The sequence below is a fragment of the Streptomyces sp. NPDC004539 genome (genome assembly GCF_040610055.1).
Classification (GTDB): Bacteria; Actinomycetota; Actinomycetes; order Streptomycetales; family Streptomycetaceae; genus Streptomyces.
Map to the genome: position 1 here is coordinate 458093 of NZ_JBEXLS010000005.1, position 57369 is coordinate 515461.

Below are 57369 nucleotides of genomic sequence, written 5' to 3' on the forward strand. Positions count from 1 at the left end.
GGTCATCGGTCTGTCGCTGCTGCCGGTCGCGGGCAACTGGGCGGCGGGCGGGGTGGGTTCGGCGGACTTCGGGGCGCCGAAGAACATCGGGCTCGCCGCGTTCGTCCTCGCCGTCGTGCTCGCCGTGCAGCGGTTCGGGCCGCCGTTCCTGTCCCGGATCGCGGTGCTCGCCGGGATCGCCGTGGGGCTCGCGGTCGCGGTCCCCTTCGGGTTCACGGACTTCGGCGGGGTCGGGGACGCGGACTGGGTGGGGATCAGTACGCCGTTCCACTTCGGGGCGCCCGTGTTCGAGGCGTCGGCGATCATCTCCATGCTGGTCGTGGCGCTGGTGACGATGACCGAGACGACCGGTGACCTGATCGCGGTCGGCGAGCTCACCGGCCGTGAGGTGAAGGAGAGTTCGCTCGCGGACGGGTTGCGCGCGGACGGCCTGTCGACCGTGCTCGGCGGTGTCTTCAACACGTTCCCGTACACGGCGTACGCGCAGAACGTGGGCCTCGTCGGGATGACGCGGGTGAAGAGCCGGTGGGTCGTCGCGGCGGCGGGCGGTCTGCTCGTCGTCCTCGGGCTGCTGCCGAAGCTGGGCGCGGTGGTCGCGGCCGTACCGGCGCCCGTGCTGGGCGGGGCGGGGCTCGTGATGTTCGGGACGGTCGCGGCGAGCGGTCTGCGGACCCTCGCCGGGGTCGACTTCCGCGACAACCACAACCTGACGGTCGTCGCCGTGTCGGTCGCGGTCGGCCTGCTGCCGGTCGGGGTTCCCACGGTCTACGAGAAGTTCCCCGACTGGTTCCAGACGGTCATGAACAGCGGCATCAGCGCGGGCTGCCTCACCGCGATCGTCCTCAACCTGCTCTTCAACCACCTGCCGAGCAGGGCCAGTTCACCGGCGGTCGCACCGGCGGACGGCTGACCCGCCGGCGGACGGCCGGAGCCGGGGCGCCCTGCGACAGGCGCCCCGGTCCCTTGACGAGCCATCAGTTCTACGAGCAGGCCGTGCCGTTGAGGGCGAAGCCGGTCGGTGCGGCGGCGTTCCCGGTGTGGTTGGCCTGATAGCCGATGGTCACGGACGCGCCGGGCGCGAGGGCCGCGTTGTACGTCGCGTTCGTGGCCGTCACCGCTCCGGAGGCGGGCGCGTAGGTGGCGCCCCAGCCGTTGGTGATGGTCTGGCCGGCGGGCAGGGTGAACGTGAGCCGCCAGCCGTTGACCGCGGTGGTCGCGGTGTTGGTGAGGGTCACGGAGTTGGTCAGGCCGGTGTTCCAGGCGCTGACGCTGGAGGTCACCTTGCAGGGTCCGGCGGGCGGGTTGGGGGTGCCCGGACCGGGGTCGGGGGTGAGGCCGAAGAAGGTGAGGGCGCGGGCGCCCATGCCGGCGGCGTACACGTTGTGGCCGGTCTGGACGCTGATCGCCTCGACGGGGGCCTGGTCACCGGTGGAGCCGTAGCGGGTGCGGGTCCAGCCGTTGGGTGAGTCGGTGAAGGACGGGGTCTGGGTCAGGCCGTGGACGTTGGTCCACTGCTTGATCTCCTCGCCGAAGTTGGGGTAGCGCAGGACGTCGTCCTGGGTTCCGTGCCAGACCTGCATACGCGGCCGGGGGCCGGAGTAGCCGGGGTAGGCGCCCCGGACGAGGTCACCCCACGCCTGCGGGGTGCGGATGATCGTGCCGTTCGCGCAGTCGCTGTTCCACTCGGAGCCGTTGGTGGTGGCGAAGCAGGCGAAGGGGACGCCCGCGAAGGCGGCGCCGGCCGCGAAGACGTCCGGGTAGTCGCCGAGCAGGACGTTCGTCATCATCGCGCCGGAGGAGATACCGGTGACGAAGACCTTGCTCGTGTCCGCCGCGTAGGTGGTGACGGCCCAGTCGACCATCGACTTGATGCCGACGGGGTCGCTGCCGCCGCCGCGTGTGAGGGCCTGCGGGGAGGCGACGTCCCAGCACTTGCTGGAGCGGGTCACCGACGGGTACACGACGACGAAGCCGTACTGGTCCGCGAGGGACTTGTACTCGCTGCCGTTGTACATGTCGGTGGCGGAGCCCCCGCACCAGTGCACGGCCACGACGACCGCCGGGTGCGCGCTGACGTTGGCCGGGGCGTAGGCCCACATGCGGAGGCTGCTGGGGTTGGCGCCGAAGCCGGTGACCTCGGTGAAGGTCGCGGGCGGCACCGGTGCGGCGGAGGCGGGCGGCGGGGCGAGGAACAGTGCCGCCAGCAGTACGGCGAGCGCGGCGAGCGCCGAACGCAGCGTCGTACGCGGGGGGTTGGGGGTGGACACGGGTCGGTCCCTTCTGGTCACGGCTCGGGGACGGGGTCAGCAGGTGGAGTTCGTCTGTGTCAACAGGGCGAGGCGCCAGGGCAGTTGGGAGTAGCTGCCGCTCGCGGCGGGGTCGAGGCCCTGGTAGAGGTAGCGCATCGTGCAGGGGTCGATCGTGAGGGTCTGGTCGACTCCGTCGCGGATCAGCTCGCCGTGGCTGAAGTCCTTGGTCCAGGCGGGGACTTCGGGGTCGAAGGTGACGTTGGACGAGCGGATGAAGGGGTTCGCGACGGTGTCCGCGAGCGGGGTCCAGGTGCCGTCCAGGCGGTCGGCGGTCCAGGCGCGGAAGTAGCGGCGCCAGTCGGCTCCCGTCGCCAGCGCCTCGACGAGCATGAGGTATTGGCCGGTGCCCTCGACCCGGTAGACGTTGCTCGCCTCGAACAGGTCGAAGCGGTTCGGCTCGGACAGCACGATCGTCGTGTCGCGGAAGCCGTTCGGGAACTCGGCGAGGGTGGTGCGGGAGCGGTACTGGTGGCCGTTGTCGTCGGAGAAGAACAGGTAGCAGTCGGTGTCGTCGCAGATGGTCCAGAAGTCCAGCCAGCCGCCGTCGCCCTTGTGCTGGGTGACGACGTCGGGCTCGGCGGCGAAGAAGCCGCGGGGTGCGCTCCAACTCAGCGGGTCCGACGGGTCGTCGCTGGTGGAGTAGGAGGGCGGGCCGGTCTGGTAGACCATGTACCAGGTGTCCTGCGGGGCGAAAAAGAAGACCTGGGGCGCGGCTGCGTACCGGCCGCCGATGTTCGGGTTCGTGTCGAGGTACGTCTGCGGGGCGGTCCGCGCGTCCGAGAAGTTCTCGAAACTGGTGTGGCCGAGGCTCCAGCGGCCGGCGGTGTCGGCGGTCGTGAAGTAGAGCTGCCAGCGGTCGCCGTACCGGAAGACCGTGGGGTCCTTGACGGCGACGACCGGGTGGGCGGCGTCCGGCCGCGGGCCCAGGAGCGGGCCGGTCGAGGTCCAACCGAACGTCCGCGGAAGCGACTCGGCCGTTTCCCGCGCGACGGCCGCACCCGGGGTCAGGAGCAGGGCGGCCAGGACGGCGAGCAGGAGCGGGAGCACTCCGCCTCGGGACACACGCGTGCGAGGAGTCGGCATCGACTCGCCCCTCTCATGAGGCGTCTGATTCGCATGGTGGCATGCACACGGCATGCCATGGAAGCGCTCCCACGCCGCTTTCGGGACTTTCGGAGGTGGCCGGAACCGTTCTGCGCGAAGCGTTGACCAGAAAGCGCTTACCCTCTACGTTCCGTTCAGCGATGTGACCGAGCCGCTCCCCAGTTCCACCCAAAGGCCGCATCACGCCCGCACCAGCGTTCAACATCACGTATTTCGTTCAGGGATATGCACAGCCATGTCCTCGTGAAGGGACGCCCCCACATGCGTACGCACTCCGTTGTCCGCAGCGCCGTGCCGGCCTCGCTGGCCGCGGCGCTGACCGCCGCCCTGGCCGTCGCCCTTCCCCACCCCGCCGGGGCGGCGGACACCTCACCCGTCGGCTTCGGCGCCGGCACCACCGGGGGCGGCAGCGCCTCCGCGGTCACCGTCTCGACCCTGGACGCGTTCAAGTCGGCGGTGACCGGCGGCGCGGCGAAGGTCGTGCGGGTCAACGGCCTGATCACACTGAGCGGTCAGGTCGACGTCGGGTCCAACACGACCGTGCTGGGCGTCGGTTCGGCCTCCGGGTTCACCGGTGGCGGGCTGCGGCTGAAGAACGTCACGAACGTCGTGATCCGCAATCTCGCCATCAGCAAGCCGCTGGCTCCCGCCGACGGCATCGAGGTACAGCGCTCGACGAAGGTGTGGATCGACCACAACTCCTTCTCCGCCGACCGCAGTCACGACAAGGACCACTACGACGGCCTGCTCGACATCAACCACGGGTCGGACCTGGTCACGGTCTCCTGGAACACCTTCAAGGACCACTACAAGGGGTCGCTCGTCGGACACAGCGACAAGAACTCCGCCGAGGACACCGGGCACTTGAGGGTGACGTACCACCACAACCTGTTCAGCAACGTGTACTCGCGCATCCCCAGTCTGCGGTTCGGGACGGGGCACTTCTACGACAACTACGTCACCGGCGCGGAGACCGCCGTGCACTCGCGGATGGGCGCGCAGATGCTCGTCGAGAACAACGTCTTCCGGGACACGAAGATCGCGGTGACGACGAGTCAGAGCAGTGACGTCGACGGGTACGCGAATCTGCGCGGGAACGATCTCGGGGGCGCCGCGACCGAGGTGTCGCGGACCGGGTCGTTCACGGCGCCGCCGTACGGGTACACCGCCGAGCCCGCGTCGTCCGTGGTGGCGTCGGTGTCGGCGGGGGCAGGGGTCGGGAAGCTCTGAGGTTTCGCACGTGACCGGTGTTTTTCTCCCCAACTGAAAGAAGGCGTAAGGGACATGACCTCCTTGACGCGTGCAGCCGGCGGTGGGATCGCCGCCCTGTCGCTCTCGTTTGGCATGATCATGACTGGTGGTGCGGCGACGCCCGCGCAGGCGGCGACGTGGCCGTCGGCCAACGGCAGTCAGGCCGTCACCGCGACGATCCCGGTGTCCGGCACCAAGGACTACGGGATGAAGCGGCTCTACGGCAGCGGGGATCTCGGTACCGGCGGGCAGAACGAGGATCAGGACCCGATCCTCGAACTCGCCGCCGGGGCCGTCCTCAAGAACGTCATCATCGGCGCGCCCGCCGCCGACGGCATCCACTGCAAGGGCGCCTGCACGCTCCAGAACGTCTGGTGGGAGGACGTCGGCGAGGACGCCGCGACGTTCAGGGGGTCGTCCTCCTCCAACGTCTACACCGTCTCCGGCGGGGGCGCGCGGTCCGCCAGCGACAAGGTGTTCCAGTTCAACGGCGCCGGGACGCTGAACGTGTCCAACTTCGCCGTCCAGAACTTCGGCACGTTCGTGCGGTCCTGCGGGAACTGCTCCACGCAGTACAAGCGGACCATCAACCTCAACACCATCGAGGCGACGTACTCCGGCGGGAAGCTCGTCGGCATCAACACCAACTACGGCGACAGCGCGACCCTGCGGGGCATCACCATCGTCGGCGACAGCAGCCGCAAGATCGTGCCCTGCCAGAAGTACATCGGCAACAACTCCGGTTCGGAACCGCCGACCAACGGGTCCGGGCCTGACGGGACGTACTGCAAGTACGCGACGTCGGACATCACCTATCGGTAGTCCCCCCACGGGGCACCCGGCCGCACGCAGCACACACCCGCATGGTGTTGCGCGTGGCCGGGGTTCGGGTTTTTCAGGGGGGAGGACAGGGGCGGATGTCCGAGGGCTTCGCGGGCCCGGGTGGTGAGGCGTGGAAGGCCGGGGCGCTCATTCGGAGGCGGGAGAAGTCGGGGGCGCGGATGGGGGGTTGAGGACGGAGGCACCTCGGGGGTGGGGGCACGGGGGGTGTGAGGGGGTTCGGACACGAGCGGGTTCGGGGGCCGGGGCCAAGCGCCGAGGGGAAAGGGGGCCCCGGACGCGGGGAGTCTCCAGGGTCGTACCCGCGAAGCCGATGCCTCTCAGTGCCGTGACCGGGAATCGGCCGGGCGGAAAGTCCCGCCTTACGACACCGGCATCTGCACGTGCGTCCGCACGGGGCGCGCTTCCGGCCGGGTGAGCCGCACGCCCACGCCTGCCTGACATGTCGACTGCACCTCGCGCGGGGCCACGCATCGGCCGTGGCCCGGGAGGCACCCGCCGGTACGGTCCCTTCGGAGGCCCGCGCCCTCGCGTTGCCCACCGGCGTCACCAGCGCCCCGGCCGCCCGGATCGCCTGGGAGACGGCGAGCCGCACCACACCGCCGCGCCGCCACCCCTCCCTCCGCCAGTCGGCCCGCCCCCAGCCCCACCGAAGCCCCCACCCCGTCCCCGCACGCGTCCCACCCCACCTCCCGTTCCGCGTCCAAGTCCCTCACCCCAACGCCCGTCCCACCTCGACGCCCCACCTCCCACCCCTCGTCCAAGTCCCTGACTCCGGCCCCACCGAAGCCCCTTACACCCCCCGACCCGCGAACTCCTCCCGGTACGCCGCGTAAGCCGCGCGCAGCGCTTCGCCCGGCCAGTCGGGAGGGAGGAGTTCGGGTGGGAGGACGGGGTCGGAGAGGAGGTGGCGGACCAGGGCCGCGTGGGCGGTGAGGCGGGCGGCGGGGGTGGTCGCCCGGGTGGTGTGGTGGAGGAGGGTCTCGCCGGTGGTCTTCCACGTCGTCAACGGCCAGAGCGTGGACGCCAGTTCGCGGGGAGGGGCGCTCGGGCGGGTGGTGAAGTGGTGGGCGATGTCCGAGAGGCGGGGCGGCCAGGGGCGCAGGAGCGTCGCGGGGCGGAGCCACACGCCCTCGCGGAGTTCGGCGAGCCGCAGGGACGTCAACTCCGCCCGCAGATCCGCGCGTTCGGCCGCCGGGCGACCCGTCGCCGTGATGACGGCCATCTCCCAGTCGCCGGTCCACGGACGGGTCTCGGGGTGCAGCGCCGCGTCCTGGCGCCGGCGGCGTTCGAGGAGGCGGTCGCTGAGGCCGTACACCGCGTCGACGCAGCGGAGGTCACCGGCGGCGGTCATCCGGCTGAGGGCGGCCCGGAGCGTGGACCCGCCGACGCCGAACGGCTCGACGAGGCGGACGAGTTCCCGCACCGGCAGCTCCGCCGGCTCCGCCCCGAGCAGCAGGCTCAGGACGACCGACCGCGCGGACAACGGCCGCAGCCCCGCCGCTCCCACAGCAGCCACACCCTCAACCGACGCCTCCCTCACAGTCACCTCATCCCCGACCCACGCCTCCCGCACAACCACCGCATCCCCAGCCGACACGTCCCCCACAGCCTCCGCGCCCCCGACCAGCGCTTCCCCCACCGCCGCCTCCTCCCCAACCGCCCTCTCCCCGGCCGCCGCCTTCCCCACGCCCCTTCTCCCCACGACCGCCTCCGACACATCCCTGCGCATAGCCACGTACCCTACGTCCACCCACCCCTGTTGCACTATTGCGACAGCCGCAGCAAAGGCGCAACATGGTGAGCATGTCATCGACACCCGCGCCGCACACCACCCACGACGTCACGAACCAGCCCCCGCCGCTCGCCCCCTACGACGCCTCCGCCGACCCGGCCCTGCTGGAGGGGCTGCGGCGGGAGGGCGCCGGATGGGCCGAGGCGGGCGTCCGTGCTCTCGGCCGGCGCGCGGGGAGTGCCGAGGCGCAGGAGTGGGGTGACCTGGCCAACCGGCACGAACCGGTCCTGCGGACGCACGACCGCTACGGCCACCGCGTGGACGAGGTCGACTTCCACCCGAGCTGGCACGCGCTGATGGACGTCGCCGTCACGGCGGGCCTCGCGGGCTCCGCGTGGGCGGACGACCGCCCCGGCGCGCACGTCGCGCGCACGGCGGGCGGTCTCGTCTGGAACCACACGGAGGCGGGCCACGGCTGCCCCGTCTCGATGACGTACGCCGCCGTCCCGGCCCTGCGCCACCAGCCGGACCTGGCGAAGGTGTACGAGCCGCTGCTCACCGCGCGGGAGTACGAGCCGGGACTGCGGCTCCCCACCGAGAAGCGCGGCATCCTCGCCGGCATGGGCATGACCGAGAAGCAGGGCGGTTCCGACGTCCGGACGAACACGACGTCCGCCGCGCCGACCGCCGAGCCCGGCGTGTACACCCTGCGCGGCCACAAGTGGTTCACGTCGGCCCCGATGTGCGACGTCTTCCTGGTGCTGGCGCAGGCCCCCGACGGGCTGTCCTGCTTCCTCGTGCCGCGCGTCCTGCCCGACGGCACCCGTAACCCGTTCCGTGTCCAGCGGCTCAAGGACAAGCTCGGCAACCGCTCCAACGCGTCCTCCGAGCCGGAGTTCGACGGGACGCTCGCCTGGCTGGTCGGGCCCGAGGGCCAGGGCGTGAAGACCATCATCGACATGGTCAACTGCACGCGTCTGGACTGCGTGATGGCCACGGCGACGCTGATGCGCAAGACCCTCGTCGAGGCGGGCCACCACGTCCGCCACCGCGCCGCGTTCGGCGCGCGCCTGATCGACCAGCCCCTCATGCGGGGCGTGCTGGCCGACCTCGCGCTGGAGTCCGAGGCCGCGACGACGCTGACGCTGCGGCTCGCGGGCGCGGCCGACCGCGCGGTGCGCGGCGACACCGGTGAGCGGGCCTTCCGGCGGATCGCGACGGCCGTCGGTAAGTACTGGGTCACCAAACGGGGGCCCGCGTTCACCGCCGAGGCCCTGGAGTGCCTGGGCGGCAACGGGTACGTCGAGGACTCCGGGATGCCCCGCCACTACCGGGAGGCGCCCCTGCTGTCGATCTGGGAGGGCTCGGGCAACGTCAACGCGCTCGACGTCCTGCGCGCGCTGACCCGGGACACGGCCACCCGGGAGGCGTACTTCGCCGAGCTCGCCCTCGCGCGCGGGGCGGACGCCCGGCTCGACGCGGCGCACGCGCGCGTGGAGCGTCTGCTCGACGGCGCGACCGAGGCACGGGCCCGTCGCGTCGTCGAGACGATGGCCCTCACCCTCCAGGCGTCCCTCCTCGTCCGGCACGCCCCTCCCGCCGTCGCCGACGCGTTCTGCGCGAGCCGGCTCGACGGGGACTGGGGGCACTCCTTCGGCACGCTCCCCGACTCCGCCGACGTCACCGCGATCCTCGACCGCGCGCTCCCCGAGCACCTCTGACGTCCTGTTTCCTGTGAGTCACCCCTCGACCGCCCTGTGTTGTCAGTGGCGTGGTGCAGACTCGTGATCAGTTGGCACATCTGACGCACCGTCCGGGGGAGGACCAGGTGTTCACGGGGATCGACGAGGTCGACTGGGCCTCACTGCACCACGCGCACGGCAGCGCCGGGGACGTCCCGGAACTGCTGCGGGCGCTGGCCTCCGGGCGGGCCGCCGTCCGGGAGTCGGCGCTCGACGCGCTGTACGGATCGGTGCACCACCGGGGTGCCGTCTACGACTCGACACTGGCCGCCGTCCCGTTCCTGCTGGCCCTCGCGGCGGAGGAGGGGGTGGCGGACCGGGCGGGGCTGGTGGAGCTGCTGGTGAGCATCGGGGGCGAGACGGACGCGGCGGGGGCTCTCGGGCCCTCGGGTGAGGCCGGGGTGCCCCCCGGGGAGGCGGCCGTCCGCGCGGGCGCCGAGGTGTTCGCCGCGCTCACCACCGACCCCGATCCGGACGTCCGCCGGGTGGCCGTCGACGCGACCGTCCGGTTCCTGGACGATCCCGCGCGCGTCCTGCCGCTCCTGAGCCGCCGGCTCCTCTTCGAGCGGGACGACGACGCGCTCGTCGCCGTCACCGAGTCCGTCGGCCTCTTCGTACGACGCCACCCGGCGCACGCGTCCGAGGGGATCGCCCTCCTCACCACCCACCTCCCCTCCCCCGACCCCCCGGTCCTGCGCCTCGCCGTCCTCGGCCAGCTCGCCGCGCACGCGCCCGACCGGCTCCCTCCCGACCTGGTCCCCCTCACCGCGCGGCTCCTCGCCGAGCGTTCCGCGAGGCGCACGCGCGCGTGCGCCTCGCCGGGTGCCGAGGAGACCCTCACCGGCCGCCTGCACCGGCTGCGCCCCTCCGACGAACAGGGCGCGCGTCTGCTGCGCACGCTCCACACCGCCCTCGGCGACGACGTCCCCACCCGGACGGCCCTCCTCCTGGCCCAGTTGCGCCTCCCCTCCCCCGTCGACCGCTGCAACGCCGTGCTGCTCTCGGCCGCGTTGATCCGGGAGTGGCGCGGGGACCACACGGCGCTCGTCTCGCTGATCGGGGAGCAACTGGCCTCCGGGGAGGGGCGGTTGCGGGACGCCGCGGTGTCCGTGCTCGGGGGGTTGTTCGGGGTGGCGGGGCCGGCGGCGGACCGGTTGTACGGGGTGGTGGCGGGGCGGCCCGAGGGGTGGGTGGAGCGGTGGCGGGCCGGGATCGGGGGGTCCGCGGGCCTGGCGGCGGGGTCTGAGGAAGCCGGTGGTTCGGACGAGCCTGGAGGAGCGGTCGGGTCAGAGGGCTCGGCCGTTCTCGGTCCGGGGGCGGCAGCGGGCGTGGGTCCGGCGGGGACGGGGGGCCGGTTCGCGGGGAGTGTCGTGCTCGGTGGGGCCCTGCTCGCGTTGGCGCGTTGCGGGGACGCGCGGGCGGTGGGGGTGTTGGGGGAGGTGCTGGACGACGGGGAGCTGCCCCGGCATGCCGCTTCCGTGGTGCCGTGGCTGGGGGCGGCGGCCGGTCCGCTCGTGCCGGCGTTGCGGCGGCGGCTGCGGGCCGTGCCACTGGACCGTCCCGAGGCGGCTGAGGTCGTCCGGCCGTTGCTCGTCGCGCTCGGGAGCCTGCGGGACGGGAGCGCCGTGCCGGAGGTGCTGCGGATCGTGGGCGGCGGGCCGGCCGGGCTCGTCGAGACGGCGTTCGGGGCGCTGGAGGCGATGGGGGACGCCGCGCGGGAGGCTCTGCCGGTGGTGCGGGAGGCGTTGGGCGGGGCACACAGAGGGGCTGCCGCAGCCGCCCTCTGGGCCATCGCTCCGGACGCCTCTTTCGTCCTCCCGGCCCTCCTCGCCGAGTTGACCGAGAGCGACGCCCACCACGACGCCGAGCCCCACCACGACGCCAGGCCCGACCACGGCACCGGCCCTCACCACCGCGCCCGCACCGCCGACCGCCTCTCCCGCCTGGGCCCCGAGGCGCACCCGGCGCTCCCCGCGCTGAGGCGCCTCCTGACCGACTCCGACTCCGGCTCCGGCTCCGGCTCCGGCTCCGACGCCGACTCCCGGGACCCGTGGGAACGCGTCTCAGCAGCATGCGCGATCGCCTCGATCACCGGCGAGACGGAACGCGACGTGCGCGCACTCCTGCGCTCCGCCTGGGAAACGCACCCGCACACCCGCGTACACATCGCGACGACCCTCACACACCTGCCCGCCTCCGCCGCCGCTCCCCTGCTCGACCTCCCGGCCACGGAGTTGGCCCGCATCCGCCGGCACATATCGGAGACGGGCGGTCAGGGCATCGTCCGGGACGAGGAGTTGCTGAAGCTGTGCCGAAGGCTGGTGACGACTCGCTGAACCCCACCGCCACAGCCCCCGGCACACCGGACCACCGCTCAGCCCGCCACCGGGCGCGGCCCCCCGAAGCCGTGTTCCGAGAGGTCGAACCAGTTGCCCTCCGGGTCCATGGCCCGGTACTCGGCGAAGGGGCGGTCGGTGAAGCGTTCGGCCGGTTTCGGGGTCCCGGCGGCGATCAGGGCGTCCGAGGTGGCCGCCGAGTCGTCGATGTGGAAGCCGAAGTGGTTCATGCCGACAGGGGTCTCGCCGTCGAGCTGATGCTTGATCAGGGCGAGGGAGAGATAGCCGTCGGAGAGGAAGCAACTGCCGTCCGGGTCACGGTGGAAGAGCTCCATCCCGAAGACCGACGAGTAGAAGTCGGCCAGCTTCTCGGGGTCGCGGGCCACGATGGCCAGGTGGCGCAGCTTGGGGCGGGCGGTGGGTTCTTCGGCCACGACGGGTTCCTTCGATTCGGTCGACTGCGGGGCGGACGGCTGCGGGGAGGAAGGCTGCGGGCTGGGGCGGGACGCGGGAATCATGTTGTGGAACGCCTTGACGGACCACTGGTCCGACGACGACGCCGCCGACGCCGACGAGGACTCGGCCCCCGACGCCGACTCGGCCCCCGCCCGCTGCACCACCGCCAGCGCATGCGTCACGGCCACCGGCCCCCCGTCCGCACCGACGATCGTCGACTCCGCCTCGACCGTGGCCAGTCCCGGCGCGAGGAACCGGACGGCCACGACCCGGGCGTCGAGGAGGGTCCCGGCGTACGGCCCGGCGAAGAGGTCCGCGTGTCCGGCCTCGATCCCGGCCCGGCCGGGCGGCTTGTCGCCGCGTACGGTCGTGAAGTCGCAGTCCTCCGCGAAGCCCGCGGCGAAGACCCGGGCGTCCCCCGCCGCCCAGCCGCGGACCATGCCGTCCCACAGGGCGCGGATCGCGCGGACGTCGCCGTCGGTGCCGCCCTCGGCGGGGGCACCGGCAGGGGTGTTCGTCTCTTCCGGCTGACGCATCGCTCTCACGCTTCCTTCGGTGATCCGGTCCGCACCCGGAGCGCGACCTCACGGCACTCCGCGCCGTCGGACTCGTGCTGCCGGGGCGGCTCCCAGGCGGCCAGGGCGTGGTAGAAGGCGTCGCCCCGGCGCTCCAGGTAGCAGATGACGTTGAGGGGCCAGCCGGTCCGGGCGAACAGGTGGCGGTCCATCGGTGTCGGCCGTTCGCTGAGCATGTGCCCGCGTTCCGCCGGCGGGCCGAGGCGGTGCCAGTCGGGGTGCATGTGGATGGAGCCGAGGAGGTCCATGCCGAGGGCGTCGGCCTCGCGGGACGCCCGCAGGAGGTCACGCGAGTCCATCCACCAGCCGCGGTGCTCGTTCTCGTAGGCGGGTCCGAAGACCGGGACGATCGTCTCGCGGAACTCGCTTCGCGCGGCCGGATCGCTGGCGCGGGCGTTGTCCCCGAAGGCGACGCGCCGTACGTGGTACGTCGTCGCCTCGACGGTGCCGAGCAGGAGCGCGAAGCAGGGCAGCGGGGTGTCGGCGGTGATGCGCCGGTACTGGCCGACGGCGGCGCCGAGGAAGTCGGCGAGCGCCTGGTCGTCCATCAGGACGGTGGGGGCGGGGGGCTGACATCGCGTCTCCGGTAAGCCGGAGTCGATCGTCGTGGCAGCAGGCATGAGGGGGTGGTCTCCGATGTGGGGGGGGAAGGCCGGCGGAACCGATGCCGCCCGGTGACGTTACTTGCGAGTTCACCGTTTGTTGGCCGACCCCCGTGAATCATGGGGATACCCCTATGGCTGGTTCGCGCCTTGCGCGGCCCCGCTCAGTTCACGCCCTGGTCGTGCCACTCCCACACCCGCACCGCCCCCCTGTCGCCCACGGCACCCAGCAGGTGTCCGGAGGGGTGGACGACGGCGTCGTCGTAGCGGCCCGCCTGTTCGAGCTGGCGGATCTCCGGGGCGTCGGTCACCTGGGAGAGCTTGCCCCGGCGCAGCCACAGCACGGTCCCGGTGTCGGTGCACGACAGGCGCATCCCGGTGGCGCCGGCGCTGTCCAGCATCTCCTTTCCGCCGAGCCGGCGGTGCAGGAGGACCGTCCCGTCGTCGGTGCGCCACAGGCGCAGTTCCTTGAGCGTCGCGCAGACCGCGTAGCCGCCGGAGGGCGAGACCGCGACCGCGCAGCCGGGGCGCAGGAACTCCAGGACGTTGCGGATGTCCAGCTCCAGGACGCGGGCGTCGGGGCGGTGGACGTGGACGCGGTTCGTCGTCGCCAGGACCCCCGTCATGCCGGTGGAGTCGATGGCGGTGGCCGCGAGGTTCGGCGGGCAGGGCAGTTCGCGCAGCACCCGGCCGTCGTCGAAGCTCCGTACGGCCAGCCTGTGTCTGTCGTGGGTCGCGAGCACGCCTCCGCCGGTCGTGACCAGGTACTCGTCGCCGCCGAGCGGTATCCGCACCCGCCGGTGCTCTCCGGTGCGGCCGGTGAAGTGGACGAGTTCGAGGCTGCCGGGACGCGCCACGGCGACGCTGTGCCGGTCCGAGGACACGAGCGCCTGATGGCCCTCGCGCAGGCCGCCGCCGCCCGGGACGCCCGGCAGAGCCGTGCCGGTGTCGAGCGCCCACCTCTCGACGGCGCCGTCCGGGCCGACGACCACGAAGGTGTCGTCCGGCCCGAACCCGGCGGTGGCCCCGCCGTGCGCCCCGGTCGTCCTGGCGTCGAGGACCTCCGTCCCCAGCCCCGGCCGGTGGGTCCGGGAATCGCCGAGCTGGTTGAGCAGCTCGTAGGTGAACGCCGCCGCGTTCCGTGCCGCGGCGGGCTGGCGCGTCCGGTCGTTCGCACTCCCCTTGTCGACGAGGAGGTCGGAGACGCCGCGTACGACGAGGGCGCCGACCCCGGAGCTGATGTGCGCGCCGCGCAGGAACCCGTACCCCTCCATCTCGACGGCGATGGCGTCGCCCGCGACGTCGTGCAGGAGCCGGGCGGTCGTCGATGCGGGGTCGGTGACCAGCTTCGATCCGGCCGCGATCGGCTTGACGTACGCCTGGGGGCGGTCGTCCGGGGCGGGTTCCTCGATGCGGGCCTGCCACTCGTTCTCACCGGCCACGACCTGTGCGCGCTGGACGAGGTCGTGGGCGGTCGGGAAGCCGTGGACCCGCGGGCGGACCCCTTCCGGGCCGTCCACGCCGCTCTGGTAGTCGTAGACGTGCCGGCCGGCGACGACGTCGCCGTGGGTGACGTCCTTGAGGCCGCCGGCGATACCGGTGAAGAAGACGTACCGGGGGGAGAGCGCCGCCACGGCGAGCGCGACCAGGGCCGCCGCGCCCTCCGGTCCCGGGCCCGTCTCGTGGAGCGCGACGGTCCACCGCACGTGCCGGCCGGTGAACGTCCCGAGTTTGAAGACGCTCCCCGACACGACCCGTTCGGTGAGCGGTCCGTCGAGATGGAAGCGGACGGCCGCCGTCTCGACGGGCAGCGCGGTGAAGATGATGACGTCGGCGGTGCGGTTCATGACGTGTCTCTCCGTTCGGGGGCGCGACGCCCCTGTGCCGAAAGGCCGTTGAACACGGTCGTCGGTGGCCGTCCGCCCGTCCGGACGAACGGCGCACGCCTCACGACATGGAGATCATCGCGTCCCCGAGGCCGCTCACGGCCGAAGTGCGCCCGGGGTCACCGGACTTGACCAGCGCGCAGGTGATCTTGATCTGGTCCTGGCCGGCGATGTCGACCGCGAGTCGCCCGACGGCGCTGGAGCGGACGGTGAGCGGTTCGCCGATCTGGTTGCCGGACGCGTCGTACACCTTGAGCGAGCCGACCGAGCCGATCGAGTTGTCGGTGTCGGCGGGCATGCCGGCCGAGGCCGTCAGGTGTTTGTAGCCGCTGACGTTGTACACCACCTCGTCGCTGCCGGACGTGTCGCAGCCGATCCGCAGGCTCTTGGGGTAGTTGGTACCGAGCATGGTCACGGGCGAGGTGTCGTAGTAGCCGCGCCCGCTGACGCGCTCCAGATCCGCCAGGTACGCCTTCGCCGGCTGCGGGATCGCCCCCGTCCCGTCGCCGGTCGGGTCGACCGGCGGGGACTCGCCGCCGCTTCCGTCGTCCGTGGGCGACGACAGCGGTGACGGCGTCGCCGTGACGGTCCGGGTGACCGTGACGGTGACGGTCGGCGCCGGTTCGGCCCGCCCGGACGACGAACCGGCCTCGGTTGCCCGGCCGCCGACGAACCCGGTCACCACGGTCGCCACGAACACCACGGTCAGCTCCACCCAGCGCGGACCGAACTGCCAGCGCGACCTCTTCGGGCCCTCCTGCTGCTTCTTGTCGAGATCCATCCCACCCCCTTTACACCGAGGACACAGTAGGTGTGCCGCGTCCCGCCCGTACGGCAACTGCCGTCCTGCATCAGGGCAGTCGAAGCGCGGGAGCGGAGAAGCGGCGCGCGGGCGCGAGGTTCACGCCCCCGGCGCGGGAAAGGGGTTTCAGCGGCGTACTCGGAGCCGGACTCACGTACTACAAAACTCAAGTAATCATGCTAGGATTTCCGCCTGGCCGCTTATGTCAATACCTTTGGCCGATTTTCCGAAATTACCCTCTTCATGTCCTGACCGAAAAGACCGGCAGGAACTGTCTGCGCGAAATCTACAGAAAGCGTCAGGTGCGGGAATACGGGGCAACCGCACCCTTCAGGTAGATGAGGTGAGAAATGACCGAAACGATAGGCAGGTCGTGCTCTCCGGTCGAGGCGCTCCGCTCGGCGCCGGAGGAGGACAGGGTCGCCGACTTCAGAGCGAAGCTAAGGGCCGCGGGGCAGGAGTGGACCGGCAACGAGCCGGACGAACTGGTCGAGCTGCTGACCAAGGCGGCGGCGGGAGATCCCCGGCTGGCGGCCATCGTGCAGGCCGGCGGCACCCTGCTCCAGGACTTCCTCGACAGATGCCAGCAGAAATCCGCCCCCGACGTCTCCCGCGATCTGGCCGGCCACCTCGCCGACGGCCGCCCCCTGCCCGCGGACGTCCTCGAAGGACTCACCCCCCGCTACCTGATCGCCGTCGCCCGCCTCGCGGACCCCGGCCGCGAGGCACCCGCGTTACGCGCCGCCGCCGGCGAGGACACCCTCATGACACACCGGGACGGCAACGTCGTCCTCTTCGTCCCGGTCCCCGGACCAGGCACCGGACCATGCACCGGAGACCGCCTGGTGGCCCGGCTGGCCCAGTGCCTGGACGGCCGGGGCTGGCTCGCCACGGCCGAACGGGACAGGGCCCGCCTCGTCGACGGCTTCGACGAGGCGTCGTACGTCCTGCGACTCGTGGTCGCGGGACTGCGCCCGAGCGGCGCCTACACGATCTCGGACGTCCTGGTCGAGTACGCCGTCACGCTCAACGAACGGGTCCGCACCGACCTCGCCGCGGTGATCCGGCCGCTCAGGGCGCACAAGGTCCTGTGGGAGACGCTCACCGCGTACGTCGACTCCGACTACAGCAAGAACAAGGCCGCCCGCAGCCTCTTCATCCACCGCAGCACACTGGACTACCGCCTCAGGCGGATCGGGGACGTCACCGGCTGCGACCCCACCAGCGGCAGAGGCGCGCAGACACTCACGGCCGCCATGATCGCCGAGGCCCTCCAGAGATGACCGGACGCACGACGACGTACAGCTGAGCCGCCACCACCGCGTGGCGGCTCACCCGTGCCACCCGACTCACCGCCCCCGCTCCGCCGGCACCCCGACCCCGGTCCGCCACAGATAGCTGCGCACCGACAGCGACGCCGCCCGCACGGCCGCGCGGATCTCGTCGAGGTCCTCGCCGCTGGGCGCGTCGCGCGCCGGGGTGAGCGTGGGCAGCATCAGCCGGGCCGCCTCCAGCAGGCACAGCGTCGCGTCGAGCTGCGCGCTGGCCGGCAGTCCGCTCAGGTCCTGGTACAGGGTCTCGATCAGGGCGCCCGGTTCCGGCGGCGCCGCGCACTGTGGGCACAAGGCTGGGTCTCCTCCACGCGTCAATACCTAACAGGGCCGGAATTCCGCAAAATCTGGAAGGGATTCCGAGGCGGGCGGAAATCGGCGGGCTGCGCCGGTGCGCCAGTGACAAGGGTGTGGGGTCCCCCTAGGATCTTGTTCCAGTACTTCTCGCTCTGCATTTCTCCGTTTACGTCCCGGGCCGGGCCGTACGGAATGGATGGGTGCCATGAGTAACGATCAGAACGGCTGTGACGTGCCCCGGCCGGTCGGTGGCTGGAATCCCAGCTCGGTTCAGGCCAGAGTTCTCGAAGGGGTCGCGGCCGGTTTATCCAGCGGGCGGCTTTCCAGAGAGCTGCACCTCAGTTCGAAGACCATCGACTATCACGTCCGGGTCATGTCCGACAAGCTCCAGGCGCCGAACCGGGTCGCGCTGGTGTCCCGGGCTTTCGTCCTCCAGATTCTGCGGACGGACGTCTGGCCGCCGCGTATCGCGTCGGAACCCGTGGACTGATGCGCGGGACCGCGATCCGCGCATCCCTCCGCGAACCGTAATTCCTGTCGCGTTCACCGGCAGTTCACCCCTTCCCGTTCTCCTCGGCCGGACTCACGTCTCCGCCTCCACCTCCACCCCCCTCTCCTCCGCGATCCGCGCGGCCTCGTCCAGCAGGGTCTCCACGATCCGCGACTCGGGGACCGTGCGGATCACCTTCCCCTTCACGAAGATCTGCCCCTTGCCGTTGCCTGCGGCCACCCCGAGGTCGGCCTCGCGCGCCTCGCCGGGCCCGTTGACGACACAGCCCATCACCGCCACCCGCAACGGCACCGGGAACCCTTCGAGCGCCGCGTTCACCCGCTCCGCGAGGGTGTGGACGTCGACCTGGGCCCGCCCACAGGACGGACAGGACACGATGTCCAGCCCCCGTGGCCGCAGCCCGAGCGACTCCAGGATCTGCGCGCCGACCTTGACCTCCTCGACCGGCGGCGCGGAGAGGGAGACCCGGATGGTGTCCCCGATGCCCTCCGCGAGCAGCACCCCGAACGCGACCGCGGACTTGATCGTGCCCTGGAACCGGGGCCCCGCCTCGGTCACACCGAGGTGCAGCGGGTAGTCGCACCGCGCGGCGAGCTGCCGGTACGCCTCGATCATCACCACCGGGTCGTGGTGCTTCACGGAGATCTTCAGGTCGGTGTAGCCGTGCTCCTCGAACAGCGAGCACTCCCACAGCGCCGACTCCACCAGCGCCTCCGGACAGACACCGCCGTGCTTGCGCAGCAGCCGCTGGTCGAGCGACCCGGCGTTCACCCCGATCCGGATCGGCACGCCCGCGTCCGAAGCGGCCCGCGCGATCGCGCCGACCTGGTCGTCGAACTGCCGGATGTTGCCCGGGTTGACGCGGACGGCGGCGCAGCCCGCGTCGATCGCGGCGAACACGTACTTGGGCTGGAAGTGGATGTCGGCGATCACCGGGATGCCGGACTTGCGGGCGATCGCGGGCAGCGCCGCCGCGTCGTCCGCCGAGGGCACGGCGACGCGGACGATCTGGCATCCGGCCGCGGTGAGTTCGGCGATCTGCTGGAGGGTGCCGTCGATGTCGGTGGTGGGTGTGGTGGTCATCGACTGCACCGACACCGGCGCGTCGCCGCCGACCGGCACGGGGCCCACCATGATCTGCCGGGAGGTCCGCCTGGCGGGGACCGGGAGTCCGCGCGGGGAGGGCATGCCCAGGTCGACGGTCGTCATCGTTCCTCCCCGGAGTGGACGGGCCGGACGCCGGAGCTGTCGAGGCCCGCCGCCGGTACGGCGTCGAGGCCGGCCAGCAGTTCCACGACGGACCGGGTGACGTGCTGCGCGGTCAGTCCGCAGGCGGCGAGCACCTCGGCCCGCGAGCCGTGGCTGAGGAACCGCCGCGGGATGCCGAACTCGCGCAGCGGGGTGCGGACGTCGGCGTCCCGCAGCGTCTGCGCGATCGCCGAACCGACGCCGCCCGCGCGGCTGTTGTCCTCGACGGTGACGGCGAGCCGGTGGCGGCGGGCCAGGTCGGCGAGCGCGGGGTTGACCGGGGTGACCCACCTCGGGTCGACCACCGTCACCCCGATGCCCCGGGCCCGCACGCTGTCGGCGACGGTGAGCGCGAGGCCGGCCAGCGCGCCCACCGAGATGATCAGCACGTCCAGCGAGCCGGAGCGGCGCAGCACGTCGAGGCCGTTGAAGGACGCGACGGCGGGGAGGTCCTCGCCGGCGGGCCCCTTGGGGAACCGCAGCAGGGTCGGGCCCTCGTCCCAGGCGACCGCCTCGGTGAGCAGTTCGGCGAGCCGGGTGCCGTCGCGGGGCGCGGCGATCCGCAGCCCCGGCACGATCTGGAGCACCGACAGGTCCCACATGCCGTTGTGGCTCGGCCCGTCGTCGCCGGTCACGCCGGACCGGTCGAGGACGAACGTCACCGGGTGGCGGTGCAGGGCGACGTCCATGAGGAGCTGGTCGAGGGCGCGGTTGACGAACGTGGAGTAGATCGCGACGACCGGGTGCACGCCGCCCATGGCGAGCCCGGCGGCCATCGTGACCGCGTGCTGCTCGGCGATGCCGACGTCGATCACGCGGTGCGGGAACCTGCGCTGGAGGGGCAGGAGTCCGGTCGGCTCGGTCATCGCGGCGGTGATCGCCACGAGGTCGTCGCGCCGCTCGGCCAGTTCGACGAGCTTCTCGCCGAACACCGAGGTGAACGAGGGGGGCGACGCCTTGAGGGGCTGTCCGGTGTGCGGGTCCATCGGTCTGACGGCGTGTCCGAGGTCGAGGTCGTTGTTCTCGGTGTGCCGGTATCCCCTGCCCTTGGCGGTGGTGACGTGCACGACGACCGGTCCGCCCAGCGCGACCGCGTGGCGCAGGGCGTCCTGGACGGCGGGGATGTCGTGGCCGTCGACCGGGCCGAGGTAGCCGAGTCCGAGCTGTTCGAACACGCCGGGCCCGTGCCCGGCGCGCAGGTCGGCCAGGTGCTCGGCCAGCCCGCCGACGGTCGGCGCGTAGGAGCGCTGGTTGTCGTTGAGGACGATGACGAGGGGACGTTCGGGGCCGCCCGCGATGTTGTTGAGCGCCTCCCAGGCCATGCCGCCGGTCAGCGCGCCGTCGCCGATGACCGCGACGGTCGCCCGGTCGTGCCGGCCGAGATGGGCGTCCGCCCTGGCCAGGCCGTCCGCGTAGGACAGCGCGGTCGACGCGTGCGAGTTCTCGACGAGGTCGTGCTCGGACTCCTCCCGGCTCGGGTAGCCGGACACGCCGCCCGCCTTGCGCAGCCGCTCGAACCCGGCCTGCCGGCCCGTGAGGATCTTGTGCACGTAGGACTGGTGACCGGTGTCCCAGAGCAGCCGGTCCCGGGGGGAGTCGAACACGGTGTGCAGGGCGATGGTCAGCTCGACCACGCCCAGGTTGGGCCCGAGGTGTCCGCCGGACGCGGAGACCCGCTCGATCAGGAACGCGCGGATCTCCCCGGCGAGGTCGCGGAGTTCCCCGGCGGTCAGCTCCCGCAGCCTCGCCGGGTCGCGCACGGTTTTCAGCAGCGCCATGTCGAACAGTGCTCCTCACCGGGTGGGGTGGCCGTGTCGGTCAGTTCGGGGCGGTGCGCTCGTGTGGATGCAGGTGCGGATGCCGATGTGGGCACGGGTGCGGATGCCGACGCCGATGCCTGTACCGGTGCCAGCCCGTGTTCGCCCGTCCCCGCCCGTCACGGCCCCTCCGCCCCTCCGGTCAGCCGCGCCGGCGGGGAGAAGACGACGTCCTCGGTCGCCACCCGCTCCACGACCGTGTCCGTGTAGCCGAGTGAGGCGAGCCGGTCGAGGAGCTCTCCGACGAGGATCTCCGGCGCGCTCGCCCCGGCGCTCACGCCGACCGTGCGTACGCCGGCCAGCCAGGCGGGGTCGAAGTGGGTGACGTCCGGCACCAGTTCGGCCCGGCCGCCGAGCCGGCGCGCCACCTCGACCATGCGGATCGAGTTGCTGGAGTTGACCGAGCCGACCACGAGGACGAGGTCGCACCGGTCGACGATGGCCCGGACGCCGTCCTGCCGGTTCTGGCTGGCGTAGCAGATGTCGTCCGTCGCAGGCCCCCGCAGATCGGTGAACCTGCGCCGGAGCACGGCGATGACGTCCCGGGTCTCGTCGACGGAGAGCGTGGTCTGGGTGAGGTAGGCGACGGGCGCGTCGGCGGGGAGGTCGAGTGCCTCCGCGTCGGCGGCGGTCTCGACGACGATCGTGCGGTCGGGGGCGTGTCCGTAGGTGCCCTCGACCTCCTCGTGGTCCGCGTGCCCGATCAGCAGCAGCGTCCGCCCGTCGCGGGCGAACCGGCGGGCCTCCTGGTGCACCTTGGCCACCAGGGGGCAGGTCGCGTCGAGGACGTCGAGACCGCGCGCGTCCGCGTTCTCCCGGACCTGCGGGGAGACGCCGTGCGCGGAGAAGACGCACACCGCGCCCCGGGGCACCTCCTCCTCGGAGTCGACGAACCGGACGCCCCGGCGCTGGAACTCGCGCACCACGTGGTGGTTGTGCACGATCTCCTTGCGGACGTAGACGGGTGCGCCGTGCTGTTCCAGCGCGAGGTCGATGATGGCTATCGCCCTGCGCACGCCGGCACAGAAACTCCTCGGTTCGGCCAGCAGGACCTGCTTTCCGCCACTCATTCCCACTCCGTTGTCGGGTGTTGGCTGAATAGCCGGAGTCTAATCCAGACCGCACGTCCGGGCCTTTAGGGTTTTTACTAGACTCGAAGCCGCTCACTCTGTGTCGTTGACACGGCGAGGGCCGTCCTCTCAGGATGGAGCAGAATTCCGGATCGGCATTCGAGCTCTGGAGGAGTGACCGTGTCAAATCTGGATGAACTTTCGAGTTCACCTCAGAAAGTGCTGGAGCCGCAGGACGAGGTGAGAATAGTCGGCCAGTACTACGACGGGAAAACGGCCAGGCTCGTCCGTAAATACGGGCCGGGCCCCAGGATTCACTATCACGTGGGCCACTACCCGTCCTCCCGGACCCCGCTGGACGTCCACGAGGCGACGGCGGACGACATCCGGCGCAGCATCCGGCTCCACCAGGAGGGCCTGTTGCGGTACGCCGCGAAGATCTGGGGCGCCGAGCACCGGCTGTCGGGCCGGGTCCTGGACGTCGGCTGCGGTCTCGGCGGGGGCTCGCTCTTCTGGGCCCAGGAGTACGGCGCCGACGTCACGGCCGTCACCAACGCGCCGGAACACGCGCCGATCGTCGAGGGTTTCGCGCGGGAGTCCGGGCTGGGCGACAAGGTCCGCGCGCTGGTCTGCGACGCGATGCACCTCTCCCCGGAGGGCACGTACGACGCGGCGGTCGCCATCGAGAGCAGCGGGTACTTCGACCGTCCCCGCTGGTTCGAGCGGCTGTCGCACCTGATCCGGCCGGGCGGCAGTGTCTGCGTGGAGGAGGTGTTCCTGACCCGCCCGCGCGGCGCGGACGTGTGGGCCGAGTACTTCTACACGAAACCGGCCACGGTCGGCGACTACGCGGAAGCCGCCGAGGCCGCCGGTTTCGAGCTGGTCGACGACGTCGACGCCACTCCGGAGACCGCGCCGTTCTGGGACGAGAGCACCGCCTGGACGAAGGCGGTGCTGGACGGCGACGAGAGCATTTCGGCGGTCGAGCGCCGGAATCTGCGGATATCCCTCATGGCGAATCAGGCGCTCGGTACGGAATGGCGGGCGGGGGGCCTGAAGCTGGGTTTCCTGCGCTTCGAGAAGAAGTGAGCGAAGAAACAGATCACGCACGCGCTCGGCTGGGTCCGTCCAGCCGGGCGCAGCGGATTTCCACCGTTCTCCCAGAGATTTTCCGCCGTCCTCCCAGAGATACGGAGTTCCTGATGACGCAGTTCCCCGCTCCCAGTGACGTCGCCGGCGTGTACGACGGGATCGGCCAGATCTACGGCTCCGCGTGGGGTCCGAACAAGCACTACGGCTACTGGGAGGACGACGCCGACGACAGCTCGGTCGCGCAGGCCACCGACCGGCTGACGGACCTGATGATCGAGGGGGTCGCCGCGCGGGCCGGCCAGCGGGTCCTGGACATCGGCTGCGGTATCGGCCACCCCGCGTTCCGGCTCGTGCGGGCCAGTGACGTGGACGTGGTGGGCATCTCCGTCAGCCATGTGCAGGTGGCGAAGGCCAACGAGCTGGCGGCCGAGGCGGGTCTCGCGGACCGGGCGACGTTCCAGTTCACGGACGCGATGGACATGCCGTTCGCCGACGGTTCGTTCGACGCGGCCTGGGCGTTCGAGTCGATGTGGCACATGCCGGACCGGGGCCAGGTGCTCGCCGAGACCGCGCGCGTCCTGCGTCCCGGCGGCCGGCTCGCCGTCGCGGACGTCATCGAGCGGGGTCCGGTCAGCCCCGAGGGGCGGGTGGTTCTGGACCACATCTGCGCGAACTACGCGGTGAAGTCCCTGGGCACGATCGACGAGTACCGGCAGGCGCTGGCCGACAACGGTTTCGTCGACGTGGAGATCCGCGACATCAGCGACAACGTGGGCCGGACGCTCGATCTGATGGCGGACGCGGTGGAGACCGTCAAGGACAAGCTGACCGCGCTGGTCGGCGCGGAGCAGGCCACCTCGCTCATCGACTTCATGCGGCTGTCGGCGGCGACGCCGGAAAGCGGCTACGTGTTCCTGACGGCGGTCCGCGCGTGACGTCGCGGGTCCGCGCGTGAGGGCGTAGGAAACGGCCCGCCATTTCTCCTGGCGGGCCGTTCATCCGTGTCCTCATATTCGATACGCCGGGGAATTCACCTGATTTCCGCGGGCGCCAGCTGCCGTACCGGCAATTCGCTCAGCGCCCGGAGCGGAAACACCGGGCGGTGCGGCGGCTGCTGTCCCGGTACGAGCGTCAGGTCCGGTATCCGGGCGGCGATCTCCTCTATGGCGACCTCCAGTTCCATCCGGGCGAATCCGGCCCCGAGGCAGAAATGGATGCCGTGCCCGAACGCGAGATGCGAGGAGGAGTCGCCGCTGGGGCCGAAGCCGGCCGGACACGCGTGGACCCGGCTGTCCCGGCCGGCCGCCCCGTACAGCAGGAGCAGCCGGCTCCCGGCGGCGAGCCGGACCCCGCCGACCTCGACGTCGTGCAGCGCGGTGCGGTACATGCCCGCCAGCGGGCTGTCGAACCGCAGCCCCTCCTCGACGAGGTCGCGCGGGGCGATCGTCCCGTCGACCACCTCGGCCCAGCCGCCGGGCGAGCGCAGCTGCTGGAAGAAGATCGTGCCGAGCGCCTCCGCGCAGGTCATGTGCCCCGCGAAGATCAGCGTGGGGATCTGGACGGCGACCTCGTCGACGGTGAGCGTCCGGCCGCCCTTGCCTTCGTGGAGGAGTTCGCTGACCAGGTCGTCCCGCGGGGAGGCGAGCCGCTCCCGGGCGAGGGCGCGGGCGAACGCCCCGAACTCCATGAGCCCGCGCGCGAACTCGCGCAGCCGGTCGGGGTCGGTGTAGCTCTGGAGCATCATGAGCTCGATGCGCTGCTCGGACCAGGTGCGCAGGCGGTCCAGGTACTCGTCCGGAATCCCGAGGCGCCGGCAGATCACCTCCAGGGCGTACGGCACGGCGAACGCGGTGATGAAGTCGAACTCCGCCGAGTCCGCGGCCTGTCCGGCGAGGCGGGCGGCGATCTCACGGACCGTGGGCTCGAAGGCCCTGACCCTGGCCGGGGTGAACCCGACGTTGAGGACCTCCCTGATCCGGGTGTGCTCGGGCGGGTCCAGCGAGCCGACGGCCAGCGCGCCGGCGCCGCGCCAGGTGCGGAGCATGCGGCTCACGTCCTCGGGCAGTTCGACCGAGGACCGGGGGTTGTGGTCGCGGGCCGAGAAGTTCCGGTCGTCCCGCAGCACGGCCACCATGTCCTCGCGCCGGGTGACGCACCACGCGTTCAGCAGGGGGGCGTAGAACACCGGCTCGGTCTCGCCGAGGCCGGCCAGAAACGTGTACGGGTCGTCGCGGTGCGCGCCGTACGGGTCGAACGGCCTGCCCTCTGGTAATTGCCCGGAATCAACTGACACGGCCATTCCGCCTCTCCGGCATTCAGTGAACAATTCCCGGCCCCGGCGCCGCACGGCGGTCACCGCTCCGCAGCGCAGTCTAATCCAGACCCGGCCCGCAGTTCTTTAGGGTTTTTACTAAACCCGAAGAGGCCGACGTGACGTCGTTGACACGGTCGTGAGAGGTCGTTCAGGATGGCCGTCGGAACGCTCAGGAATAGTGGTTTTCAGCGGTGCAATTCGCGAACCCCATACGCACGGACACCGGCCGGTAATTGGTCCGGCGTGCGACCGGAGGAGAATCTCGATGAGCGCACTCGACACCGGGCCCCCGGTCTCCGTGCCGCCGAGGGCGGCGCACCACACGGTGACGCCCGTCATGCGGAGCCAGGTCCGCGCACTGGAGCCGACCCTGGCCCGGATCTGCTCGTACCACCTCGGTTTCACCGACGAGCACGGCGCCCCGAGCGGCACGGACGGCGGCAAGCTGACCCGGGCCGGCCTCATGCTGACGGCGGCCGACGGCCTCGGTCTGCGCCCGCAGGACGTGCGCTGTCAGGCGGCGGCGCTGGAGCTGCTGCACAACTCGACCCTCATCCACGACGACATCATCGACACGGACGAGCTGCGCCGGGGCCGCCCGGCGGCGTGGAAGGTGTTCGGCGCCGGTCCGGCGATCCTCGCCGGGGACGCCTTGCAGGCGCTCGCGCTGCGGATGGTCGTCGACGACCCCGGGCCCGGCCGCGTGGCGGTCTCCGCCGTGTTCGCGGAGGCGACCGAGCTGGTTCTCGCGGGCCAGGCACGGGAGTTGACGGTCCGGCTGGGTCCGGGCACCGGGGTCGCGGAGTACGACCGGATCGTGACGGAGAAGACGTCCGCGCTGCTGGAGTGCGCGCTCGTGACACCCGCCGTGCGGGCGGGCGGCCCGGCGCCCGTCGTGGCCGCGCTGCGCGGGGCGGGCCGGCATCTGGGGCTCGCCTTCCAGATCCTCAACGACGTCGAGGACATCTGGGGCGACCCCGCCGTGACCGGCAAGCCCGTGCGCAGCGACATCGAGCGGCGCAACCCGAGCTTCCCGGTGCTGGCCGCCCTGACCGCCGGCGGCCCGGCCGCCGCACGCCTGGACCGGCTGTGGCACGCGGACGACACGTCGGCCGCGCACGTGGCGGAGATCGTCGCCCTCGTCGAGGAGTCCGGCGGCCGGCGCACCGCGGAGGAACGGTCCCGGGGTCACCTGGACGCGGCCCTGGAGCACCTCGCGCGCGCCGAGCTGTCCCCGCCCGCGACGGCCGGACTCACCGCGCTGTTCCACCGCATCGTCCACCGCAAGCCCGCCGCGTGACCGGGCGGCTGCCCGCCCACCGCATGTCCGAACCCCCGATCCGGCGGAGGCCGTCAGTGAGTACCCCAGCCCAACTGCCTTTCGAGCAGCCGCACGCGCTGCGGCTCCCGCCGGGGCTGCGCGCGCTCCGGTCCCGGGGCCCGGTGCACCGGGTGCGGACGGCCGAGGGCGGCGAGGCGTGGCTGGTCACCGAGCACTCCTGGGTGCGGAAGCTGCTCGACGACGACCGGCTCAGCCGCTCGAACCCCGATCCGCAGGCGACGAAGGACAGCGGGTCGGCGGTCCTCGCCGGTCTGCTGGGCGGCTTCGCCACCGACCACGCCCGGCTGCGGGCCCTGCTGGAGCCGCACTTCTCGCCGGAGCGGATGCTGGCGCTGCGGCCCTACGTCGAGAAGGTGACCGGGCGGCTCCTGGACGAACTGGCCGCGCGCAAGCCCCCGGTGGACCTGCGCGAGGCGCTCGCGCTGGCGCTGCCGATCCAGGTGATGTGCGCGTGGCTGGGCGTGCCCCAGGAGGACAAGGACCGGTTCGGCGGCTGGACCCAGGACGCCGCGAACGTCGGGGACCCGGCGAGGTCCCGGCAGGGGCTCGGTGAGCTGTTCGCCTACTGCAAGGGGCTCGTCGCCGACAAGCGGCGCTCCCCCGGCGACGACGCGATCTCCCGGATCTGCGCGACCGAGGGCATCACGGACGACGAGGTCCTCGGGCTGACGGCGCTGCTGCTGTTCGGCGGGTACGAGACGACGGTCGCCCGGATCGGGACCTGCGTGGCGCTGCTGCTGGCCGAACCCGGCCAGTGGGAGGCGCTGCACGCCGACCCCGGTCTGGTGTCCGGCGCCGTGGAGGAGACCCTGCGGATGTCGATGCCGAACCCGCACACCGGCGGCATGCCCCGCTACGCGGTGACGGACTTCGACATCGACGGAGTCACCGTCAGGGCGGGCGACTTCGTGCTGCTGAACACCATCGCGGCCAACCACGACGAGACGGTCTTCACCGACCCCGGCCGGATCGACGTCACGCGCGACACCGCGGACAGCCTCGTGTTCGGGTACGGCGCCTACCACTGCGTCGGCGCGACGCTGGCCCGCACCCAGCTCCAGGTGGTGCTGGCCCAGCTCGTCGCCCGCTTCCCGGCCCTGCGCCTCGCCGTCGGCGCACAGGAGCTGGAACTGCGCCACAACACGCTGATCGGCGGGTTGACCCATCTTCCGGTGACATGGTGATCGGACTCTGATGCTGCACAAGATATCGACAGACGTCGTCACGAGGAGCCCGCACTCGGTCCGCGCGTATCTCCTGCTGATGCGCCTGGACAGGCCCACGGGGTACGTCCTCTACCTGCTGCCGGGGCTGTGGGCGGCGGTCCTCGCCGCCGACCGGCGGCCCGACCCCCTCGTGATCGTGGTGCTCGCGGTGGCCGCGGTGCTGGTGCGCGGCGCGGCCTGCGCGGTCAACGACGTGATCGACAAGGACGTCGACTCCCGGGTCGCCCGGACCGTGTCCCGGCCGGTCGCGTCGGGGACGATCGGGGTCGGCAGCGCGCTCCTGTTCGCCGCCGCGCAGGGCGTCGTCGCGCTGCTGGTCCTGGCGGTGGCGAACGTGGAGACGGCCCTGGTCGCAGCGGCCTCGTACCCGCTGATCGTCGCCTATCCGTTCATGAAACGGATCTTCGTCTGGCCCTCCGCGTTCCTGGCGCTCGTCATGAGCGTGTACGTGCTGATCGGCTGGACGGCGGCGACCGGCAGCTTCGACTACCCGCCCGAGGTGTACGGCCTGTACGCGGCCGGCGCCTTCTGGACCCTGATCCACGACGCGGTCTACTCCCACCAGGACAAGGAGTACGACCGGCAGATCGGCGTCCGGTCCTCCGCCCTGTTCTTCGGCGGCGCCACCAAGGCGTGGCTGACGGTGTTCATGCTGGTCAGCGTCGGCGGGGTGCTGTGGGCCGGGTCCGGGACGTCCCCGGGGTGGGGGTTCTACCCGCTCGCCGTCGCCGCCGGCGTCCTCCTTGCCTGGCTGCTGTTCCGGGTGGATCTGGACGACCCGAAGTCGTGCTGGGACACGTTCGTCGCCAACACCTGGTTCGGCTGGACCGTCCTCGCGGCCGTGCTCGCCGGGCAGTTCACGTGAGGGGCGTACCGGCGGAGTCGATGTGGCAGGGCGCCGCCGTCGACGTCGACGCCTATCTGGCCCGCGTGGGCCACCGGGGCGACGTGGCCCCGGACCTCGCCACGCTGCGGGCGCTGCACACCGCCCACGTCGACGCGATCGCCTTCGACAACCTCGACGCGGTGCTCGGGCGCACGGCGGTGCCGCTGGACCTGGAGAGCCTCCAGGAGAAGATCGTCCGGCGGGGGCGCGGCGGCTGGTGCCTGGAGCAGGTCGTGCTGGCGGCGGCCGTCCTGGACCGGATCGGGTTCACGTTCACGGCGTTCGCCGCGCGGACCCGTATCCGCACCGGGAGCAGGTTCGGGCCGGCCCTGCACGTCGCCCTGTGCGTGGAGCTGGACGGCGAACGCTGGGTGTACGACGTGAGTTTCGGCGCGCACGGACCGCACGAGCCGATCCGGCTCGCGGAGCACGCCCGGCTGGACGGCGACTGGCCGTTCGACCTCGTGCGGGAGCCGTCGGGTGAGCACGTCTTGCGGTTCCTGCGGCCGGAGGGACCGGCGGAGCTGTACGGCTTCACCACCGACGTGCGCTATCCGTCGGACTTCGAACTCCTCAACCACTTCTGTCTGACGCACCCGCGCTCGCCGTTCAACCACCGAGCGGTCCTCCAGCGCACCCGGCCCGGCGTACGGCACCTCCTCGTCGGCAGCACCCTCACGGAACTCCGTCCCGGGGAGCCGGCGACCGTACGGGAACTCGACAAGGACGAGGCGCTCTCCGCTCCCGAGGATGTCTTCGGGATCACCTTGGAACCGGCCGACGTCCAGGCCCTCAGGAAGATCTTGGACGGTCCGTGATGCGTACCCTGCTGCTGGACAACTACGACTCGTACACCTTCAACCTGTACCAGTTGATCGCCGGCATCAACGGCCGGGAGCCGGTCGTCATGGTCAACGACGATCCGCGGCTGTCGGGGCTGCGGCTGGAGGAGTTCGACAACATCGTCGTCTCCCCCGGCCCCGGACGCCCCCAGAACCCCCGTGACGTCGGCCTCCTCGCCGGTCTGCTGCGCCGCTCCGCGCTGCCCGTGCTCGGTGTCTGCTTCGGCCACCAGCTGATCGCGCACCTCGCCGGGGCGTCGGTGACCGCCGCGCCGGAACCCCGGCACGGGCACCTCGCGAAGGTCTCCCACGAGGGGGACCCGCTGTTCGCCGGGGTCCCGCGCGAGTTCGTCGCGGTCCGCTACCACTCGCTGTGCGTGCCGGAGCCGCTGCCGGAGAGCCTCGTCGCCACCGCGTGGGCGGACGACGGTGTCGTCATGGCGTTGCGCCACCGCGAACTCCCGCAGTGGGGCGTGCAGTTCCACCCCGAGTCGATCGCCTCCCAGTACGGGCGGGAGATCGTCCGCAACTTCACCGGCCTGAGCCGCCGGGCGCCGCGCGCGCCCCGGCCGTCCGTGACCCTCGCCGAGTCCGCCGCCGCGCCGTCCGGGAAGGCGTCCCGAACGGCGTCCGGGGAGTCGTCCGGGCCGGTCGGGGAGCTGGGGATCATCAGTGCGGCCGTGCCGACGCGGGCCGACTCCGAGGCCGTCTTCCTCAAGCTGTTCGACGGCGTCCCGTACTGCTTCTGGCTGGACAGCAGCCGGGTGGAGGAGGGGCTGTCCCGGTTCTCGTTCCTCGGTGACACGTCGGGTCCGCTGAGCGAGGTCCTCACCTACCGCACCGGCAGCGGGTCGGTGGAGGTGCGGGACGCGGAGGGGGCCGGTGTCGTCGGGGGCAGTGTGTTCGACGTCCTGGAGCGGCGGCTGCGCGAGCGGCGCGTCCCGGCGACGGACCTGCCGTTCGACCTGACCGGGGGCTATGTCGGCTACTTCGGCTACGAGCTCAAGGCGGAGTGCGGGGGCTCGGCCCGGCACGGCGCCGAAACCCCGGACGCCGTCTGGATGTTCGCCGACCGCCTCGTCGCGGTCGACCACCAGGAGGGCCTGACCTACGTGGTGGCCGTCCACGACGAACGGACCCGGCACGACGCGCAGGCGTGGGTGGACCGTACGTCCGCGCTCCTCGCGGACCTGGAGCCGGCCGGCGCCGAACCGTCCTACGACCCCGCCGCCGCGCCGCCGCCGGACGCCGAGGACCACCTCACGCGCGACCGGGACCGCTACCTCGCGGACATCGCGGAGTGCCGGCGGCAGCTGAACCTGGGCGAGAGCTACGAGATCTGCCTGACCGACAAGCTGCACCTGCCGTTCCACGACGACGACACCGCCTTCTACCTCAGGCTGCGCCGGGCGAACCCGGCCCCGTACGCCGCTCTCCTGCGCCTCGGTGACGTCTCGGTGTTCTGCTCCTCGCCGGAGCGGTTCCTGCGGGTCGAGCGGGACCGGACGGTCACCAGCAAGCCGATCAAGGGCACCGCCCCGCGCGACGCCGACCCGGTGCGCGACGCCGAACTCGCCGCGACCCTCGCCTCCAGCGCCAAGACGCAGGCCGAGAACCTGATGATCGTGGACCTGCTCCGCAACGACCTGGGCCGGGTGTGCGAGGTCGGCAGCATCGAGGTCGACCCGTATCTGGCCGTCGAGAGCTACGAGACCGTGCACCAGCTGGTCTCCACGGTCCGGGGGCGGCTCGCGGACGGGGTCGGCGCGCTCGACTGCGTCCGGCAGTGCTTCCCGGGCGGGTCGATGACGGGGGCGCCGAAGCTGCGCACCATGGAGATCATCGACCGGCTGGAGACGGAGGCCCGGGGCGTGTACTCCGGCGCCCTCGGCTACTTCGGGCTCTCCGGCACGGCCGACCTGAACATCGTCATCCGCACCGCCGTGCGCGTCGGCGACCGGCTGACCATCGGGGCGGGCGGGGCGATCGTCCTCGACTCGGACCCGGGGGACGAGTACGAGGAGATGCTCCTCAAGGCGGCGGCGTCGCTGCGCGCCCTGCGCGCGCCGTCCGTGTCGGACGTAGGCGGCGCGCAGCGATGACGACAGAACAGAGCGCCCGCCGGTGGTGGGACCCCGACGGCGGCTGGTCGGCGGCGGACGACACCGGGACGGTCCTGGTCATCGACTCCTGGCTCGTGGACGAGGGGCGTGTGCGGGGCCTGGAGCGGCACGCCGCCCGGTTCGGCGCGGCCTGCGCCAGGTTCGCGGCCCGCACGGACGCGTTCCTGCGGGCGGTCGCCGAGGCGCTGCCCGCGCACGGACGCTGGTTCCCGCGCGTCGAACTCGTCGATACCGGACGGGAGTTGCGCCTGCGCATGTGGCTGCGCCCCGCGCCACCACGTACCTCGGCCGTCCGCCTGTGGACCCCTCCGGAGCCCGACCGCCGCCGCGCGCCCGACGTCAAGGGCGCCGACCTGGACCACCTGGCCGCCCTGCGCGCCGCCGCCGTCGCGGCCGGAGCCGACGAGGCGCTGCTGCTCTCGCCGCGGGGCCACGTCCTGGAGGGCGCGTCCACGAGCGTCGTCTGGTGGCGGGACGGCACCCTGTGCGGGCCGCCGCCCGGCCCCGGCCTCCTCCCGAGCGTGACCCGCGCCCTCCTCACCGGCCTCGCCACGACGGCCGGACACGAAGTCGCCGTCGAGCAGGCCACCCCGGCGGACCTCACCGGCGTACCCGTCTGGACGCTCAACGCCCTGCACGGCATCCGGCCGGTCGTCGAGGGGCTGGGCCGCCGACTGCGGGACGGGGACGCCGAGGACGCCCGGCGCTGGCAGGCGCGGCTGGTCGCGCTCGGCGCCGCGCGGGAGGTGTGGCGATGACCGCCGTGCGGGAGGAACCGGCGTACGAGCGGGACCTGCTGGCGCAGTTGACGCGCCGGTGGGGGAAGCGGGTCGCCGTCAAGAAGGACGAACTCGATCTGGACGGCCACTTCGACCCGGCGCTGCCGGACTTCCCCGAGCATCTCGTGCCGGTGCTGGCCCTGCCGGGTGCCGAGCGGCTCGACCGGGAGGCCCGCGCGCGCATCCTGTCGGCCGCGTGGATCTCCTACAACGCGAAGACCGCGGCCCTGGAGGACGAGATCATCCTGCCGGCCTGCCGGCTGATGCTCCAGGAGCGGATTCCCGTCCGCCGCGACGACGTCGCCGTCGAGGCGCTGCACCAGACGATCATCGACGAGCACTACCACATCCTGATGTGCCACAACGCCGTCGGCGTCACCCGCAGGCGGCGGGACCTGGCGGACGTGCGGTTCGCGCCGGACGTCTGGACGGTCGTCCGGGGCCGGGAGGCCGTCCGCGCCGGGCTGTCCGGGTTCGACCGGGACATCGTCGACATCGCGTTCTCCCTGGCCGCCGAGACGACGATCAGCGGCTTCCTCTCCACGCTCGCGACGGCCCGGGAGATCCAGCCGATGAACCGGATCACCACCGATCTGCACCGGCGCGACGAGGGCGGACACGCGGTGGTGTTCCGGGAGTTGTGCGGTTCCCTCTACCGGAACCTGGACGGCGCGCGGCAGGGGATGTTCCGGGAGGCCCTCGTCACGGGGCTGGCCGCGTTCCGCTCCGCCGACCTGGAGCCCTGGGTGACGGTGGCTGCCCAGGGCGGCTTCGAGACCGACCCGGACCAGCTGCGCGCGTGGGCGGCGTCCCGTCCCGTGCCGGCGCGGGACACCGGACCCCTGCGACTGCTCCTCGACGACCTGGGCATCAGTCACGACCTCATCGACGCGGTCCGGCGCTGACGGCCCCGAGAGGCGGACGGAGACCATGGTGACCCGCACCGGCGAAGCCGCCGCGCACTGGCGGACCCTCGTCGCCCACCAGCGGCCCGAGTGGCCCAGCGAGGCCGAACTCGGCGCCGTGACCGACCGGTTGGCGGCGCTGCCCGCGCTGGTCACCCCGCAGGAGTGCGACGCGCTGACCGCGCGGCTCGCCCGGGTCGCGGAGGGCGGCGCGTTCCTCCTCCAGGGCGGCGACTGCGCCGAGCGCCTCGACCGCCGCTCGCCGCGGGCCGTACACGCCACGCTCCGTCTCCTGGAGCGGATGGCCGCGGTCCTGTCGCACGCGTCGGCGCTGCCGGTGGTCGCGGTGGGCCGGATGGCCGGGCAGTACGCGAAGCCCCGGTCCCGGCCGACGGAGACCGTCGGCGGGCGCACGCTCCCGGTCTACCGGGGCGACGCGGTCAACGGCCTCGGCTTCACCCCGGCCGACCGCCGCCCGGACCCGGCCCGTCTGCTGCGGGTGTACGACGCCTCGCGCCGCACCCTGGACGTCCTGCGCGCGTACGAACGGGACCCGGCCGCCGCCCCTTCCGAGATCGCCGCGTCCCCCGAAGTCGCCGTGCCCTTCGAGCCGTTCGCCGGCCACGAGGGGCTCCTCCTCGACTACGAGGCCGCCCTAACCCGCCGTCACCCGCCGGCCGGCCGCCGGTACGCGGGCAGCGGCCACCTCCTGTGGATCGGCGACCGCACCCGGCAGCTCGACGGCGCCCACGTCGCCTGGTTCGCGACCGTCGGCAACCCGGTCGCCGTGAAGCTGGGCCCCACCGCCACCCCGGAGGACGCGCTCGCCCTGATCGACCGCCTCGACCCCGAACGGCGGCCGGGCCGGCTGACGTTCGTCGTGCGGATGGGCGCGCGCCGCGTACGGGACCTGCTGCCGCCGCTCGTGGAGAAGGTCACCGCCTCCGGCGCGCCGGTGGTGTGGGCGTGCGACCCGATGCACGGCAACACCTTCGAGGCGCCCGGCGGCCACAAGACCCGCCGGTTCGACGACGTCCTCGCCGAGGTCGCCGGCTTCTTCGAGGTCCACACGGCGCTCGGCACCCACGCCGGCGGCCTGCACGTGGAGCTGACCGGCGAGGACGTCACCGAGTGCGTCGGCGGCACCGCCGGGCCGGGCCTCGACGACCTGCACCGCAGGTACGAGTCGGCGTGCGACCCGCGCCTCAACCGGGACCAGGCGCTCGAACTGGCCCGCCTGGTGGCCGGGATGTTCGCCCCGCCCGCCCGGCACCCGAACCCGACACCCTCTCCGAGGAGGCGCCCATGACCGAGGACTCCCCCCTGCTGGAACTCGACGACGAGTTCGTCCAGGACCCGTACGCGGTGTACGCGAAGCTCGGCGCCGAGGGCTCGGCGCACCGGGTGCGGATGCCGCCCGGGGTTCCCATGTGCGCGGGGCAGCCGGTCTGGCTGATCACCGGGTACGAGGCGGTGCGGGCCGCGCTGGCGGACACCCGGCTGAGCACCGACATCAGCAGGCTGGACGGGCTGTTCGCGCGGAACGCGCCGGACAGCGGCCGGCGGGCGGGGTTCTCCCCGGCCATCGCCAGCCACATGCTGAACTCCGATCCGCCGGACCACACCCGGCTGCGCAAGCTGGTGAGCAAGTCGTTCACCGGGCGCGCCGTCGAGAAGCTGCGGCCGGAGATCGAGCGGATCACCGGCGGGCTGGTCGACGCCCTCCCGGACGGTGAACCGGTGGACTTCCTGGACGCGTTCGCGTTCCCGCTGCCGATCCGGGTGATCTGTCTGCTGCTGGGGGTGCCGGTCGAGGAGCAGGAGAACTTCAAGTCCTGGTCGAAGGCGCTCGTCTCCGGCGACTCCCCCGAAGCCGCCGCGACCGCCACGACGGAGGTCGTCGAGTACATCGGCGCGCTGACCGAGCGCAAGCGCCGTGCTCCCACCGACGACGTGCTCTCGGCGCTGGTCGCGGCGCACGACGCGGACGACGAGATGACGGAGACCGAACTGGTCTCGTCGGCCTACCTGTTGTTCGTCGCCGGTTTCGAGACGACCCTCAACGCCCTCGGCAACGGCGTGCTCCACCTGCTGCGCGACCCCGGCCAGTGGGAGGCGCTGCGCGCGGACCGCTCGCTGCTGCCCGGCGCGGTCGAGGAGTTCCTCCGGGTGGAGAGCCCGCTGAAGCACGCCTCGTTCCGCTGCGCGACGCGGGATCTGACCGTCGACGGCACGCAGATCCCGGCCGGTGACTTCGTGCTGCTGGCGATCGCCTCCGCCAACCGTGACGCGCGGCGCTTCGGGGACCCGCACACGCTGGACGTCCGCAGGCCGGCCGACGGCGGCCAACTGGCCTTCGGGCACGGCATCCACCACTGCCTCGGGGCGCCGCTGGCCAGGCTGGAGCTGCGGATCGCGTTCGACGCCCTGCTCGACGCGTTCCCCGCGATGAGCCTCGCGGCCGACCCCGGGGAGCTGCGGTGGCGCACCAGCACGATCATCCGCGGCCTCCACTCGCTGCCGGTACGGCTGAACCGCCGCTGAGGCACGTTCCACGACCAGAAAGGTGTGGCTGACCACATGCTCATCTGCGGGATCAAGGCATCGCACGACGGCGGGGTCGCCGTCATCGAGGACGGCCGTCTCGTCTTCAGCTACGAGATCGAGAAGCTCGGCAACGGCGAACGGTACAGCTCCCTCGGGGACCTGGAGCGGGTGACGGAGATCCTCGCCGCCGAGGGTCTGTCGCCGGCCGACATCGACCGGTTCGTGGTCGACGGCTGGTACACGAAGGACGTGCACGGCGAGCCCGCCGTGAAGGTGAACTCCGGTGGTGTGCCGGTGGAGTTGAGGGTCGCGCCGTACGTCGAGAGCCCCGGCGGGGACGGGCCGCTGGAGCGCCGGACGTTCGAGGGGCACGGGCTCGGCCGCTACGCCGGGTACACGCATGTCGCCAACCATCTGATGGGGACGTACTGTTCGAGCCCGTTCGCGGCCCGGGGCGAGGACGCGTTCGTCGTGGTGTGGGACGGCCTCGTGACGCCGCGCCTGTACCGGGTGCGGGCGGCGACGCGTGAAGTGAGCTTCGTGGAGGCCCTGTTGCCGGTCTTCGGGAACAGCTTCGCGGCGTTCTGCTCGCGCTTCGAGCCGTACCTGCTCGACACGAGCGACGTCACGTCGGACCGGTACATCCGCGCGCATCTGTCGGTCGCCGGGAAGGCGATGGCGTACGCGGCCAAGGGGCGGGTGGAGACGGGGGCGTTCGCGGTCCTCGACGCGCTGATGGACGAGTTCCGTGATCTGCCCGTCGACAAGGTGGGCATGCTGGGCGACAAGGTCGCGGCGAACCGGGACGAGTTGCTGCCGGGCCTGTCCAACGCGGACCTCATCGCGACCTACCAGGCGTACATCGGCCACCACCTCCTCGACCGGCTCACCACGGCCGTACGCAGCCGCTTCCCGGACGGTGCCCACAACCTGGTGCTCGGCGGCGGCTGCGCCCTCAACATCAAGTGGAACTCCGCGATCCGGGCCAGCGGCGTCTTCCGGGAGGTGTTCGTCCCGCCCTTCCCGAACGACGCGGGCGCGGCGATCGGCACGGCGGCCTGCGAGATGTTCCGCAGTGGCCGAAGCGCGCTGGAGTGGGACGTGTACAGCGGGCCGCGCGTCACGACGGGCACCCTTCCCGACGGCTGGCGGGCCGAGCCCTGCGACGAACGGCGGCTGGCGGCCCTCCTGCACACCGAGGGGGAGCCGGTGGTCGTCCTTTCGGGGCGGGCGGAGCTGGGCCCGCGCGCGCTCGGCAACCGGAGCATCCTGGCGCCCGCGACGGACGCGGGGATGAAGGACCGGCTCAACGACGTCAAGAACCGGGCCTCGTACCGGCCCGTCGCGCCGATCTGTCTGGAGGAGCGGGCGGCGGAGGTCTTCGACCCGGGCACCCCCGACCCGTACATGATCTTCGAGCACCGGATGCGGCCCGGCTGGGCCGAACGCGTCCCGGCCGTCGTCCACCTGGACGGCACGGCCCGGCTCCAGACGATCTCCTCGGCGCGGGACACCGCGGCGGCCCGCATCCTCGGCGCCTACGCGGAGATCAGCGGTGTCCCGGTGCTGTGCAACACGAGCGCGAACCTCGAAGGGCGGGGGTTCTTCCCGGACGTCGCGTCGGCGGCGCGGTGGGGGAAGACCCGTTACATCTGGTCCGAGGGGACGCTGTTCACCAACCCCCGGACGGGGTGAGGCTGTTCCCCGGCTGATCTGTGCGCGGGCCCCGGTCGAGGCGACGTCGCGGGCGGCCGGGCCCGACAGCCGTGCAACACCTGTGCGACATCTATGCGACGCGGAGATCACAGTGCGACTCGCCCAAGTCATGGCCCACGTCTTCGAGCGTTTCCGGGACCGGCCCGCCGTCGGCGAGCGCGCCCGGGAGCAGGTGCGGGACGCCCGCACCGGCCGGGTCTCGATACGTCTGCTGCCGTACTTCGAGACGACGACGTACGGCGAACTGTGGGCCCGGGTGCGCGCGGTGGCCGGCGAGTGGCACCACCATCCGCTGAGGCCGCTCGTCGCGGGCGACCGGGTGGCCCTCCTCGGCTTCACGAGCCGGGACTACGCGGTGCTGGACCTGGCGTGCGCTCATCTGGGCGTGGTCGACGTCCCGTTGCAGGTCGGTTCGTCGCCCGGCGACCTGGCGGCCGTGCTGGCGGAGACCGAGCCGGTTCTCGTCGCCGCGAGCGCCGAACGGCTGGACGCGGCGGCCGAGTTGGTCCTGCGCACGCCCTCGGTGCGGCGGCTGGTGGTGTTCGACCTGTGGCCCGAGGTGGCGGAGCAGGCTGAGCGGTTCGCCGCCGCCCGCGACCGGCTCGCCGGGCGGGACGTGGAGGTCGTCGCCCTGTCCGAGGTCCTCGACCGGGGCTCGGCCCTGCCGGAGGCGCCCCTGTACGTTCCGGGGGACGACGAGGACCCGCTCGCGATGCTCGTCTACACCTCGGGGAGCACGGGGACGCCGAAGGGCGCGATGTACCCGGAGCGGCTCGCGGCGATGCTGTGGGAGGACCGGGTGAAGCGCGCCGGGGACATGGTGACCGTCCACTACACGCCGCTGAGCCATGTCGCCGGGCACTTCCTGCTGACGAACACCCTGGCCCGGGGCGGCATCGTCCATTTCACCGCCGGCAGCGACCTGTCGACGCTCTTCGAGGATCTCGCGCTGGTGCGGCCCACCGAGCTGTACCTCGTGCCGAGGGTGTGCGAGATGCTCCACCAGCTCCACCGGAGCGAGCTGGACCGGCGGACCTCCGAGGGCGCCGACCCCGAGCGGGCCGAGGCCGAGGTGCGCGCGCTGCTGCGCGACGACGTCTTGGGCGGGCGCGTCGGCTGGGCGAGCTGTGGTTCCGCCCCGCTGTCCGCCGCCCTGACCGAGTTCACGGAGGCCGTCCTCGGCGTCCCTCTGTTCAACATGTACGGTTCCACGGAGGTCGCCGGGATCGCCGTGAACGGCCTGCTGATGTCCCCGCCGGTGACCGGCTACAAGCTGGCCGACGTACCCGAACTCGGCTATTTCGGCACGGACTTGCCCCACCCGCGCGGCGAACTCCTGCTGAAGGCGGGCGGTATCCCCGGCTACTACAGGCAACCGGAGCTGACGGCCGAGCTGTTCGACGAGGAGGGCTACTACCGGACCGGCGACATCGTCGAGGAGCTGGGTCCGCGCCGGATCGCCGTCGTGGACCGCCGCAAGGGCGTCCTGAAGCTGTCCCAGGGCGAGTTCGTGGCGGTCACCCGTCTGGAGTCGGTGTTCGCGGCGAGCCCGCTGGTGCGGCAGATCTTCCTCTACGGCAACAGCGAGCGCGCCCACCTCCTCGCCGTCGTCGTCCCCACACCGGAGGCCCTGGAGCGGCACGGGCACGACCGGCGGCGTCTCGAAGACCTCCTGGCCGGGTCGCTGCGGCGGATCGCGCGGGACACCGGCCTCAACTCGTACGAGATCCCCCGGGGCCTGTTGCTGGAGGACGAGCCGTTCAGCACGGCCAACGGCCTCCTGTCCGACCAGCGCAAACTGCTGTGGCCCCAGCTCGTCGAGCGGTACGGCGAGCGGCTGGAGCGGCTGTACGCCGACATCGCGGACCACGAGGCCCGGGAGCTGCTCGACCTGCGCCGCACGGCCCACGGCCGGCCGGTCCTGGACACGGTCCGGCGGGCCGCGCGGGCGCTGCTGGCGGACTCCACGGCCGAGGTGAGCCCCACCGCGCGCTTCCGGGACCTCGGCGGCGACTCCCTGTCCGCGGTGTCCCTGTCGAACCTGCTGCACGACACCTTCGGCGTCCGTGTGCCGGTCGACGTGATCATCAGCCCCGCGTACGACCTGCGGCGGCTCGCCGCCCACGTCGAGGCCGGGCGCGCGGACCCCTCGGCCCGGCCCACGTTCGCGTCGGCGCACGGCGAGGACGCCACCGAGGCACACTCCGGGGACCTCGCGCTCGGCCGGTTCGTCGACGCGGCCGTCCTCGACGCCGCCCGCCGTCTCTCGCGCCCCGCCGGGGAGCCCCGGCACGTCCTGCTGACCGGCGCGAGCGGACACCTGGGCCGCTTCCTGGTCCTGGAGTGGCTCCGCCGACTGGCCCCGGCGGACGGCAGGCTGACGGTCCTGGTCCGCGCCGGTGACCCGGCCGCCGCGCAACAGCGGCTGTCCGACGCCTTCGCCGGCGACCCCGAACTGGCGCGTGCCTTCGCGGAGTCGGCGGAAGGCCGCCTCGACGTCCTGGCCGGGGACCTCACCGAACCGGGGCTCGGCCTGGACGAGGCGACCTGGGACCGGCTCGCGGGCGAGGTCGACCTGATCGTCCACGCGGGCGCCCTGGTCAACCACGTCCTCCCCTACCGTCACCTCTTCGACGCCAACGTCCTCGGCACCGCCGAGCTGATCCGGCTCGCCCTCACCGGGCGCCTCAAGCCGTTCGCGTACGTCTCCAGCGTGGCCGTGGCCCGGTCCCGGAAGGGGCGGGCCCTCGACGAGGACAGCGACGTCCGCGCCGCGCTCCCGGTCCAGCCGCTCGACGACGGGTACGCCGGCGGGTACACGACGAGCAAGTGGGCGGGGGAGGTGCTGCTCCGGGAGGCGCACGAGCTGTGCGGGCTGCCGGTGACGGTGTTCCGCCCGGGCATGATCCTCGGGCACCGCAGGTACGCCGGGCAGCTCAATGTCCACGACGCCTTCAGCCGCCTGCTGTTCAGCCTCCTGGAGACGGGGGTGGCCCCGGCGTCGTTCTACCGGGCGGGCGCCCGTGCGCACTACGACGGCCTGCCCGTCGACTTCGTCGCGTCGTCGATCGTCGAGCTGGGCCGCGGTATCTCCGGGCACCGGACGTTCGGCCTGGTCAACCCGCACGACGACGGGGTCTCCCTCGACACGTTCGTGGAGTGGCTCGTCGCCGACGGCCACCGCGTGGAGCGCGTCCCCGACCACGGCGACTGGCTCGTCCGCCTGGAGTCCGCGCTGCGGGGTCTGCCCGAGACCCGGCGCGGGTACTCGGTCCTCTCGCTGCTGCGGGCGTTCCGGGAACCGGGAGAGGCGGTCCCGGGTTCGGACGTCCCGTCGGCCCGGTTCCGCGCGGCGCTCGGCCCCGGCCGGGAGGTGCCGCGCCTGACCCCGGCGCTCCTGCGCAAGTACGTGGCGGACCTGCGGCGCCTGACCGCGCCCTGACCGCCCTCAGCCCGTCTGCCTGCGCCCCCACAGGGGGTCGAAGTGCGCCCAGTCGGCGCCCCACTGGTCCAGGCGCCGGCGTTCGAGGCGGGAGCGCAGGAGGCGGCCGGTGATGAAGGGGATGGCGGCCGTCGTGGTGCCGGCCAGCGTGCCGACGAGGGTGGAGCGCAGACGGGCCTGCGAGGGGGTGGTGGGCTCGGTGACGAGGCGGCCCTCGGCGTCCGTCCACACGTCGACGTGGGTACCGGCGGCGCTGCCCGCGGCGACGCGGACCTGACCGGAGTGGGGGGTGCCGTCGGGGCCGGGCCAGGTGACCTTCGTCCACAGGTGCTCGGTGCGGCTCGGCGAGCGCAGTTCGGTGGACGGCGCGGGCGCGGCCTCCGTGAGGGTCCCCTCGACCGTGTGCCACTCGGCGCGCTCGCGCGCCAGCCCGCGCTCCATGCTGTCCGCGGCGGCCCACCCGGCGAGGACGCCGGTCAGCACGGCGCACGCCCACGCCCCGAGCAGCACCCACGCCTCGACGACGTCGGTGCGCCGTCTGAGGGGGTTGCGCCGCCAGCGCCACAGCAGCACCTGCGGACGCCGGTCGCGCCACCGCCACATCCCCGGACCACGGAACGCCATCGAAGGCTTCCTCCTCATGAGCACGCGAACATCCCCCGACCGCACTTCCATACGAAGCCGGCCGCCCGGATGCTCAGGGCGAGTCCTGTGACCCGACGTTCCCACGCCCCCCGCCGCCCGCGCAGGCGTCCGCGGAATTGTGGCCGAGGACTCTCGGTCGAACCTCTGTCCGACGGCTCTGACCTGCGACGATCCGGACTCCGGAGGTGACTGTCAGCGGTGGGGTGCAGACTGGCCGGTGCTGGGACGAAGACGTCGCGGAGGTGACCGGAAATGACCGAGGTACTGCTCGCCGTGGGGACCCGCAAGGGCTTGTTCATCGGGCGCAGGAGGGGCGGCGCGGAGTGGGAGTTCGACTCCGATCCGTACTTCAACGCGCAGGCGATCTACTCGGTCGCCATCGACACACGCGGCCCGAGCCCGCGGCTGCTGGCCGGCGGCGACAGCGCGCACTGGGGCCCGTCGGTCTTCCACTCCGACGACCTGGGGCGGACGTGGACGGAACCGGCCAGCCCGGCGGTGAAGTTCCCGAAGGACACGGAAGCCTCACTGGAGCGCGTCTGGCAGCTCCACCCGGCTGCGGCCGAACCGGGCGTGGTGTACGCGGGGACGGAACCGGCCGCGCTGTACCGCTCGGAGGACCGGGGCGAGAGCTTCGAGCTGGTCCGGCCGCTGTGGGAGCACCCGACGCGCTCGAAGTGGGTCCCGGGCGGCGGCGGTGAGGGGCTGCACACGGTCCTGACGGACGCCCGCGACCCGCGCGCGGTGACGGTCGCGGTCTCGACGGCGGGCGTGTTCCGCACGACGGACGGCGGGGCGAGCTGGGCGCCCTCCAACTCGGGCGTCTCGGCGGTCTTCCTGCCCGATCCGGACCCCGAGTTCGGGCAGTGCGTGCACAAGGTCTCGCGGGACGCCCAGGACCCGGACCGGCTGTACCTCCAGAACCACTGGGGCGTCTACCGCAGCGACGACGCGGGCGCGCACTGGAAGGACATCGGCGCGGGCCTCCCGTCGACGTTCGGCTTCGCGGTCGCCGCGCACCCGCACCGGGGCGGCACGGCGTACGTCTTCCCGATCACGGCGGACGCCGACCGGGTCCCGGCGGACCACCGCTGCCGGGTCTTCCGCACGACGGACGCGGGCGAGTCGTGGGAGCCGCTGTCCGAGGGCCTCCCGCAGGACGCCCACTACGGCACGGTGCTGCGGGACGCGCTGTGCACGGACGACGCGGACCCGGCGGGCGTCTACTTCGGCAACCGCAACGGCGAGGTGTTCGCGTCGGCCGACGAGGGCGACACCTGGCGGCAGTTGGCCTCGCACCTGCCGGACGTCCTGTGCGTCCGCGCGGCCGTCGTGGGCTGACGAAAGAGACCGGAAACCACCTGAGGGGGGACCTTGGAGGAGCACGCCCGTACGGGCCTTGGCCATCGGTTGATCATCTCGCCGTGTACGGCAGTAGGGTGACGCCCGTGGCACCACGACCCTTGCATGAAATCGTAGAGGCGGGCTGGGCGAAGGCCCTCGAACCCGTGGCCGACCGGATCGCCTCGATGGGCGACTTCCTGCGCGCGGAGATCGCCGCCGGCCGGACGTACCTGCCGGCCGGGCCGAACGTCCTGCGGGCCTTCCAGCAGCCGTTCGACGACGTCCGCGTCCTGATCGTCGGCCAGGACCCGTACCCGACGCCGGGGCACGCGGTCGGGCTGTCCTTCTCGGTCGCGCCCGAGGTGCGTCCGCTGCCGGGCAGCCTGATCAACATCTACCGCGAGCTGAACACGGACCTGGGCCTGCCCCAGCCGTCCAACGGCGACCTGACGCCGTGGACCCAGCAGGGGGTGCTGCTGCTCAACAGGGCGCTCACGACCGCCCCGCGCAAGCCGGGCGCCCACCGCGACAAGGGCTGGGAGGCCGTCACGGAACAGGCGATACGGGCCCTGGCCGCGCGCGGCAAGCCGCTCGTGTCCATCCTGTGGGGCCGCGACGCCCGCAACCTCCGCCCGCTGCTGGGCCAGTTGCCCGCGGTCGAGTCCGCGCACCCCTCGCCGATGTCCGCGGACCGCGGCTTCTTCGGCTCCCGGCCGTTCAGCCGCGCGAACGACCTCCTGGTCGGCCAGGGCGGCCAGCCGGTCGACTGGCGCCTGCCGTAGCCCCTTCCCGGCCGGGCCGGACACCCTCTCCCAGGGGGCTCATCCCGAGCAAACGGCCCGACCGGGACAACTCACCCAAAAATCACGCTGATCACGTCTGATCCGCACGTAACTCATCAGACAAATCAGGACGGATACCGTTCACCTGCACCCTCCCCGAACGGAGGAGCCCAGGAAACCAGTAACATGCGGCGCCATGAGCTCCCCCACTGGGCCCGCGTCCGGCCTGCCAGTACGAATGCCGCGCCCCCGTCAGCCCGGTCGGCACCGCCGACCCGAGCCCCTGGCTGCTCCCGAGGGCGCGCCCGCGCTCGTCCTCGCGGTGCCGGGCACGCCCGGCGAAGCCACCCGGAGCCTCGCCGAGGAGATCGTGAGCATCGCCCGCTCCGAACTCCCCGGTCTCGACGCGCGCATCGGGTACCTGGACGGGGACGACACCGAATACCCGACCCTCCAGGCGGTCCTCGCGCACGCCGCGGACGAGCGCACGGCCCGTTACGAGCAGGCGCTCGCCGCCGGGGCCGACGTCAAGCAGCCCGACGGGCCCGTGGCCGTCGTCGTCCCGCTCCTCGCGGGGCCCGACAGCGCGCTGCTGCGGCAGGTGCGGCAGGCCGTGATGGAGAGCAAGGTCGCGGCCGATCTGACGGACGTCCTCGGGCCGCATCCGCTGCTCGCGGAGGCGCTGCACGTGCGGCTCTCCGAGGCGGGGCTGGCGCGGGCCGACCGGGCCCGGCTGTTCACCGTCGCGACCGCGGCGGACGGGATCATCCTCGCGTCCGTCGGCGGGGACGAGGCGGTGCAGGCGGCCGGGATCACCGGCATGCTGCTCGCCGCGCGGCTGGCGGTGCCGGTGATGGCGGCGGCGCTGGACCAGGAAGGGTCCGTCGCGGCGGTCGCCGAGCAGTTGCGGGGGTCGGGGTCCCAGCAGCTCGCGCTCGCGCCGTATCTCATCGGGCCGGAGATCGACTCCGTCGTGGTGGAGGAGGCGGCGAAGGAGGTCGACTGCGCGGCTGCGGAGGCGCTGGGTCCTTATCCGGCGATCGGGAAGCTGGCGTTGGCCAAGTACACGACGGCGCTCGGGATCGCGCCTCAGCAGGCACCTGCGGTGCGTTAGCCGGGGGGCCGGGGAGGCTGCTTGTCCGGAGGGTCCGTTTCCCTTGGTGGGGGCGGGCCCTTTCGCCTATTGGGGTGCCAGTTCGGGGTGTTCGGCGGGTGCGGGTGCGTTGTGGTTGCTCGCGCAGTTCCCCGCGCCCCTAAAAGCACCGATCTGGCCCTAGTTTGAAAGTTCCGCGAGCTTTCTGATGTCTGTTGCGTGCTCCTCCAGGGATTTCAGGACCTGCCTCGCTCGCTGCTTTCTTGCTCGCATCGGGTTCAGCGGGTGGAGCAGGGGGGCCACCGCTGCTCGGACTCGGGGTAGGAGAGTGTCCAGTTCTGCTGACTTTGCTGCCGGGTCGGTGTGGTCGTCGGACCTGTGGATCACGTGCAGGGCTCGGGCTATCCAGGCGTCCGTGACCTTGTTCGTCGTGATCGGGAGGACGACGAGGACCGTCAGGGTCGCGGTCAGGGCGCCCAGGGCTGTTTCTGCCAGGCGGAGGGCCAGGAGGTCGGGGGTGAGGATGCCCAGGACGCCGTAGAGGAGTTCTACCAGGAGGGTTACCCAGAGCATCATCCAGGTGTAGGAGACGGCGGCGGTGTAGAAGATGCCGAAGACGGCGGCTGTCAGGCCGAGGGCTGTGGGGAGGGGGGCGCCGTTCACCGGGACGGCGATGAGGAGGCCCAGGGCTATGCCGGCGAGGGTGCCGAGGACTCGGCGGAAGCCTCGGACCAGGGTTTCGCCTCGGGAGGTGGTGTTGACGAAGATCCACCAGGTGGCGCCGACGGCCCAGTACCAGCGTTCGGGGGAGAGTGCCTGGCCGGCGAGGAGGGCGAGGGCGGCGGCGGTGGTCGCCTGGACGGACTGGCGGGTGGTGAGGCGGGCCAGGTCGGGGACGGGGACGACGGGGGGTGCGGGGAGGGCGCGTTCGTAGCACCAGAGGCCGAAGCGGACGGCGGAGGCGGTCGCCAGGGCCAGCAGGACGGCCGCGGACAGCTCCGGGAGGTGCGCCGGCGTCGTACCGAGGACCAGGGTGACGAAGAACGCCATGAACGCGAAGACGCCGAGGGCGTGGCCGCGCGGGCCCCAGCGGCGGGCGTACACGCCGGTGCCGATGATCGCGAGGAAGGCCAGGTCGCGGACGAGGGGACGGTCGTGGACGGCCGCGGCGAGCGTGAGGACCGGGAGTCCCACTACGGGCAGCAGCGCGGTGGTGACGGCCTGGCCGCGCACGGTCGCGTCCGTCACGGTGAACAGGGCGAGGATCGCCGCGAGGCCGCCGGTGACGGCGGCGACGAGTGAGTGCCCCGCGACGGCGCAGGCCACGACCGCGAGCCCGATGCCGAGTACGGCCCGGGAGGCGGCGCGCAGCCGCATCCGTCCCGGGTCCGGCGCCGTGAACACCTTCCTCAGCACGTGACACCCACCCCTTCGGCCCGTCAGGGCACGAGAAAGGCGCCGCGGGTCTCCGCAGCGCCATCGACCCGCCCATCAGACCATCCGCTCCCTCAATGGCTCAAGTGACCTCGGATCGAGTGGGCCATTGGTACAGCAGAACGTTTCCGCGCTGGTCCAGGGCGGGGCCAACGGACCATCGGGGTGCCCGGCGCTTACGGGGACGGCGGGTCGGGTAGGCCGATCCCGACCCGACCGAAAGGGACCCTCATGAGCCACCAGCACGACGGCGGGCTGCCGTCCGCGTTCACGGCCACCGGATCGTCGTCCTTCCTGGACTTCCTCGGCGCGCAGGCCCCCGAGCTGCTGCCCTCGCGCCGCACGCTCACCCCGCCGCCGGGTTTCGAGGCGCCGCACGGCACGACGATCGTCGCCGCGACGTACGCGGACGGGGTGCTGCTGGCGGGTGACCGGCGGGCCACGATGGGGAACGTGATCGCGAACCGCGAGGTCGAGAAGGTGTTCGCGGCCGACGAGTACTCCGCGGTGGCGATCGCCGGGACGCTCGGCTTCGCGATCGAGCTGGTCCGGCTCTTCCAGCTGGAGCTGGAGCACTACGAGAAGATCGAGGGCACCGCCCTGTCCCTGGACGGCAAGGCCAACCGGCTGACAACGATGGTCCGCGGCAACCTCGGCATGGCCATGCAGGGCCTCGCGGTGGTGCCGGTCTTCGCGGGATACGACGTGGACCGGGGGGAGGGCCGCATCTTCACGTACGACGTGACGGGCGGGCGGTCCGAGGAGTCCTCGGGGTTCGCCGCGACCGGCTCCGGCTCGGTGTACGCGCGCGGTTCGCTGAAGAAGCTGTACCGGCCGGGGATGAGCGAGCGCGACGCGGTCACGGCGGTCGTCCAGGCGCTGTACGACGCCGCCGACGACGACTCCGCGACCGGCGGCCCCGACCTTTCCCGCCGGCTCTTCCCCCTGGTCTCCCTCGTCACGGCGGACGGCTTCCGGCTGCTGGCCGCGGAGGAGGTCGCGGAGGTGGCGCGGACGGTGGTGGAGGGACGCCACGAGTCACCGGACGGGCCTCGGGCACCGGTGCTCTGAGGGGCGGGCGGGGTGCAGGCGGCGCCGAGGTGGCGCGGGGGCTGCGAGCGGCGCCGAGGTGGCGCGGGGGCTGCGGGCTACGGGCTACGGGCTACGGGCTACGGGCTACGGGCTGCGATCGTCGCCCCCTGGCCCTCCCCCCAGTCGCCCCCGAAGCCCCCCGGCTGGGCCATTGGTACAGTCGGCGGTGATCGATCGGGGCACCGGGAAGGCCGGCGGTATGGCGGTGGACGAGCTGGACACGCGCATCCTGCGGTTGCTGCTGGAGCAGCCCCGGACCAGCGTCCGGGAGTACGCGCGGATTCTCGGGGTCGCCCGGGGGACGCTCCAGGCGCGGCTCGACCGGCTGGAGCGGGACGGGGTGATCACCGGCACCGGCCCCTCGCTCTCCCCCGGCGCCCTCGGCCACCCGGTCCTCGCGTTCGTGCACATCGAGGTCACGCAGGGCCACCTCGACGACGTCGGCGACGCGCTGTCGGCCGTACCGGAGATCGTCGAGGCGTTCTCGATCACAGGCGGCGGTGATCTGCTGACGCGGGTGGTCGCGCGCGACAACCTCCATCTGGAGGACGTCATCCAGAAGCTGATCAGCGTCCCGGGGGTGGTCCGTACGCGGACGGAGGTCGCGCTGCGGGAGCGGGTGGCGTACCGACTGCTGCCGCTGGTGGAGTCGGTGGGGCGCGCGGCGTCGTCGTAGGCGTCGTGGAGCAGGCGTCGAAACTTCCGTGTCCGTCCGTCCCGTTGACGTGTCGCGGCCTCCTGCCTATCTTCTGGACGACCTTTCGAACGACGCTCGATATCTCGAACACCCCACGCTCGCCCCCCCTGCACCCCCACACCCGCAGAATCGAGGAGCACATGGCCCCGCCCCTCTCCCGACGCACCCTCCTGAGGAGCGCGATGATCGCCGCCGCGGCATCCGGAATCACCGGCACGGGACACGCCACGGCGACGGCGGCCCCCGCCGCCTGGTCGCTGCTGCCGCTCCCGCTGGACAAGGTCTCCCTGGGCCCCGGACTCCTCGCGGACAAGCGGCAGTTGATGCTCGACCACGCGCGCGGGTACGACGTGAACCGGCTGGTGCAGGTCTTCCGCGCCAACGCCGGCCTCTCCACCCTCGGCGCGGTCGCCCCCGGCGGCTGGGAGGGGCTCGACGGCGAGGCCAACGGAAACCTGCGCGGCCACTACACGGGCCACTTCCTGACGATGCTGGCGCAGGCGTACGCGAGCACCGGGGACGCGGTGTACGCGGAGAAGATCCGCACGATCGTCGGAGCGCTGGCCGACTCCCGCGAGGCCCTGCGCCGGTCCCCCCAAGTCCTCAGCGTCCAGGGGAGGTTCGGGACGGCCGCCGAGAACGTACGCGGCTCCTACCAATACGTCGAACTCCCCGCCCAAGTACTGAACAACGCCTCCGCGGTCACCCTCGCCGCGTGGATCAGGCCGGCGCACGACGGGAGTTGGGCCCGGATCTTCGACTTCGGCAACGACACGGCCCGTTACCTCTACCTCGCGGCCCGCAACGCGAGCGGCGTCCCCCGGTTCGCGATCACCACGAGCGGCGCGGGCGGCGAGCAGGGCATCAACGGGACGGCCGCGCTGCCGCTGAACCAGTGGAGCCACATAGCGGTCACCCTCGGCGGCGGGGTCGGCACGCTGTACGTCAACGGGCAGGCGGTGGGCCGGAATTCGGGCATGACCCTGACCCCGGCCGCGCTCGGGACGCTCACCAACAACTGGCTGGGCCGCTCCAACTACTCCGGCGACCCGGTGTTCGCGGGGGCCTTCGACGGGTTCGACGTGTGGTCGCGGGCGCTGACAGCCGCCGACGTCACGGCACTTCAGAGCCGCAGGGGTGCGGGAGACCTCGCCTCGTACGGTTTTGACGAGACGTCGGGCGGTACGTTCGCCGACTCCTCCGGGCGGGGCCTCACCGCGACCCTGCGGCGGACCTGGGGCGCGCCCAGCCACGCCGGTTTCCTCGCGGCCTACCCGGAGACCCAGTTCATCCAGCTGGAGTCGATGACGGCGAGCGACTACACGAAGGTGTGGGCGCCCTACTACACCGCGCACAAAATCCTGCGCGGGCTCCTCGACGCGCACCTCGCGACGGGCGACGCGCGCGCCCTCGACCTCGCGTCGGGGATGGCCGACTGGATGTACGCCCGGCTCTCGAAGCTGCCCGCGGCCACCCTCCAGCGGATGTGGGGGCTCTTCTCCAGCGGCGAGTTCGGGGGCGTCGTCGAGGCGCTGTGCGATCTCCACGACCTCACGGGCCGGGCCGAACACCTCGCGCTGGCGCGGCTGTTCGACCTCGACCGGCTCATCGACGCGTGCGCCGCGAACACCGACGTCCTCGACGGGCTGCACGCCAACCAGCACATCCCGATCTTCACCGGGTACCTCCGGCTGTACGACGCGACCGGCGAGCAGCGGTACCTGGACGCCGCGCGCAACTTCTGGGACATGGTCGTACCGCATCGCATGTACGCGATCGGCGGGACCAGCAACACGGAGTTCTGGCGGGCGCGGGACGTGATCGCGGGGATCGTCAGCGACACGTCGGCGGAGACCTGCTGCGCGTACAACATGCTGAAGCTGAGCCGGGCGCTGTTCCTGCACGCGCAGGACCCGAAGTACATGGACTACTACGAGCGGGCGCTGTTCAACCAGGTCCTCGGGTCCAAGCGGGACGCCGCCGACGCGGAGAAGCCGCTCGTCACGTACTTCCTCGGGCTGAACCCCGGGCACGTGCGGGACTACACGCCGAAGCAGGGCACCACGTGCTGCGAGGGCACGGGCATGGAGAGCGCGACGAAGTACCAGGACACGGTGTACTTCGTCGCCGCCGACGGGAGCGCGCTGTACGTCAACCTGTTCAGCCCGTCGACGCTGGAGTGGACGGCGAAGGGGGTCACCGTCTCGCAGGTGACGCGGTTCCCGTTCGAGCAGGGGACGACGCTGACCGTGCGCGGGAGCGGGCGGTTCGAGCTGCGGCTGCGGGTGCCGGTGTGGGCCGTCGCCGGATACCGGGTCACGGTCAACGGGCAGGCGGTGAGCGGGAATCCGGTGCCGGGGAGCTACTTCGCCGTGTCCCGGGAGTGGCGGGACGGGGACGTCGTGCGGGTGGAGGTGCCGTTCCGGGTGCGGGTGGAGCGGACGCCGGACGACCGTTCCCTCCAGTCGGTGTTCTATGGGCCCGTGAACCTCGTCGCCCGCAGCGCCTCGACGTCGTATCTGCCGGTCGCGGTCTACCGCAACGCCGCGCTCTCCGGTGATCTGGCCCCCTCCTTCACGGCCGTCGAGGGGAAGCCGCTGCATCTCGCCCTGGGCGGTGTGGAGTTCGCGCCGTTCTTCGAGGGCACCGAGGACCCCTCGCACGTGTACGTGCGGCGGGCCGAGGTCCGGGTGGTGTTCGGGAACGTCGATTCCGGGGTGGCCAACCCCGTGAAGGCGGACGGGACTTCGCTGCTGGACGAGGTGTGGGCGGGGGCGCCGTTCGCAAGCAAGGACGCGTTGGTGGGGCGGGTGCGGACGGTGGTGGCCGCGTGGGTCGCCGGCGGGTCGTTGGGGGCCGGGGACGGTGAGGTGATCGTCAGTACCGCGCAAAGGGCGACTTACGTGCCGTAGACGGTCGCACTCCGGGTGCGGGCTCGTCGTGGCTTGTCGCGCCCACGCGGCGGTAGCCGCACATCGATCCAGCCCCGCGCCCCCGAACGACTCGCGGTCCCGCCGTCGTCTACTTGCGGCGGCGGGGCTTGGGGCTCGCGGTCTTCCGCGCGGGCTTCTTCCCCCCGCTCGCCGCCGTCTTGCGCACCGGGGCCTTCTTCGCCGTCGGTTTCTGCTTCGGCTGCTCCGGCTTCGCCCTCCCCCGCGTGCTGTTCGCCGTCCGCCCCCGGACCACGCCGATGAAGTCGTCCACCAGGTCCGTCGTCGCCTCCTCCGGCCAGGAGAGGGCGACGGTGGAGCGGGGGGCGTCGGCGACGGGGCGGTAGGTGAGGTCGCGGCGGTGGTGGAGGCGGGCGAGGGACTGGGGGGTAAGGAGGACGCCGATGCCGGCGGCGACGAGGTCGATGGCGTCGGCGGTGGTCTCGGGGCGTTCGAAGGCCGGTTCGCCCGGCGGCCTGTCCCAGCCGAAGACGTCGTCCTTCGGATGCAGGACGGTCTCCTCGGCGAGGTCGGCGAGCGTGATCTCCTCGGCCGCGGTGACGAGATGGTCCTTGGGGACCACCGCGACGGTCGTCTCCTCGTACAGCGGGATCGCGCTGAACGTCGTCCGGTCGACGGGAAGCCGGACGATCCCGGCGTCCGCCTCCCCTGCCCGCAAGACGTCGGATGCCTCGGCGGCCGTCACCTGGAGAAGCGTCAACGGCACCTCCGGATAGCGCTCACCCCAGATCCGCACCCACTTGGCGGGGGTCGCGCCGGGTACACAGGCGAGCCGGAAGCTGGGGGAATCGGCCGAGTCAGTCACGCGGCAAGGTTACCGGCTGTGGTCGGACCTCTGGCCGGTGGCGGATACCCTGGGGGTATGAAGTCGCACCAGACCGCCCAGACGATGAAGCCCGCCACCGCGGCGAAGAAGCTGGGCGTGTACCTCCCCGCCACCCCCGCCGAGTTCCAGGAGGGTGTCGTCTCCCGCGCCGAGCTGACCCAGCTCCAGGAGAATCCGCCGCAATGGCTGCTGGAGCTGCGACTGAACGGTCCGCATCCGCGTCCGGTGGTGGCCGCCCGGCTGGGTGTCTCGATCGCCGGTCTCGCCCGTGGCGGGGTCACCGACGCGCTGACCAGCACGGACATCGAGGCCCTGCGGGAGGAGATGCCGGAGTGGCTGGAGAAGGAGCGGGCCACGCAGGCGGAGGTCCGCAAGGAGGCGGCGCGGCTCAAGAAGCGTGACGCGGAGCGTGCGGCGCGGGCGGAGCACGAACTCGACTGAGTCCGGCGGGGCCGGGCGGTACGACCGGGTCGGCTTTCCGACCGGGCCTTGGGTGTGTCGTGGGGCGTCGGTGCTGTCGTGGCGGTGCCGGGGGCGGTAGATGTGCCGTCGTGCGAAATCTTCCTTTTCTTCCCGAGTCCTCCGCAGCTCCCCGCCCGCCCGGCCGGGCGCTGGTCCGCTGGTGTCTGGCGGCCGTCGTCGCGCTGGGGGCCGTGGGGTGCTCGGGCGGTGGCGACGCGGGGGCCCGGGGGTCCGGGAGCGGGGGTACGGCGGCTGTCGTGCGGGTGCCGCAGGACACGCCCTCGGTGCGCCGGGCGGTCGAACTGGTGCGGGCCGGAGGGCTCGTGCTGGTGTCGCCCGGGGTGTACCGGGAGTCGGTGACGGTGGCCAAGGAGCGCGTCGTGCTGCGCGGCACGGACCGTAACCGGGTCGTCTTCGACGGGGAGTTCGAGCGGTCCAACGGGATCACCGTGACCGGCGCGGGCTCGGTCGTCGAGAACCTCACCGTGCGCAACCACCTCGCGAACGGCGTCCTGTTCACCGGCGTGACCGACGAACGCCTCCAGGCGGGCCGGGCCGGGGGTTCGGCGTACGACCCGCTGGACACGGTCAAGTTCCCACCGCTGCGCGGGTTCCGGGCGTCCTACGTGACCGCGTACAACAACGCCCTGTACGGGATCTACGCGTTCGACGCGCGCGCGGGGGTCATCGAGCGGTCGTACGCGTCGGGTCAGGCGGACTCGGGGATCTACGTCGGCCAGTGCCGGCCGTGCGACACGGTCGTCCGGGACAACACGGTCGAGCACAACGCGGTCGGCCTGGAGGTGACGAACGCCTCGGAGCGGCTGTACCTGCTGGGCAACCGGGCCTCGCGCAACCGGGTCGGGCTGACGCTGAACTCCAACGACCTGGAGGCGCTGGGCCCGCAGCACGGGGCGGTCGTCGCGGGGAACACGTTCTCCGACAACAACGACGCGCGCAGTCCGGAGCAGGCGGACGGCGGTTTCGGGATCGGCATCGGGTCGGGGGGCGGCCGGGAGAACGTCGTGGAGCGCAATCTCGTGACCGGGAACCGGGCGGCGGGTGTGGTGCTGGCCGATGTGCAGGGGTATCCGGCGCGGGACAACACCGTGCGGGACAACCGGGTGTCGGGCAACGGCGCGGATCTGGTGCTGGCGACGGGGAACGCGGGCGGGAACTGTTTCGCGCGCAACGGGGAGTCGCGCCGCAGTCCGGGGCGGCTGCCGGGGCGGGAGCTGTGCGGGGCGCCGGCGCCGACGGCCGCCGGTCCCGCAGGCCGGACGCTGGGGTCGGTGCCGGTCGTCGCGGCGCCCGCGGGAGTCTCGTTCCAGGACGCGCCCGTCCCGCCCGCCCAGCCGAACCTGCCGGACCCGTCCGGCGCGCCCGCGCGGGCGGCGGTGGGGTTGCCCGGGCGGGTGGACGTGCGGGCGTACCGGGTGCCGTCGGCGTAGTCGCAGGGGCCGATCGCGTGCGGCCGTAGGTGCGAGAAACGAACATCCGCGAAACCTGATGACCGGATCGATGCTCCCTGAGGGTGCGTCGATCCGGTCATTTTCGGTCCCACGGCCCCTTGGGGAGGCTCCCCCGGACCTGCTCCCCCGTCAGGTCGAGCGTCACGGTCCGTGCGTCCCCGAGGCGTGCGGTGACACGGCGTACGGCCCCGTCGGCGGCGATCCAGTAGGTGACGGGGGAACGGCCGGTGAGGGGGGCGGTGGAGGCGGCGGGGCGGGGGCGGGGGCCGGAGAGGACGGCGTAGGGGCGGCCGTCGATGGTGTCGTCGCGCAGGTGCAGGGGGCCGGACTGGGCGAGGAGTTGGGCGTTGTCGGGGCGGTCGGCGGAGAGGGCGAGGGCGAGTTGGAGGGCGGTGTCGAGGGGGGTGCGGGCGTAGGGGCGGCGGGTCCAGGCGGCGCTGTCCACGCGGGCCGCCGCGCGGAGGGCGTCGCGGGCGGGCGGCGGGGCGGCGGGTGACGTCGTGGACGGTGCGGCGGCGGGTGCGCCGTAGGTGCCGGGGCGGGCGACCGCGAGGCCCTCGCGGCTCCAGGCGAGCAGCCCGGGGGCGCCGTCCGTGCCGCTGGTGTCTTCGGTGCCGTACCAGCCGACCGCGCGGTGCGCGCGGTGGTCGACGACGGCGTGCACGGTGGTCGTCCCGCCGGGCGCGGCGATCCGCAGGTCCATCGTCGCGGTGCCGGTCCGGTACATCCGGAAGCGGGCCAGGGCCAGCCGCTGGGCCTCGTCCCCGGTGAGGGGCCGCGCGCCGTCGGCGGGGGCGGCGCAGGACGTCAGAAGGGCGGCCAGGGCGAGCGCGGCGGCCGGCACGAGACGGGAAAGTCGTTGTGTCCGCATGGCAGGTCTCTATACGGCGCCGTCGGCGCGGTGCGGGGCAGCCGCGCGGTCCGGTCACCCGGCCGGGCCCGGTGGATGTGCCGGACATCACAGGGCGGACGGTTGTGCGCGGCGCTGGGAGCGCTCCCGGTGACGGACGTGCACCTCATACGGGTGAACCGCGGGCCCGCGCGGGGGCGTCCGTGAACTGCCCGGGGGACGGCTCCGGTTGGCGGCGCCCCCGTGCGTCCGGAATCGTCCGTCGGCGGGTGTGGGACGGTGCGCCGGGGCCGTACGCTAGGTGTGCGGCGGGGCGATCCGTTTCCCGTCGCGCAGAGCGTGACCGAGTCGCTGACCGCCCTGTATCGCGGACGGTGAACGCCCGGAAGTCGCCCTCGGGGCCCGGCCTTGGTTACGATCTGCCACAAGTTCACCGGAGTGGGTGTTTCGAGGCTGTTGGGGGTCGGGATGGTTGCCGGTCGTGTGGTGCGCTTCGACAGCGCGCGGGGTTATGGATTCATTTCTCCCGACGACGGCGGGGAAGATGTCTTCCTGCACGTCAATGACATGTTGATGCCTGAATCGCAGATCCGCCGCGGCGTGGCCGTGGAGTTCGAGATCGAGGACGGCGAACGCGGTCCGAAGGCGTCCGACGTGCGGCTCGCACGCGGCGCCGACGGCAAGCCGCTGACGCCGGACGACGACGTCCTGTGCGACGTCCTGAACACGGAGGAGTTCACCCGGGAGGTCACGGAGACGCTGCTGTCGACGGCGCCTTCGCTCACGGGCGAGCAGATCCTCCAGGTGCGTCAGGGCCTCGCCCAGTTCGCCAAGCACCACGGCTGGGTCGAGGGCTGATCCAGCGGACTCGAGGGGGCGGACGATCTCATCGTCCGCCCCCTCAGTCGTACCCCCGCGCGCTCGTCAGCCCCTGCCGTCCCGACCGACCGTCAGCGGGGCGGGCCGGTAGGGGATGAAGGCGGCGCCGTCGAGGCCGAGGGCGACGGCCGAGGTCTGGAGGGCGGCGGCGGTCGCCGAGGCGCCCCACGTCCCGGTGTCGACACGCCGTTCCAGCGCGTGCAGGGCGGCCACGGTCTCGGCGGTCGTGAACGCGCAGTGCCCCTGCCGTTCCACGTACGCCTGGCGCAGCAGCGCGCCGTCGCCCGCCGCGCGCACGCGCGCGCCGAAGCGGCTCTCCTGCTCGACGGGGACGAGGCTGTCGGCGGTCGTGTGCACGTTCAGCAGGGGGACGGCGAGTCCCTGGCCCGCCGACGAGGTGCGCTCGGCGGTGCGGACGGCGGCGGGGTCGGCGGTGACGGCGGCTCCGGCGGTGAGGCGGGCGAGGTCGGCGCGCAGGTCGAGTCCGGCGGCCCGGTAGAGGGCGCGGACCTGGGGCGCGTGGACGGAGCCGGCGAGCAGGCGTTCGTAGGAGACGCCCTTGTTCCAGGAGTTGTTGCCGCCCACGGACTGTTCGATCGCGAACCGGCCGCCCTCGACGAACGACAGGATGCCCTGGGCGAACCAGGCGTACTGCTGCTCCTGCTGGCCGGCCCAGTCGGTGGGGGCGGGCCGGTCCTGGCCGGGGGCCCAGGCGGGGAGGTTGAGGTAGGCGGCGGCGAGCGCGATCCTGGCGCGGCCCGCGGGGGTCGTCTGGGCGGCGGTGACGGCGTCGGTGAGGCGCTGGGCGGTGGCGGCGGCCTCGGCGGCGGAGGTGAAGCGGACGAGTTTCAGGTCCTCGGCGGGGAGCAGGAGGCGCGCGATCGTGTACTCGGCGTCGAGCTGGTAGTTGTCGAGGTCGGTGGCTCCGGCGACGAGTCCGCACAGGCCGAGCGCGCCGTCGATGCGTCCGGCGCCGTCGCGGGCCAGTTGTGCGTTGACGAGGCCGCCCATGGACTGTCCGACGCCGAGCACGCGCGCGGGGGTGCCGATCTCGGCGGTGACGGCGTCGATCGTCTGGAACTGGTCGCGTTCGGCGCTCTCCAGGGCCCACATCGAGCCGTTCGGGTCGTAGGAGGAGCCGGCGAGGGCGTAGCCCCGGGCGAGCAGGTCGAGGCGGACGGCCTCGGAGGGGGCGTTGCGGGCGACGGTGGGGCCGAAGCCGTGGCTGAAGATCAGCAGGGTGCCGTTCCAGGCGGCGGGGACGTCGGCGATCCAGGTGGCGCCGTCGTCGAGGGTGCCGGTGAGGCGGGTGGGGGCGGGGGTGTCCGCGTGGGCAAGCGGGGTGGCGAGGGCGGCGCAGAGGGTGAGGGTTAAGGCCGTGAGGGTGGTGCGGGGGAGGGTGCGCATGGGACGGCTCCTGTCGAGGGGGTGGGCTTGTCTTGGGGGCTGTCGTGGGGGCTGGGAGCTGGGGCGGCTCCTGCCGGGGGGCGGAGCCGGGACGCGGCACGGAATCTAAGGCTCTTTTCTCATCACCGTCAATATTTTGCGCAACATCAGGCGTCCCGGCCGGCGGGCTCTTCCTGTCGCCGTCGGTGCGGCCCGCCGCGATCCCGGGGCACGGCGTCGCGTTCGTGTCAGAGACCGGAACGCCCGTGTGACACGGCCCCGGCCGGAAACCGACGGTCCCCGAGAGGGCCGCGCCGGGGGCGTTGTCAG

46 protein-coding genes (1 of these 46 running past the window's edge) are annotated in these 57369 nt (G+C 72.5%); 29 read left to right on the plus strand and 17 right to left on the minus strand.

All coding sequences use genetic code 11. From position 1 onward, the window contains the following. Positions 1-910, plus strand: partial view of a nucleobase:cation symporter-2 family protein gene (locus tag ABZX85_RS13865; RefSeq protein ID WP_355866510.1) — the 3' portion only. Its footprint begins 416 nt before the window's first position; only the last 910 of its 1326 coding nucleotides appear in the window; its start codon lies beyond the left edge, outside the window; its stop codon occupies positions 908-910. 70 nt (positions 911-980) lie between these two features. Here ABZX85_RS13865 and ABZX85_RS13870 read toward each other — a convergent pair whose 3' ends face one another. Then, on the minus strand, positions 981-2267 hold the full coding sequence (locus ABZX85_RS13870; RefSeq protein WP_355866513.1) for a PHB depolymerase family esterase: 1287 nt from the start codon (positions 2265-2267) through the stop codon (positions 981-983). Between the two features lie 36 nt (positions 2268-2303). Then, positions 2304-3392, minus strand: a complete 1089-nt coding sequence (locus ABZX85_RS13875; RefSeq protein ID WP_355866516.1) for a non-reducing end alpha-L-arabinofuranosidase family hydrolase — start codon at positions 3390-3392, stop codon at positions 2304-2306. A gap of 282 nt (positions 3393-3674) precedes the next feature. Here ABZX85_RS13875 and ABZX85_RS13880 point away from each other — a divergent pair, with 282 nt between their 5' ends. Both ABZX85_RS13880 and ABZX85_RS13885 read left to right on the plus strand, forming a co-directional pair. After that, the gene (locus ABZX85_RS13880; protein WP_355866519.1) at positions 3675-4643 is read left to right on the plus strand and encodes a polysaccharide lyase family 1 protein; all 969 of its coding nucleotides are present in this window, start codon (positions 3675-3677) and stop codon (positions 4641-4643) included. Between the two features lie 54 nt (positions 4644-4697). After that, entirely contained in the window at positions 4698-5486 is a 789-nt protein-coding gene (locus ABZX85_RS13885) for a pectate lyase (RefSeq protein WP_355866522.1), read from the plus strand. A gap of 811 nt (positions 5487-6297) precedes the next feature. Here the strand turns inward: ABZX85_RS13885 and ABZX85_RS13890 are convergent. Beyond that, positions 6298-7023: a PaaX family transcriptional regulator C-terminal domain-containing protein gene (locus ABZX85_RS13890; RefSeq protein ID WP_355866525.1), complete on the minus strand. Its 726-nt coding sequence runs from the start codon at positions 7021-7023 to the stop codon at positions 6298-6300. Between the two features lie 278 nt (positions 7024-7301). On the opposite strand from ABZX85_RS13890, the gene ABZX85_RS13895 reads away from it, so the two are divergent. Together ABZX85_RS13895 and ABZX85_RS13900 are read left to right on the plus strand one after the other, a co-directional pair. Continuing rightward, on the plus strand, positions 7302-8960 hold the full coding sequence (locus tag ABZX85_RS13895) for an acyl-CoA dehydrogenase family protein (RefSeq protein WP_355866528.1): 1659 nt from the start codon (positions 7302-7304) through the stop codon (positions 8958-8960). Positions 8961-9013: 53 nt separating this feature from the next. Further along, positions 9014-11317 carry a HEAT repeat domain-containing protein gene (locus ABZX85_RS13900; RefSeq protein ID WP_355866531.1) on the plus strand — a complete coding sequence of 768 codons (2304 nt, stop codon included), beginning with the start codon at positions 9014-9016 and terminating at the stop codon, positions 11315-11317. Between the two features lie 38 nt (positions 11318-11355). Here the strand turns inward: ABZX85_RS13900 and ABZX85_RS13905 are convergent, their stop codons facing one another. From ABZX85_RS13905 to ABZX85_RS13920, 4 genes are all read right to left on the minus strand, one after another. Continuing rightward, on the minus strand, positions 11356-12309 hold the full coding sequence (locus tag ABZX85_RS13905) for an SgcJ/EcaC family oxidoreductase (RefSeq protein WP_355866533.1): 954 nt from the start codon (positions 12307-12309) through the stop codon (positions 11356-11358). 5 nt (positions 12310-12314) lie between these two features. Further along, a complete protein-coding gene (locus ABZX85_RS13910) occupies positions 12315-12968 on the minus strand; it encodes a hypothetical protein (protein WP_355866536.1) in 654 nt (217 codons plus the stop codon). Between the two features lie 146 nt (positions 12969-13114). Continuing rightward, positions 13115-14797, minus strand: a complete 1683-nt coding sequence (locus ABZX85_RS13915) for a hypothetical protein (protein WP_355866539.1) — start codon at positions 14795-14797, stop codon at positions 13115-13117. A gap of 100 nt (positions 14798-14897) precedes the next feature. Beyond that, positions 14898-15617, minus strand: a complete 720-nt coding sequence (locus ABZX85_RS13920; protein WP_355866542.1) for a hypothetical protein — start codon at positions 15615-15617, stop codon at positions 14898-14900. 371 nt (positions 15618-15988) lie between these two features. On the opposite strand from ABZX85_RS13920, the gene ABZX85_RS13925 reads away from it, so the two are divergent. Beyond that, positions 15989-16921 (plus strand): helix-turn-helix domain-containing protein, encoded by a 933-nt coding sequence (locus ABZX85_RS13925; RefSeq protein WP_355866545.1) that lies wholly within the window; start codon positions 15989-15991, stop codon positions 16919-16921. 66 nt (positions 16922-16987) lie between these two features. Here ABZX85_RS13925 and ABZX85_RS13930 read toward each other — a convergent pair whose 3' ends face one another. Further along, positions 16988-17263, minus strand: a complete 276-nt coding sequence (locus tag ABZX85_RS13930) for a hypothetical protein (RefSeq protein ID WP_355866548.1) — start codon at positions 17261-17263, stop codon at positions 16988-16990. A gap of 208 nt (positions 17264-17471) precedes the next feature. Between ABZX85_RS13930 and ABZX85_RS13935 the strand changes: the two genes are divergently transcribed. After that, positions 17472-17756, plus strand: a complete 285-nt coding sequence (locus ABZX85_RS13935; protein ID WP_355866551.1) for a LuxR C-terminal-related transcriptional regulator — start codon at positions 17472-17474, stop codon at positions 17754-17756. A gap of 93 nt (positions 17757-17849) precedes the next feature. On the opposite strand, the gene ispG is transcribed toward ABZX85_RS13935, so the two are convergent. The 3 genes from ispG to ispH form a co-directional block, all read right to left on the minus strand. Beyond that, entirely contained in the window at positions 17850-18986 is a 1137-nt protein-coding gene (ispG, locus tag ABZX85_RS13940) for a flavodoxin-dependent (E)-4-hydroxy-3-methylbut-2-enyl-diphosphate synthase (protein WP_355866554.1), read from the minus strand. Continuing rightward, complete coding sequence (locus ABZX85_RS13945) at positions 18983-20803, minus strand: 1-deoxy-D-xylulose-5-phosphate synthase (protein ID WP_355866557.1); 1821 nt, start codon at positions 20801-20803, stop codon at positions 18983-18985. The genes ispG and ABZX85_RS13945 overlap by 4 nt, the downstream gene beginning before the upstream one ends. 158 nt (positions 20804-20961) lie before the next feature. Further along, a complete protein-coding gene (gene ispH / locus ABZX85_RS13950; RefSeq protein WP_355866560.1) occupies positions 20962-21912 on the minus strand; it encodes a 4-hydroxy-3-methylbut-2-enyl diphosphate reductase in 951 nt (316 codons plus the stop codon). A 180-nt stretch (positions 21913-22092) separates the two neighbouring features. Here ispH and ABZX85_RS13955 point away from each other — a divergent pair, with 180 nt between their 5' ends. Continuing rightward, positions 22093-23001, plus strand: a complete 909-nt coding sequence (locus ABZX85_RS13955) for a methyltransferase domain-containing protein (RefSeq protein ID WP_355866563.1) — start codon at positions 22093-22095, stop codon at positions 22999-23001. Between the two features lie 113 nt (positions 23002-23114). Next, positions 23115-23939, plus strand: coding sequence for a methyltransferase domain-containing protein (locus ABZX85_RS13960; protein ID WP_355866566.1), 825 nt, complete (start codon positions 23115-23117; stop codon positions 23937-23939). A 95-nt stretch (positions 23940-24034) separates the two neighbouring features. On the opposite strand, the gene ABZX85_RS13965 is transcribed toward ABZX85_RS13960, so the two are convergent. Beyond that, positions 24035-25297 (minus strand): cytochrome P450, encoded by a 1263-nt coding sequence (locus ABZX85_RS13965; RefSeq protein WP_355866569.1) that lies wholly within the window; start codon positions 25295-25297, stop codon positions 24035-24037. A gap of 286 nt (positions 25298-25583) precedes the next feature. Here ABZX85_RS13965 and ABZX85_RS13970 point away from each other — a divergent pair, with 286 nt between their 5' ends. From ABZX85_RS13970 to car, 11 genes are all read left to right on the plus strand, one after another. Then, positions 25584-26618, plus strand: coding sequence for a polyprenyl synthetase family protein (locus tag ABZX85_RS13970; protein ID WP_355866572.1), 1035 nt, complete (start codon positions 25584-25586; stop codon positions 26616-26618). 56 nt (positions 26619-26674) lie between these two features. Beyond that, the gene (locus tag ABZX85_RS13975) at positions 26675-27844 is read left to right on the plus strand and encodes a cytochrome P450 (RefSeq protein ID WP_355866575.1); all 1170 of its coding nucleotides are present in this window, start codon (positions 26675-26677) and stop codon (positions 27842-27844) included. A gap of 10 nt (positions 27845-27854) precedes the next feature. Then, positions 27855-28751, plus strand: a complete 897-nt coding sequence (locus ABZX85_RS13980) for a UbiA family prenyltransferase (RefSeq protein ID WP_355866578.1) — start codon at positions 27855-27857, stop codon at positions 28749-28751. Beyond that, positions 28748-29590 carry an arylamine N-acetyltransferase gene (locus tag ABZX85_RS13985; RefSeq protein ID WP_355866581.1) on the plus strand — a complete coding sequence of 281 codons (843 nt, stop codon included), beginning with the start codon at positions 28748-28750 and terminating at the stop codon, positions 29588-29590. The genes ABZX85_RS13980 and ABZX85_RS13985 overlap by 4 nt, the downstream gene beginning before the upstream one ends. Then, on the plus strand, positions 29590-31716 hold the full coding sequence (pabB, locus tag ABZX85_RS13990) for an aminodeoxychorismate synthase component I (RefSeq protein WP_355866584.1): 2127 nt from the start codon (positions 29590-29592) through the stop codon (positions 31714-31716). The genes ABZX85_RS13985 and pabB overlap by 1 nt, the downstream gene beginning before the upstream one ends. After that, the gene (locus ABZX85_RS13995) at positions 31713-32495 is read left to right on the plus strand and encodes an aminotransferase class IV (protein ID WP_355866587.1); all 783 of its coding nucleotides are present in this window, start codon (positions 31713-31715) and stop codon (positions 32493-32495) included. The genes pabB and ABZX85_RS13995 overlap by 4 nt, the downstream gene beginning before the upstream one ends. Then, positions 32492-33421, plus strand: coding sequence for a diiron oxygenase (locus ABZX85_RS14000; RefSeq protein WP_355866589.1), 930 nt, complete (start codon positions 32492-32494; stop codon positions 33419-33421). The genes ABZX85_RS13995 and ABZX85_RS14000 overlap by 4 nt, the downstream gene beginning before the upstream one ends. A gap of 25 nt (positions 33422-33446) precedes the next feature. Continuing rightward, positions 33447-34730, plus strand: coding sequence for a 3-deoxy-7-phosphoheptulonate synthase class II (locus tag ABZX85_RS14005; protein WP_355866592.1), 1284 nt, complete (start codon positions 33447-33449; stop codon positions 34728-34730). Beyond that, the gene (locus ABZX85_RS14010) at positions 34727-35965 is read left to right on the plus strand and encodes a cytochrome P450 (protein ID WP_355866594.1); all 1239 of its coding nucleotides are present in this window, start codon (positions 34727-34729) and stop codon (positions 35963-35965) included. Before ABZX85_RS14005 ends, ABZX85_RS14010 begins: the two co-directional genes overlap by 4 nt. A gap of 24 nt (positions 35966-35989) precedes the next feature. Next, positions 35990-37663: a carbamoyltransferase N-terminal domain-containing protein gene (locus ABZX85_RS14015; RefSeq protein ID WP_355866597.1), complete on the plus strand. Its 1674-nt coding sequence runs from the start codon at positions 35990-35992 to the stop codon at positions 37661-37663. 112 nt (positions 37664-37775) lie between these two features. After that, positions 37776-41126 (plus strand): carboxylic acid reductase, encoded by a 3351-nt coding sequence (gene car / locus ABZX85_RS14020; RefSeq protein ID WP_355866600.1) that lies wholly within the window; start codon positions 37776-37778, stop codon positions 41124-41126. A gap of 6 nt (positions 41127-41132) precedes the next feature. Here the strand turns inward: car and ABZX85_RS14025 are convergent, their stop codons facing one another. Next, positions 41133-41750, minus strand: coding sequence for a hypothetical protein (locus ABZX85_RS14025; protein ID WP_355866603.1), 618 nt, complete (start codon positions 41748-41750; stop codon positions 41133-41135). A 273-nt stretch (positions 41751-42023) separates the two neighbouring features. Here ABZX85_RS14025 and ABZX85_RS14030 point away from each other — a divergent pair, with 273 nt between their 5' ends. The 3 genes from ABZX85_RS14030 to ABZX85_RS14040 all read left to right on the plus strand — a co-directional run bounded on the left by ABZX85_RS14030 (position 42024) and on the right by ABZX85_RS14040 (position 45011). Then, a complete protein-coding gene (locus ABZX85_RS14030) occupies positions 42024-43112 on the plus strand; it encodes an exo-alpha-sialidase (protein WP_355866606.1) in 1089 nt (362 codons plus the stop codon). Between the two features lie 107 nt (positions 43113-43219). After that, positions 43220-43897 (plus strand): uracil-DNA glycosylase, encoded by a 678-nt coding sequence (locus tag ABZX85_RS14035; protein WP_355866607.1) that lies wholly within the window; start codon positions 43220-43222, stop codon positions 43895-43897. 196 nt (positions 43898-44093) lie between these two features. Beyond that, a complete protein-coding gene (locus ABZX85_RS14040) occupies positions 44094-45011 on the plus strand; it encodes a hypothetical protein (RefSeq protein WP_355866610.1) in 918 nt (305 codons plus the stop codon). Between the two features lie 159 nt (positions 45012-45170). Here ABZX85_RS14040 and ABZX85_RS14045 read toward each other — a convergent pair whose 3' ends face one another. Next, a complete protein-coding gene (locus ABZX85_RS14045) occupies positions 45171-46406 on the minus strand; it encodes an FUSC family protein (RefSeq protein ID WP_355866613.1) in 1236 nt (411 codons plus the stop codon). Between the two features lie 249 nt (positions 46407-46655). On the opposite strand from ABZX85_RS14045, the gene prcB reads away from it, so the two are divergent. From prcB to ABZX85_RS14060, 3 genes are all read left to right on the plus strand, one after another. Further along, complete coding sequence (prcB, locus tag ABZX85_RS14050; RefSeq protein WP_355866616.1) at positions 46656-47495, plus strand: proteasome subunit beta; 840 nt, start codon at positions 46656-46658, stop codon at positions 47493-47495. A 220-nt stretch (positions 47496-47715) separates the two neighbouring features. Further along, the gene (locus ABZX85_RS14055; RefSeq protein WP_355866720.1) at positions 47716-48192 is read left to right on the plus strand and encodes an Lrp/AsnC family transcriptional regulator; all 477 of its coding nucleotides are present in this window, start codon (positions 47716-47718) and stop codon (positions 48190-48192) included. Between the two features lie 161 nt (positions 48193-48353). Further along, complete coding sequence (locus tag ABZX85_RS14060) at positions 48354-51125, plus strand: beta-L-arabinofuranosidase domain-containing protein (RefSeq protein ID WP_355866619.1); 2772 nt, start codon at positions 48354-48356, stop codon at positions 51123-51125. Between the two features lie 109 nt (positions 51126-51234). Here ABZX85_RS14060 and ABZX85_RS14065 read toward each other — a convergent pair whose 3' ends face one another. Then, a complete protein-coding gene (locus ABZX85_RS14065) occupies positions 51235-51969 on the minus strand; it encodes a LysR substrate-binding domain-containing protein (protein WP_355866622.1) in 735 nt (244 codons plus the stop codon). Positions 51970-52026: 57 nt separating this feature from the next. Between ABZX85_RS14065 and ABZX85_RS14070 the strand changes: the two genes are divergently transcribed. Both ABZX85_RS14070 and ABZX85_RS14075 read left to right on the plus strand, forming a co-directional pair. Next, a complete protein-coding gene (locus ABZX85_RS14070) occupies positions 52027-52431 on the plus strand; it encodes a DUF5997 family protein (protein WP_355866625.1) in 405 nt (134 codons plus the stop codon). Between the two features lie 110 nt (positions 52432-52541). After that, positions 52542-53903 carry a right-handed parallel beta-helix repeat-containing protein gene (locus ABZX85_RS14075; RefSeq protein ID WP_355866628.1) on the plus strand — a complete coding sequence of 454 codons (1362 nt, stop codon included), beginning with the start codon at positions 52542-52544 and terminating at the stop codon, positions 53901-53903. A gap of 97 nt (positions 53904-54000) precedes the next feature. Here the strand turns inward: ABZX85_RS14075 and ABZX85_RS14080 are convergent, their stop codons facing one another. Beyond that, positions 54001-54795, minus strand: coding sequence for a hypothetical protein (locus ABZX85_RS14080; protein ID WP_355866631.1), 795 nt, complete (start codon positions 54793-54795; stop codon positions 54001-54003). A gap of 447 nt (positions 54796-55242) precedes the next feature. On the opposite strand from ABZX85_RS14080, the gene ABZX85_RS14085 reads away from it, so the two are divergent. Beyond that, entirely contained in the window at positions 55243-55632 is a 390-nt protein-coding gene (locus tag ABZX85_RS14085) for a cold shock domain-containing protein (RefSeq protein ID WP_355866634.1), read from the plus strand. A 66-nt stretch (positions 55633-55698) separates the two neighbouring features. Here the strand turns inward: ABZX85_RS14085 and ABZX85_RS14090 are convergent, their stop codons facing one another. After that, positions 55699-57060 carry an alpha/beta hydrolase gene (locus tag ABZX85_RS14090; protein WP_355866637.1) on the minus strand — a complete coding sequence of 454 codons (1362 nt, stop codon included), beginning with the start codon at positions 57058-57060 and terminating at the stop codon, positions 55699-55701. Between the last annotated feature and the right edge of the window lie 309 nt (positions 57061-57369).

Excerpts from the sequence above, each read along its gene's own strand:
- ABZX85_RS13875 (WP_355866516.1), bottom strand. The coding sequence starts at position 3,392 with ATGCCGACTCCTCGCACGCGTGTGTCCCGAGGCGGAGTGCTCCCGCTC.
- ABZX85_RS13880 (WP_355866519.1), top strand. The coding sequence starts at position 3,675 with ATGCGTACGCACTCCGTTGTCCGCAGCGCCGTGCCGGCCTCGCTGGCC.
- ABZX85_RS13885 (WP_355866522.1), top strand. The coding sequence starts at position 4,698 with ATGACCTCCTTGACGCGTGCAGCCGGCGGTGGGATCGCCGCCCTGTCG.
- ABZX85_RS13895 (WP_355866528.1), top strand. The coding sequence starts at position 7,302 with ATGGTGAGCATGTCATCGACACCCGCGCCGCACACCACCCACGACGTC.
- ABZX85_RS13905 (WP_355866533.1), bottom strand. The coding sequence starts at position 12,309 with ATGCGTCAGCCGGAAGAGACGAACACCCCTGCCGGTGCCCCCGCCGAG.
- ABZX85_RS13910 (WP_355866536.1), bottom strand. The coding sequence starts at position 12,968 with ATGCCTGCTGCCACGACGATCGACTCCGGCTTACCGGAGACGCGATGT.
- ABZX85_RS13915 (WP_355866539.1), bottom strand. The coding sequence starts at position 14,797 with ATGAACCGCACCGCCGACGTCATCATCTTCACCGCGCTGCCCGTCGAG.
- ABZX85_RS13920 (WP_355866542.1), bottom strand. The coding sequence starts at position 15,617 with ATGGATCTCGACAAGAAGCAGCAGGAGGGCCCGAAGAGGTCGCGCTGG.
- ABZX85_RS13925 (WP_355866545.1), top strand. The coding sequence starts at position 15,989 with ATGACCGAAACGATAGGCAGGTCGTGCTCTCCGGTCGAGGCGCTCCGC.
- ABZX85_RS13935 (WP_355866551.1), top strand. The coding sequence starts at position 17,472 with ATGAGTAACGATCAGAACGGCTGTGACGTGCCCCGGCCGGTCGGTGGC.
- ispG (WP_355866554.1), bottom strand. The coding sequence starts at position 18,986 with ATGACGACCGTCGACCTGGGCATGCCCTCCCCGCGCGGACTCCCGGTC.
- ABZX85_RS13945 (WP_355866557.1), bottom strand. The coding sequence starts at position 20,803 with ATGGCGCTGCTGAAAACCGTGCGCGACCCGGCGAGGCTGCGGGAGCTG.
- ispH (WP_355866560.1), bottom strand. The coding sequence starts at position 21,912 with ATGAGTGGCGGAAAGCAGGTCCTGCTGGCCGAACCGAGGAGTTTCTGT.
- ABZX85_RS13960 (WP_355866566.1), top strand. The coding sequence starts at position 23,115 with ATGACGCAGTTCCCCGCTCCCAGTGACGTCGCCGGCGTGTACGACGGG.
- ABZX85_RS13970 (WP_355866572.1), top strand. The coding sequence starts at position 25,584 with ATGAGCGCACTCGACACCGGGCCCCCGGTCTCCGTGCCGCCGAGGGCG.
- ABZX85_RS13980 (WP_355866578.1), top strand. The coding sequence starts at position 27,855 with ATGCTGCACAAGATATCGACAGACGTCGTCACGAGGAGCCCGCACTCG.
- pabB (WP_355866584.1), top strand. The coding sequence starts at position 29,590 with ATGCGTACCCTGCTGCTGGACAACTACGACTCGTACACCTTCAACCTG.
- ABZX85_RS13995 (WP_355866587.1), top strand. The coding sequence starts at position 31,713 with ATGACGACAGAACAGAGCGCCCGCCGGTGGTGGGACCCCGACGGCGGC.
- ABZX85_RS14000 (WP_355866589.1), top strand. The coding sequence starts at position 32,492 with ATGACCGCCGTGCGGGAGGAACCGGCGTACGAGCGGGACCTGCTGGCG.
- ABZX85_RS14005 (WP_355866592.1), top strand. The coding sequence starts at position 33,447 with ATGGTGACCCGCACCGGCGAAGCCGCCGCGCACTGGCGGACCCTCGTC.
- ABZX85_RS14010 (WP_355866594.1), top strand. The coding sequence starts at position 34,727 with ATGACCGAGGACTCCCCCCTGCTGGAACTCGACGACGAGTTCGTCCAG.
- ABZX85_RS14025 (WP_355866603.1), bottom strand. The coding sequence starts at position 41,750 with ATGGCGTTCCGTGGTCCGGGGATGTGGCGGTGGCGCGACCGGCGTCCG.
- ABZX85_RS14030 (WP_355866606.1), top strand. The coding sequence starts at position 42,024 with ATGACCGAGGTACTGCTCGCCGTGGGGACCCGCAAGGGCTTGTTCATC.
- ABZX85_RS14040 (WP_355866610.1), top strand. The coding sequence starts at position 44,094 with ATGAGCTCCCCCACTGGGCCCGCGTCCGGCCTGCCAGTACGAATGCCG.
- prcB (WP_355866616.1), top strand. The coding sequence starts at position 46,656 with ATGAGCCACCAGCACGACGGCGGGCTGCCGTCCGCGTTCACGGCCACC.
- ABZX85_RS14055 (WP_355866720.1), top strand. The coding sequence starts at position 47,716 with ATGGCGGTGGACGAGCTGGACACGCGCATCCTGCGGTTGCTGCTGGAG.
- ABZX85_RS14060 (WP_355866619.1), top strand. The coding sequence starts at position 48,354 with ATGGCCCCGCCCCTCTCCCGACGCACCCTCCTGAGGAGCGCGATGATC.
- ABZX85_RS14070 (WP_355866625.1), top strand. The coding sequence starts at position 52,027 with ATGAAGTCGCACCAGACCGCCCAGACGATGAAGCCCGCCACCGCGGCG.
- ABZX85_RS14080 (WP_355866631.1), bottom strand. The coding sequence starts at position 54,795 with ATGCGGACACAACGACTTTCCCGTCTCGTGCCGGCCGCCGCGCTCGCC.
- ABZX85_RS14085 (WP_355866634.1), top strand. The coding sequence starts at position 55,243 with ATGGTTGCCGGTCGTGTGGTGCGCTTCGACAGCGCGCGGGGTTATGGA.
- ABZX85_RS14090 (WP_355866637.1), bottom strand. The coding sequence starts at position 57,060 with ATGCGCACCCTCCCCCGCACCACCCTCACGGCCTTAACCCTCACCCTC.